The organism is Streptomyces coelicoflavus (genome assembly GCF_003112555.1).
Lineage (GTDB): Bacteria > Actinomycetota > Actinomycetes > Streptomycetales > Streptomycetaceae > Streptomyces > Streptomyces coelicoflavus.
The window spans coordinates 114806-171947 of the sequence record NZ_BEWB01000008.1 but is presented as its reverse complement, the minus strand read 5'-3'; the positions used below and the strand labels follow the sequence as shown (position 1 = coordinate 171947).

The window sequence follows — 57142 nt, the reverse complement described above, 5'->3', positions numbered from 1 at the left end:
ACCCGGCCAGGGTGTCACTGCCCTCACCTCCCAGGTCGTCGGCGGACACCGGTGCCAGGATGCCGGTCGACCAGGCGAGGATCTCCTCCGTGCTGCGGTAGTTGATGCGCAGCCGGTGGGTGCGCCCCGCCACGGAGATGCCGAGTGAACCGAGTGAGACCCGGGAGTCGTAGATGCGCTGGTGCGGATCGCCGGTGAGGAACAGGTCGTCGCTGCCCGGCGCCACCGCGCCGCGCAGCACCCGCCACTGGGCCGGGTGCAGGTCCTGCGCCTCGTCGACCACGACGTGATCGTGCGTGGGAGCGGAACCGGCCAAGAGTTCCGCTGCACTGGCGCACCCATGCAGCCCCTTGTCCTGCTGCAGCTCCGGCACGGTCAGCCGTTGGAACATCTGCATCGCCTTGCGCACGCCGTTCCCGACCGGTTTCTCGAGAGCGTCGTAGCTCTCCCAGAAACTGTTGGCGAACGCAAGCTGTGGCACGGTGCTCGCTCCCCAGCCCGGACTGACCCTGAGCAGTCGATCACACGGGTGGCCGGCCGCCGTTCCGCGAGGGTGCGGCAGTGTCAGGTGCCGTACATCCGCCGTGCCACCCGGCCGATGTCGGCCAAGAGACCGGCGGGGTCCTGGTCCAGGTCGAGAGCGTGCTGGTGGATCAGGATGCCGGCGTGCCGCACTTGATGGGACACGTGCGGGGCGTTGCCCTTCGCGTAGACCAGGTGCCCTTCACGCAGGCCCAGAGCGGTGCAGTAGGCGAGCATCTGATACAGGTCGGCGTCCGGATAGCCGCCCCGTCTCTCGGCCTTGTACTTGGCGTCCACGACCGCGCACGGGACGCCGTCGGCGCCGTACAGCACGAAGTCCGGCCGCATGCGGATCGCCGATGCCTCGTCCAGATGATGCGAGTCCTGCAGCCGGGACGTGCGGCCCCCTCCACGTACCGCCTCACGCAGCGCGACGGTCACGAAGTCCTCGAATAGCTGGTTCATGTCGAACAGGAACCCGTCGACCCGCAGACCGCCGGGCGAGTGCTCGGCCGATGCTCCCCGCAGACAGACCTCGGCGAGGCGCAGTGCATGGTGGTAGCGGGAGTTGAGACGGGTCGGCCGCCATCCTGGCAGCTCCTGCCCCCGAACGACCGGCGTCACATCGGCGAGCCGCGCCCGCTGATGCAGCAGCCTGCGCCGCACGTCACGCGGAACACCGGGCAGGTGCAGCAGCCGCTCGACGGCCGTGCGGAGCACGCGGTTCTCCGCGATGTCGGTGGTGAACTCGTCGTAGGCCACCTCCACCGGCAGCGTCGCCCCGAACCGCCGCCGGATCTGCTCGGCTTCCCTGATCCTTCCACGGACGACCAGGGAACTCTCCTCCGCGGACCGGTACCCCTGCAGCAGTCCCTGACGCAGCGCGCGGTCGATCTGCCGCTCGAGGGCATGGGCGAGGGCGGGCATCAGTCCGTCGTACTCACTCACACCCACCTCCCCGTCGCGCCAGCCGCCAGTGGGGTCGAGGCTGTACCCAAGGAGGAAGAAGAACCGGGCGATGGGCACTTTGGGAGCCACCCGCACAGTGAACGGCTCCCGTGCACCCGGCACTGAGAGAGCAACCGCCCCGACCTTGGAGCCGGCCCGCAGCGACCAGCGACCGGACGTGTACGGGTCGGGCGCCGATTCGACGACGTCTCCTGCCGCCAGCGCACGCCCCACCCCGTCCGGCAGCGCCAGTCCGGTTACGGCCGAGTACTCGGTGAGGTCGATACCGGACAGGACGCCTGTCGTTGTTGTCCCCTCCGCCATTTCGTTTCCGGCGGACGTGAGCGTCATCCCAGCGTCTCTCGCAGTGCGGCCACACCGTACCGGGCCTCGACGTCCACGCCCTCCCCGTAATGGTGTTCCTCCAGCAGCGGCAGGATCTTCGTCCGCCAGGTCCGCTCGAGTCCGCCCTCCCGGAAGACGCCCTTCTTCATCAGGTAGGAGGGCCCGACACGGAAGTCGGCATCGTCGATACGGGAGTTGAGCGCGTCGAGCAGATCTGCCGATTCCCGATCTCGGCCCTCCCGTTCCAGCCAGCGCCGCAGCAGCCCACTCGTCGGCTCGGTGCGCGGCGACAACTCCACGAACGCGAATCGCCGCCGCATGGCAGCGTCGACGAGCGCGATCGACCGGTCCGCGGTGTTCATGGTGCCGATGACGAACAGGTTGGGCGGCAGCGCGAAGTCGTCACCGGAGTAGGTGAGACGCACTGACTTGTTCCGGTACTCCAGGAGGAAGTACAGCTCACCGAAGACCTTCGCGAGGTTGGCGCGGTTGATCTCGTCGATGACCAGGAAGTGCGGGATGTGTCGGTTGCCCTCCCGGGCGGCGAGGTCGGCGAGCTCACGCAGCGGGCCCGCGGTGAGCCGGAAGTCGACCTTCCGTGTCTCTACGTCCTCCTGGGGCCGGAACCCCTCGAAGAAGTCCTCGTAGGCGTACGAGGGATGGAACTGCACCAGCTTGACCTGCTCGGGCCCGCCGCCCAGAAACTCGGCGATCTTCAGGGCCAGATAGGTCTTGCCGGTGCCGGGAGGGCCGTAGAACACCAGTTGGCGCTCGTCGGCGAGCAGGTCGCGCACCTCGCGCAGCCATGCCGTGTCGTGCACGAGCAGCTCGGCAGCCAGATCGTCCGTGGGCTCGGGCAACTCCGGGTCGCGGCGGGCGACGATGGCCGGCATCTCCGTGGTCGGGTCGCGATCCGCTGCCTCCGCCTCCTCGGCCAGCTCCGCGTCGCTCCGCCCCAGCCCGTCGAGGAGGGGAAGCACGGCGGTGAGGTCGACGACGTCGTGCTGCACGGACAGCTTCTGCTGCAAGGCCTCCGGCAACTGTTCGTACGGCACGCCGTCGTGCCGCCACGTGGCCCTGCGGCGCAGGCTGGTGAGCCCGCCCTCGGAGTCGACCCGCTCCGCGCCGCCGTCGACGAGACCGACGTGGAGCAGTCCCCCCGAGATGGTGCAGACGGTGTCGCCGGGGCGCATCTGCGTGAGGAAGTAATGCAGCTCGTCGACCATCGCCTGCTTCTGGCTGTAGGAGGTCGTGGCGTCGTACCCCTCCTGGACGTATCGGCGCAGTGCGCTCTTGGTGGGATCGCCCTCGTCGATCAGCGGCAGATGCGTCGCCGGGAGCGTCACCAGCCCGTCGGACAGCCACAGCCGCTTGACCAGGTCCCGTCCCGCCACGTTGGACCCACGCACCAGCCAGGCCTTGCGGGGCGGGCGCCAGGAGTGCCCGAGGTAGTCGACGAGCGGGAAGTCCTCCTCCGTGCGCCACTCGGTCAGGGCGTCCGAACCGCGCCCGGCCACGATTGAGGCCGCAGCTGAGGGAGAGTTGCACTCGATGTCCCGTGAGGTCTCCAGGTAACCAGGCCAGCGCTCCGACTCCCGGATGGCCCCCTCCTCGATCAGCGCCTCCCGCTGCGCCGTCGCATAGGGGCCGGCGCCCGGCAACGTCTCCCGCCGTACCGGCGAACCGGCCAGGACCAGGAACTGCGCGCTGCCGTTCAGTCCCTTCGCCGACAGCACGCGCCCGCGCGCGTAGGGTCCACCGTTCGGCAGCCGCAGTCGGAACTGCGGGTACCGAGCCTGGTTTTCGCTTGTCGTCATCGTCCCCCCAACAAAGAATCCGGGTGAAACAGTATGCGAGGCCTGTATCTCCCTGCCTGATCGGAGACCGGACGCGCAGTACCGGCATCACTTCGCTTGTGCGGGAGCGGCCTCAGGTGTCTTGGGGGCCAGGGCCACGAGGAGACCGCTGACCTCGAGCAGCCGGGCGTGCATTTCCGCCGGGGCGGGTGGCAGTTCGTAGCTGCCGTAGTGGCAGGCCGCGCTCAGCGACGTCCAGGTGGTCCGGCACCGGCGGGCGGTGTCCCGGCCCGCGTACCACTCGAGGCAGAGCATGCGGTGCTTGCCGACGCGCGTCATCGACGGGGTGACCCGCAGCCAGTAGGCGTCCAGGGCCAGGTCGAGTGCCATCCGGAGCAGCACCGCCGCGGCACGGGCACGAACGCCCGGAGCCAGCGCGTGTACGGTCCCGGGTTCGGGGAGCAGCAGACGACGGGCAGCGGTCAGCAAAACCTCGGGAGACACACTCATCGGGCGCCTCCGGCCTGCCGGTTGCCGGCACCACGCAGGATCGCCGTCGCCAGCGCCTTGGTGCGCCGCACGAGGTCCTTGCGCTCGTCGACGCTCGGCAGTGGGGCGTGCGAGCCGGCGTTGAAAGCCTCGACCAGCGCCCAGCCACCCCGGCAGATCCTTTCGACCGCCTCACGGGCGTGCTGCCGCTCGTCTCCGAGCAGGGCCAGGGACACGTACGACTTCGTACGGTCCAGAGAGGCGACACGTTGCTCGATCTTCCCCAGGCCCAGACCCTGCTCCCGGAGCGTGTGCCGTACGGCCTCCAGACAGGCGGCCTCTACGGCCACTCGGCACATGGCGGGCAGGACATGCTCTGCCACGTCCCGAGGGAGACCCGGGTCGAGGGAGACGGCGCGCGCTTCCGCCAGTGCCTGGTCGACCGGATCGGTGAGGGGCTCCACACCCACCACGGAGTCGGTCTGCCGGGTCACGCGAAGCACGGTCGCCTTGATGCCCAGGTGAACGATGGCCTGCTGGAGCCGTGTGTCGTGGGTGAACACGACGACCTGGCGACTGCGTGCGCACGAGTCCAGCACTCGGGCCAGCCCTTCGACCTTCTCGGGGTCCATCGACTGGACCGGGTCGTCGATGACGAGGAAACCGAACGGACTCGCTTCGTGCGTTGCGCGGGGCAGGAACAGCGAGAGCGCGAGGGAGTGCAGCTCACCCTGGCTCATCACGCTGTAGGCGGGAGCGTCCATGTCGTCCACAGAAACGCCGAGTTCGACCTTGCCACGTCCCGGTGTACCCGCGAGGGTGACGGACCCGAGCACGACACTGCTGTGCTCGCACAGCTTCTGCCACACCCCCTGAGACCGCTGTGCGAAGGGGCGCAGCCGCTCGTCGCGCAGCTCGTCGATGATCGGGCGCAACCAGGTCCGCGCCTTGCGTGCGTGCTTGCGACGGTCACGCGCGGCCTCGGCAGCCTCCGCAGCACCGAGCCACTCGGAGAGCCGCACCGCCACCGGCCGCCAGGCTCCGTCGTGCTCCGAGAGCCGCAGTGCAGCGTCTTCCCGCACCTGTCGGCAGGCATCGTCCAGTACGGCAGCCGCACGCTCGACGCGGTTCGCGAGCTCCATCGGATGCGTGACGTCGCGGCACTGCGCCCACTCCTGCCAGACCGACGCGAGGGGCGATGCCTCACCGCGCAGCCACACCGGGACCGGTTGCACGAGGTCGTGTGCCGCCCGTACCGCGACGGTGGCCTCCTTGCGGGCGGCTTCGGCCACCACGGCTTCCGTACGCAGTCGTTCCACCTCCGCCCGTGCCTGCTGCGCCCAGGCACGGTCGAGCTGGCCCTGCGTGCCGCAGACCGGACAGTCGCTGCTCCCGGAGCGGCGCTGGTGCTCCAATGCCGACTCCAGCAGGCCGGCCAGGCGACGGGCCTCCTCGGCGCTGCCGTACCGGGCCTCCTCGGCGGCGGCCGCCGCGCCCCGAAGCCGAGCCACCGTACCGTCGACCTCCCGCGGGTCCGGCCCGGCCAGACTCGCGTACTGGCGCAGCCTGGCCAACTCGGCCTCGGCGGCCGGAACACGGCTGTCCAGCAGCGCCCGGACCCTGCCGACGTCGGGCTTGGGACCCGACAGGGCCTGCGCCGCTTCGCGTGCCCTCAGGTCGCTGAGCGAGTTCAGCTCCTCAAGGAGCTGACCGGTGAGCGAGTCCGCTCGCTTGATCAGCTTCTCGCACTCGCTCGCGGCGACCTTGACCCGGTCGTCGAACTCGGCAAGCAGCTCGAGGCCGAGAAGTTTGAAGAACGCGTCGTGGAGGTTGCCGAGCGTGCCGTTGATCATGGATCCGAGCTCGCTGTACGGCAGGAAGGGCCGGGCGAGGTCCAGCGCCTCGGCGTCGAGGACCTCCTCCAGCTTGCGCTCGGAGCCGTCCACCGCCCTGACCTCGGTGCGCGCGTCGTCGACTTTCGCACCGTGCCAGCTTCGTCGCACGGTGACGAGCTCGCCGCGCTTGCCGACGGCCAACTCGACGCCGACTTCGGGGGTCACGTCGGGGCTGTGGAGGTTGCGCCAGCCCTTCTGCCAGTCGCCGGCCCGCCGTCCTTCCCATCGGGAGTTGTGGCCCGTGATCGCTGTCTCGGCGGCTTCGGCGAAGCTCGACTTCCCGGAACCGTTGGGACCGGCGACGACGACCAGTCCGGGCCCCGGGGGGAGTTCGAGGGTCGTCCGCGGTCCGATGCCACGCCAGCCCGCAGCGGTGATGGACCGCAGCTCCACGGGCCCGACGGTCCCGCCGACGTCCTTGGACCGGTCCTCGGGAAGCAACTCGCTGAGCAGTGCCCGGACCTCCGGAGCGAGCCCGGAGTGGCCCAGACGGTCAATGAGGAGGGCCCGCAGCGAGGCGGGGGGCTGGTCGGTCTGGTCGGGCATGGGCGTCTTTCCCTCGTACGGTGCCAGGGAGGCGGATGGCACTGATGCGCCTCGTTCGCACACCAAGCATGGCGTGGGTCTGTTAGCGACGTCAACGCGTTTCGATTCTTTCGCAAATAGATAGTGTGTACGTTGGTGGGATCAGTGTTCCCGGAGCTGCACCAACGCCTTCTCCGACGCCTCCCCGGGCACCGTTACGATTCCTTCGGGCCCTGGCCGCGGTGTGTACGAAACGCCGGGCGGAGCGGCAGCGGCCCTCGTGCGGGCCGTGGAGCCGCACGTCAATCCGCACCGCAACGAATGGTCGTTCCGGACCGTCACTGCCGCGGGAAACCCGTTGCAGAGGAAGAGGTGACGGCAGAACCTGCCGAGTGGTCCGGTAGCTCAGCGACAGCTTGGACGACCGGCCCCGGATGTTGATGCCGAGACTGCCGAGGGTCACCTGATTCTTGTAGATGCGCTGGTGGGTGTCACCGACGAGGAAAAGGTCGTTGCGGTCCGGTGCGGTCATCGCACGGAGCATCTTCCAGTGCGCGGGCCGCAGATCCTGCGCCTCGTCGACCACGATGTGCCGGTATCGGTAGCGCAACCAGCCCCCGGAACCGTCGGCCACGTGGACGTTGTCGAGGCCGCCCGCCTCGTCCCGCTGCTGGTCGATGGCCTGAATACGCCGGGCTCGCGCCACCTCCAACTGCGCCGCACGCTCCGCGATCTGGTCCCATGTCTGTACTCCCAGCCGGTCCAGCCGCTGGGTGAACCGTTCGGCGAGCTGCCAGATCTCGGCGCGCTCGGCCCGGCTGACCGTGCGTCCGCGACCGGCGCGCCGGGCACGGAAGTACTCCGTGCGGGAGGTGACCGCCTGGCCGAGGATCACCTGTGTCCACTCGTCGTGCAGGAACTCCGGGTCCCAACCGTCCTCGCCGAGTTCGTCGAGGAGCGAACGCCATTCGCGGACCGCTTGCGCCTCGTCGACGATCCGCTTCCGGTTGCCCGGCTCGGCCTCCCGCACGGTGCGCAGCGCGAGCTGGTCGACGTGACTGATCTCGACACGGGACAGCAGCGTCTCGCCGCCCAGGGCAAGCAGCCGCGAACGCAGGTCGGCTGCGAGGTTCTTGTTGTACGTGGTCAGCAGAACCGGCTTGTTCCGTCCGGCCGGGAGCCTTCCGACCAGGTGCTTGACACGGTGCAGCGCGACGATCGTCTTGCCGGTGCCGGGACCACCGCCGACGCGCGCCGGCCCGCTGTAGTCCCGCCCCACCAGCTTGGCCTGGGTCGGGTGCAGAAACACCTTCCAACGGCCGAAGTCCTCGCCCTCCAGTGCCTCCCGCAGTGCGTCGTCGGTCGTGGTGACGATGGTGGCGGGGCGCTCGACGGCGGCCTGGAAGTCCTCGGTGTCCACCCCTCCCCGTCCTCGGCGACGGGCATGCGGTAGGTGCCCTGCCCCCGTCCAGCACGAACACGGACTGCGGGTCCACGCCCCCGCCGCCTTCGGCGCGCTGCCGGTGAGGGCCGCCAGCGCATCCCGCGCCTCGGCCGGCGTCGCCGAGATGAAGTACCGCAACCGCCGCTTGTCGCGTCCCACCGCGGCCTGCCAGATCTTCAGCGGCCCGGTCTCCAGCTTCTGCGGATCGGCCTCCGGGGGCAGCGCCGCCCAGCCCGAACGACCGCACACACGGCAGTAGACCGCGGGCAGGTGAGCCTGGGTCGGCCGCTGCACGGTGTCCGAACCGGGCAGCGCCTCGGGCCGCCGCGAGTCCGCCGTCGGCCACTCGTCGCCCTCGGACGACTCCTCGGACACGGCCGCCGTGGTGAGCGCGGAGCGCCGGGCGACGGTCCGCTCGTCCTCCTACCAGCGGAACTCCGGCCGGGCACCCACGCCGCTCAACACCCGCCCCACCGGCCGGACCCACAGATGCGCCTCGATGTGCAGCAGCGGACGAGGCCGGCGCTTGTCGGACTCCGGGTCCCGCGCGGACGACAGCAGCGCCACGAACCGCGACAGCGCCTCCAGTGCGAGCCGCGGGTTTCCCGTGCGGTGCGCGCCCACGCGTACCCGAAACGGGCCATGCGGTCCCGCAGCCCCCACTCGTCGAGCGGATCGCCGTTCAACAGCGCGAGCACACCGTGGGTGAAGTCGTGCTTCCTCAGCAGCCGCCCGATCTGGAAGGCGTCCATGCCGCGCCGGCCCAACAGCCGCCAGGCGAGCCCGTCCAGGTCGAGCCGGTCGGGGTCGGACTCGACACCCGGCCCGCCCGAGACGTCGATGACCTCCTTCGGGTCGGGAGGCTCCGGCAGTTCGTAGTCGATGTCCCCGACGAAGTCGTCGGCGCTCAGCCGCTCCTCACCGATCACGGAGTCCGGACCGAACGGCACGCCGAACACCTGCTCGGCGACGGCGAGGATGCCACTGCCGTCGCCGCCCCCCTCACCGAGGGTCGCCGAGGTCGCCACCGGACAGATGGCCCCGAGCGGCCGCTCCGGCTTCGAGGCACCCACTTCCGACGCCAGCCGCCGCAGCAGCATGGCCACGTCGGTGCCCTGTGCCCCGTCGTAGGTGTGGAACTCGTCCAGCACCACGTATGCCGGGTCCGCGCCCTCCCACAGCGGCCGGTCCTCGGCCCGCTGCAGCAGCAGGTCCAGCATCTTGTAGTTCGTGATCAGCACGTCCGGTGGCGCCTGGCGCATCTCCTCGCGCCGCGTCATCACCCGCCGGAAGTCCGTGTCCGGTTTATCGCCGATGTAGAGCCCCGCCGTCACCTGCGCCGACTCCGGCTGCGCCAGGTACTCGCCGATGCGACCGGCCTGGTCGGTGGCGAGCGCGTTCATGGGATACAGCAGTACGGCCTTCACGCCGCGTCGTCCCAGCGCCTTCTGCCGCCGGCAGTGGTCGAGTGCGGGGATCAGGAACGACTCGGTCTTGCCCGACCCGGTGCCGGTCGTTACGAGCGTGGGCTCGGCCGCCCCCCTTGTACGTGCTCAGTCGCTCCCACGCCTTCGCCTGATGCCGCCACGGCGTGAACGACGGCTGCCACTCCAGCGCCGCCCGCCACCCGCCGTCGGCGGGATGGAACGGCGTCCTGATCCGCAGATACGGCCCGCGGAAGATCCCCGTCTCCGGATCACCGAGGAACCGCTTCAGCGCGAGCCGCGTGTCCTCGTTGGCGAGGGCTTACGTCGTCGTCAGGTACTGCGTGAGACTGCCGCGGAGCTGCGCGGCGGCCAGGGTGGGCTTCACGAGGACCTTGCGGGCGAGTCGGGAATCTGGACCGTTCGGTACGTGCGATGGGGGCGGCCCGGCGCCGGTACCGTGACGATCAGCCTCAAAAATACCGCCCACCTCGGACATCGGTGTCCACCTGGCCAAAACCGGCGCCCTCCACTCGACGTCGGCCTCGGGGCGGATGGTTAGGATCACTCCGTACACGCGGCTTGACATGCCGAGTTCACGGGGCGGAGGTACGAAGCATGGGCGCGCACGGAGCAGGAGCCGGGCAAGAGGGCGGCGTCGATCTGGCGGTGTCGAGCGAGGACCTCACCAAGCTGGCCGACGACCTGGACGACATGCAGGTGTACCTGGACAAACAGGTCAGGAGAATGGACGCGATCGTCGACGGCATCGAAGCGGGTTGGCAAGGGCCGGCGGCGAAGGCGTATCGAGGGTTCCACCGGGCGGCGGCCGAGGACGCCGTGCGCATCCGTGAGGTGATCCAGCATCTCGAGCAGGCCGTGCGCCTGAGCAGGGACGGTTTCACCGAGCGGGAGCTGGAGGTGGTGGCCCAACTGCGGCGCATCTCGGTGGACGTCGGCAGCGAGGTGGACAAGTTGTCGACGCCCAACTCGGAAGTGCCCGCGCCTGCCCAGCCCCGCAGCACCCTCGACTCCTTCTGACGGCCCAGCCAGGGCTCCTGGCCGCAACGCCACCGCGACGACATGCACGAAACGGGGAACCATGCCGACCGGAAGCGTGGATGACGACCGCATCACCGTCTCCTTCGCCACTCTGCACGAACTCGCCGCCGACCTGGAGGACATCCTCAAAAAGCTCAACGGCAGACTGGACGAGCTCCACGACCGTGTCGTGCCGGTCGTGCTGTCCTGGAAGGGGGAGGCCCGCGAAGTCTTCGTCGACAAACTCGACGAGTGGGACCGCTCGGCCGAGGACCTCCAGGCGGCCCAGAAATGGCTGCACGAGTGCGCGACCACGAGCCATGTCAACTACGCGGCGGCGCACCAGGCGGTGCTGCGCGGCTGGGGAGCCGGCTGATGGGGACGCCACCGCTGGGCCAGAACGGCACTATCGACGTCAAGCCGACCGACCTCCATCGCGTATCCGGCGGTGTGGCGAGTCACCAGACGATGATGGACAGGGGCGCGAAGAGCCTGCTCGAAGACCTTCGCACGTACCCGGACGCCGGAGGGTACGGCACCTCGCCCCAGGCGTTCGCGACTTCGTACGTCAAGGTGGGCAACCGCTTCCTCGAGGTGTGGGCCAAGAGCGTCGTCAGCATCGGTGGTGCGGCAGTCGGCTTCACCTCCACGGCCAATGCCTACGCGAAGGCAGAAGCGGCCAACGACCCCACGGGAAAGGCCAAGCCGGTCGTCCAACCGCTGCCGAAGGTCATCGACAAGCCGCCGGCCTACGGCTCCGTGCCCAATCTGAAGTGGGGCGACGACGACGGAGGCGACGACTTCATCCGCCGGCTCCTGGAATGGGTGCCCGGGCCGGTCAGGGACGTACTGAGGCCGGTGGTGGAGCACGCCTTCCGGATGGGCAAGGTCGCCGAGGTCTATCCGTTTCCGCAGCAGCACTACCTGAACTCCCTGTCGCAGGCGTGGGGAACGAACGCGACCGGCACCCTCTCCACAGTGGAGAGCGGGCTGTCAGGGAACGTCAGCAGCATCACTCAGCAGACCAACAGCGAGTGGCACGATGCGATGCGACAGTTCTGCAGCTCGCTGTGGGGCACGACGGCCTGGGGCAGGAACCACGCGAACTACGAGTGGAAGCACGACAGCTCCTCCTCACAGACGGCCACCCACCCCGTGATGACCGTGCTGTTCGACACGGCTCGGAAGGTCAGTGGCCTCCTCGGCGAGTTCGCGGAGGCGGCTGTCTACGTCAATGGGGAGGTGTGGGACGTCTACATCGAGGCGGTACGCGACGCGATACCCAAGGTCGAGGTCAACCTCAAGGACGGCGTCGGCGTGGACGACGTCAAGGGCTTGGTCAAAGGTCTTGTCAAGGGTGTCGCCAAGGGCGCGAGCCAGTTGGGCCAGGGCATCGTCCTGAATATGGACACCGCCAAGCTGAACTCGATCGTCAGCGAGTACAACCGACGCGTCGACGCGCTCGTTCCGAAGCTTGATGCGCTCATACCGCCGTTGGACGAGGCGTACCTGAGTGCCCCGAAGTTCGAGGCCCAAGAGGCCCGCGCGGAAGGTTTCGGCATGCGGGCCTTGGAGGACTTCAAGGATTCCCGAGTCTGGCTGAAGGTCGACTCCGCAGGCAATTACGACCTCAACCTTGCTGCCAACGAGTACATGGACAAGGGCCACACACTGGACAAGCACGTCGGTAAAACGGACGAGCAGCTCGCACAGCGCCTGCGTGACCAGCACAAGGTATGGCCCCCGAAGATCACCCAGGACTGGCCGCACGGCAAGCCTTTCCCCAAGGCCGCCTCGGCCTTCCCGGACTTCCAGCGGGCCGAGGAGCTTACCGAGCACAACCTCAACCGGAACAAGGCTGCCATCGAGGCATGGATCAAGGGCCCACCGCCGCCGGCCCAGGGCGAAGTCCGAGCCTTTCATGGAACTGCGCCGAACGGCGAGGTCAGCGGCCGCAGTGTGTTCAGGCAGCCGTTGGATCCGAACGACCCGCTCTCGGGCTACAAGCAGGGCGGCGCGAATGCCAGGGCTTACGATGTGACGGGCATCGATACACGGATTCGGTACGACAGCAGCCGGACACCTCCATTCACCGTCATGACGTCGATGCCTTCCAAGGCCTAGCGTCCCCGAGAAGGGCCATTACCCACATGTTCGTAGACCAGGCCTCCTGGGAAGGCGCTGTACGTCACTTGTTCGAGGACGCGTACCCCTTCGACGCCACGGGTCCTCGACGCTATGCGGACTGGATACTTGATGTCATCGCGCTGATGAATCGGGCCGTTCCGGATCCTCGGGGCTGGGCCGGCCTCGACGATGCGGCGCACCATCCGGAGCGCGAGGAATTCCCTATGCACCCCTTTGCCGACCACCCCCCGGAATATATCAAGGAGCGTATTCACCAGATCGATCGGGTCAGTGCAGAGAATCTACTGCTTGCTCTGACGGACGACTGCTGCACCCTGTCCAACCTGCAGCGTTTCGAGGAGACCGAGGAGGAATTGCGGGTGATGGCGAGGGCGATCCTCGAGCGGTACGGGGATGAAGCCACCTACCACACCAATGTCAGCCGACCCGGTGCGGTACCTGAAACACTCGATTTCACGACGACGCACTGGGGGTACAACCCGCTGAGCGACGTCTACTCGGAGGACTGTGGTCTGATCGTTGTCTCCGGCACCGAGGTGGGCTTGTTCTGGAATTTCTCCGACTACTGATCGGTCGGTAGGCAACTGGCTGTTGAGAGGATATTTCCATGCTGACCCGCACCGCCTCCTATCCCGACAGGGAGACTGCCCAGTGGGCCACCCAGCAGGCGGTGACCGCCAACGAGCAGGTGATCCACCGCTGGCTTGCGCAGGGCACCCGAGCCCGCCTCGCCATCGAGGCCGCTTGGCCTTCCCGTGAGGATCCCGTCGGCCGGGTCCAACTGGAAGGCGACCTGTTGGTGGGGAGAGGGCCCGTCGAAGTCCGCGCGGCACGCGTGGTGCTGCGGCGCGAGCCGTCCAGTCCACATGGCTTCGTCGTCCATACGACTGTCCCGTTCTATCTGTAGAGGGTTGCTCGCACATGTCCATGACGCCCCTCGAACATGACCGCCGGTACGGCGAACTCGACCAGGTGATGCGTGCCTACCTGGGCCAGCCGGCCGATGACACCCCGGCGCAGCGCAGCCGCGCGCTGGACGCGTACCTCCGCCACACCTGGCACACTCGTCCGTGGGCCGTCGCGGAGGCGGAACGCCAGCTGCGCGAGTACAGCCGCAACCCTCCGGGACGCATCCGGCATCAGCTGGGCGAGTTCTACGCGATTCCGGACACAGGGTTGTCCCAGCGGGAGATCGGCGACTGGCTGAGCGTGCTGGCCGACCACCTGAAGAAGAGCGTGGCGGAAGGTGATGTCCCGAAGCCGTCGCCGCCGCAGACGCACTGGGAGTGGCACGCGCGTTTCCCAGAGACCGCGCAGCTGCTCGGTGGCTGGTTCTCCCAGGACATCGTCGACGAGTTCCCTGACCACGACGCCGCTGTCGCCGACTACGTCGCCACCACCGACCCCCACCTGGTCGCACGTGTCGTAGGGGAGTTGAACGAGCTGCTGGCCCTCCCCCTGGACGAAGGCGACTACGCCCTGGCAGCCGCAGAACTCGGCATGGAGGTCGGCCCGCCCGAGCCGTTCTCCTATGGAGCCTGGTTTCAGTTGGCGGTGACGATGCTGTCCGGCGTCTGATTCGACTCCCGGCTCGCGTTAGCCGCCCCCCCAGTTTCGGTCGCCGCGCCGAGGCCGGTGCGGCTTCGGCAACCCCCATGAGCAGACACCAGGAGCAGCCATCAGTTCCGACTGGTACCCGTCATCGAAGACGTGGCCGGATGTTGATCCGGCCATGCATCCGTTCGACTCCGACCGCGCGCTCGACGTCGTGCGCAATATCGTGTTCTCTCCGGACCCGGAGACAGGTCGATCGCAAGGTCTGTCAGACCACGTGGTGGCCCGCAGGCTTGCCGAGCACTACGGCTCCTGGGCCTACGGCTGGTACAACTCCGTGGACGAGATGCCGTATTCCGGAATGATCATCAGAGAGCTGCCGCGCGGGGGAGATCTGGAGCAGCAGGCCCTGCGCTACACCAGTGCCCTGATCCAGTGGCGGGCCTGGCTGGAAGCACTTGCCGCCCTCTTCGCGCAGTTCGCTCCTGGGCCGGATGCGGACGGCGAGCAGATCCGACGGCTGCGTGAACGAGCCGTCGCGCCGATCGTGACACTCGTCGTTGAGCGCACCGGCGCCGGCGAGCTGTGGCGTGCCGCTTGCTGGGAGGCACTCGAGTGGTACCTGCAGTCCACGGGCTTGCCCGCTCTGGAGGCCGAGGAACTGGCCCATGACACCGTGGACGCCGTGTTCGCCAGCTGGACCGCGCCCGACGCCGAGGAGGTCCGCCGCGTCGGGCGGGCCATCGGAGGGTACGGTGCGTGACGACCTCCGGAGTTGGCTCCTGGTGCGCTCGCAGATCGCGTGGCAGGAGGCATCGGGTGAACTGGTCGGCCCGGTCAGGGGCACGCGCGACGGTATCGACGCGGTCGCGGTCGCGCGGGACAGGCGCGGGAGCACGACGCCCGGGGGCGGGATGCGAGCGGCTTGGCGGTCGGCCCGGAGGGATGCCGAGGTCGACCGGCCGCTCGGTTTCGGCCTCCTCGCAGGATGGCAGAAACAGGTGCTCGGTCGCCCGGACGTGGCATTCCGTTCCCTTCCTGCCTTCGCCAAGGGAGGAAGGGAACGGTACGGCATTCACGAAGAGACGCAGGCGCGGTTCGACGAGTGTCTGTCCCAGGCCACCGAGACGGCCACGGACGTCCCGCTTCCCGCCCGGGCCGCACGTGCCTATCTGGACGTCTGCTTCTTCCACCCCTTCGACGACGGCAACGCGCGTTCAGCCCTTCTCACACTGGGGTTCGTCCTGGCCCGGGAGCAGGTGTTCCTGGAAGAGGTCGGCCCCGTACGGGTGCCCAGGTACGCCGATGATCCGGTCGGTGCGCCGGCGCTGGCTCGTCTGATCCACATCCTCGCCGGTGCGGCAGCACGGCGAGGTGAGGTGCTCGCGCAGCCTTCAGCTCGTCGACACTGAAGGCGGGGATGATCGACGCGCCGTCCTCGGCGCGGTCGCAGACGACGAGTTCCTGTCATCCGACCAAGGGCCGTCCTGCTCTCAGGGATGCCCACACCGTCTTACCGGGACCGCCGCGACGGTCGGTGACGCCCCAGTTGTCGGCAAGGGCACTGACGAGGCGCAGACCGCGGCCGGACTCGGTGTCCGTCTTCGCCGGGGAGACGAGGACAGGCCGGCGCTCCGCGTGGGCGTCGGAGACCTCCAGGCGCAGCCGATCACCCTCCCTCTCGGCTGCCAGCCGGACGTGGAAGTCACGGCCGGGGACGCGCCCGTGTGTGACGGCGTTGGCGCACAGCTCGGCGGTGATGAGGGCCAGCGTCTCGTTGACGTGACCGTCGTAGGGGTGGCCCCAGGTGTTCAGGCAGTGCGAGACGAACAACCGGGCCAGGCGCGCCCCTCGAGGGGTCGAGGTGAAGGCCATGGCGAACTCGGCGGGGACCGCGGGAGAGGGAACGGGGGCGAGCGGCCGGTGTCGCTGCGGGGAAGGACTGTGCATGCCGCCAGCGTGGTGGCCGCGACGGGCGTGTCACCAGCAGCGACGCCTGTACGGGAGTGCGCTGTACGTGGGGCGGGGGCGCCGGCGTTGCCCGCACACTCAGCTGCTGCCGAAGCCCCCTGCGGCCCGGCCGACATTCAGGATGCGTCCGTGTAGGCGAGATGCGTGCCGCAGACGGTGCAGCGGAAGAGCATGGCGGTTGCGTCTTCGCCTATCCTGGTCAGGAAGCGCTCAAGCCGGCTTTCGTCGTGCCAGCCGTCGAGGCGCATGTCGGTCCGCAGTTGGTCGAGTGCGTCGGGATGCGCCGCCAGCCCGGCGTATCCGACTCCGCCCACGAAGGCGGCCGCGTCCCGGCAGTGGACAAGCCAGCGCGGATCCTGCCAGGCATGGAATCCAGGGGTCCGGCGCGTGACCTCGTGCAGGACGTCGGGATCTCTTTGCGAGGTGGGCCAGGAGGTGTTCCGCCGCGATGGAGGCAGTGTTTAGCGGCGCGCCGACTGCGGTCAGAGCGGCGATCAGCCGTGCTGATGCTGTTTCCGGCACGTCCTGGTCGGTGAGGAGGGGCAGCAGTAGCAGAAGGCGGGTGGCCGTGTCCTGGACGCCTTCGGCCGCAAGCGACGGATTGCCGGCGATCCGGATCAGTTCGGGCCAAGTCAGTCCGGTGCCGGAGAAGTCTCCGTCCCAGCTGGCGATCTGCTCGGCGTAGCTTCTGCCTGGATGGGTGAGGAGGTAGTCGGTGCCGTAGTCGCCATCCAGATTGCGGTAGATCACCACGGCTCCAGGGCCGTCTTCTGCCGGCACCCTGAACACCGGCCAGAGCTCAGGATCGAAGAGGACCTCGGACAGGGCATCGACGTCGGCTCCGTCCTCGCCGAACCACCCTGGAGCCGGTCGCTCGGCGCACCCCCGTCGCTGCACATCGTCAGGAGGTAGTTCGACCAGAAGCCTGGGTGGACCAGCAGTGACTCGCCCGGAACCAACGGGCCGAGGTCGTATCCCTTGAGCAGCACCCCTCGATCCTGTCACCAGCCACTGACACGCTCCGATCTGGGATCGGCAACGGGGTGCCGTCCAGTTACGGGACAGCCCTTAGGTGCCACGCACACTGGGAACAGGTGGGTCTTCACTTCCCGGATCTGTGTGGCACCGCGTGGGAGGAATTGAGAACTGCGACTGTGGGCGACCGGTTCATTTCGGGATGTGGCGGCCGGACGCCCACGGCAGAGCAAAAGGCAGGGTCCGTCGGTGAGTGGAGGCGGTGCAGCAATGCGGGACGCCGGGCAGACGCCTGGGTGGTGCGCGTAGCGACGTACCCCCGCTCAGCCCACGTCCGAAAGGCGATACCGGACAGGCCGGTCCTCCACTTTCTCCAGTAGTCCCTCGGTCACGAGAGTCCGGAGGATGGCACAGGTGTGCTTGTCTTGCGGGGGCGTGACCGGCGTCGCGTAGTGCGCGCAGACCTCGTTTGGTGTCCCAGTAACCGCCCAGCGCGCGTACTGCCTTCTCAAGATCGGCACGCCGAATTGAGGTCGGTTCGGTCATCGTGGAGCCCTGCAGGCCTGGTCGGCGGCCGCTGTGTGGATCTTCTTGCTGTGATCGGTGATGCTCGCGGGCGCGCCGACGTAGTCGCAAGCCGGGCACTTTGCCCAAACACCCTCGGACACGGCACGCGCGCTCACCGAGTGTCCCGGTCCGTATCCGTGCCCATGCAGCAACTGAGCCACGGAAGAACCGTATTCGACCGCGAGCAGGGCTGCTTCAGCGACCTTGTCGTGCCCGGGAGCGAAGAAGGACCCGGCTCCGACCTTCTTGGCGCAGCCGCACCAGCAGGTCCCGGTCGGAGTGAGGTGAGCAAGAGGCTTCGTCATGTCGTCACCGTGGGCTGATCTGTGGAGCCTGCCAGGCCTTTTGTCATTTCTCCTCCGACTCCGAGGTGCCATTCCTATCTCTCGGCGGAGCTCGGTGAGCGTTCGGTGGATGAGAGTCGTCGGTGCCCTGGGTGACCAGTAGAGACGGCTTAATGCGTACGATGTGCAAGTGCGCACCACCGACTACACCATCAGGACCGCCACCCCCGCCGACGTGGCCTCCGCCCGCGCCGTCATGCTCGACACCGTCTACCGCGACTTCGGCACCGGGTACGTTCCGCGCTGGCACGCCGATGTGATCGATCCGGCCGGGGCATACCTGACCCCCGCCCGGCACACCCTCCTCGTCGCCGTGGACGCCGACGGCGAGGTCGTCGCCACCGGTGCTCTCGACTCCCGCGGTCCCGCGCATCCCCCGAACCCCGCGCACGTCGCCGAGCGGTACCCCTCCGGCGTGACCGCGCAGCTGCGGCGGGTGTACGTGCGGCCCGAGCACCGGCGGCGTGGGCTCGCGCGTCGACTTGTCGACGAGTTGCTGGCGTTCGCCGTTGCCGACGGGGGATACCGGGCCGTCTATCTGCACACCGACCCCGCCGTCACCGGGGCCGAGCCGTTCTGGCGGTCGTTGGCCAAGGTGGTGCACGACGAGCGGGAGGACGCCGGGGGTGGGCAGGGGATCGTGCACTTCGATGTTCCCCTGGGGTGAGGTAGGCATGGAAATCGTTTTCATGTAACCTTCCGTCCGCTCCCGTCCGCACTCCCGCCCCGCACCTGATCGATCCGAGGACCATGCGCTCCCACCGCCGCTCCCGGCTGCTCGCTCCCTTTCTGCTCGTCCCGCTGACGGCGGGGTGTTTCTCCTCCGGAGGCGGCGACGACTCCGCGTCCGGTGACGGGAAGGACGGCGACGGCGCCCGTCTCCGCGTCGCCCTCGCCTTCCCGCCCGCCGAGAACCTCTCCCCGTACGGCGCCGACGCCACCCTGCTCAGCCGGCTCGGGGTCACCGAGGGGCTCACCGCCCTCGACGCCAACGGGTCCGCGGCGCCCGCGCTCGCCGAGTCCTGGCGCCGGGACGGCGACAAGACCTGGGAGTTCACCCTCCGCGACGCCACCTTCCAGGACGGCGGCGACGTGACCCCCGCCGCGGTCGCCGCATCCCTCACCCGCGCCACCGAGGCCAAGCCCGCGCCCGCCGCACTCGCCGGTGTCACCCTCGGCGTCAAGGCGGGCGGCGACCGGGTCGTACGCGTCACCACCGCCGAGCCCGACCCCGTGCTGCCGCTGCGGCTCTCCAGCCCGAGCCTCGCCATCCTCTCCGCGAAGGCCTATGAGAAGGGGAACGGCCGTGTCGACCCCGTCGGCCACGCCACCGGCCCCTTCGAGCTGACCGAGGTCAACGGCGCCACCTCCGCCTCCCTCGAGCGGTTCGACGACTACTGGGGCGGCCGCGCCCAGGCCTCCGGCATCGACGCCCGCTTCATCGCCGACGGCACCGCCCGAGCCAACGCCCTGCGGACCGGTGAACTCGACATCGCCGAGGCCGTTCCCGTCGCCCAGGCGGCCTCGCTCGACGAGAAGACCCGGCGCGACACCGCCACCACCCGGACCACGAGCCTGCTCCTCAACGCCTCGTCGGGAACCTTCAAGGACGCCGGGCTGCGGGCCGCGGCCCGCGCCGCCCTCGACACCTCCGTGTTCGCCAAGGACGTGTACGAGGGGTACGGCGATCCCGGTGCCGGCGTCTACGGGCCCGCCGTCACCTGGGCGGAGGGCAAGCGGACCGCGCCCGTCGGACGGGCGGCGGCCAAGAAGCCGGGGGACGGGGGCACCATCACCCTCGCCACCTACGACAACCGGCCCGAGCTGCCCGAGGTCGCCCAGGTCGTCAAACAGCAGCTGGAGAAGGCGGGTTTCACCGTCAAGCTCACCGTACGGGAGTACTCGCGGCTCGAAGGGGACGCCCTCGACGGGAAGTTCGACGCCTTCGTGCTCGCCCGGAACACGCTCCTCGACACCGGTGACCCCGTCGCCGTCCTCGCCAGCGACTACACCTGCGACGGCGGGTTCAACATCGCCCAGCTCTGCGACGAGGGCGTCGACCGTGCCGTCGCCGACGCCGAGAAGATCGCCGACACCGCGAAGCGCCAGGACGCCGCCATGGCCGCCGAGGCGCGCATCCTCGGCAGCGACGCCGTCGTCCCGCTCGTGCACCAGCGGATCATCACCGGCGTAGCCGACTCCGTACAGGGCGTCGTCCTCGACCCGTACGAGCGCACCCTCGTCGGCACCGGCACCCGGCGCTGAACCGTGTGGCAGCGGGTGGCAGCCGCGGGGTGGCGGACCCTCCTCGCCGTCGGGCTGGTGTGCGGGATCGGGCTGTTGCCCTGGCTCACGCACACCGACCCCGCCCACACCGTCCTCAAGGCACGGTCCGCCGAACGAGAGCCCACGCCCGAGGTGCTCGCCGACATCCGGCAGCAGCTCGGGATCGACGGCGGGCCCCTGCACGTACTCACCGGCTGGCTGGGCGGGCTCGTGCGCGGGGACGCCGGGCAGTCGTGGATCTCCGGCGCGGACGTCCTGCCCGACGTGACGCGGGCGCTCGGTGCCTCGCTGCTGCTCATGGGTGTCGCGCTGCTCGTCGCCGTCCTCACCGCCGGGCTGATCTGCGCGCGCACCCTGCGGCTCGGGGCCCGGCGCCGGCTCGGTGGGCGGCGCGCGGGCGGGAGCCTGTCCGCCGTGCTCGCCTCGCTGCCCGAGTTCCTCGTCGCCTCCGTGCTCGCCACCGTCGTCGGGGTGCAGCTGGGGTGGCTGCCCGCGCTGGGGTGGTACGGGCCCCAGTGGACCGTGCTGCCCGCACTCGCCCTCGGGCTGCCCGCGGGCGCCGTACTGGGGCGGCTGCTCGACGATCTGCTGCCCGGCGCCTTCGGCGAGCCGTGGGCCCTGGCCGCCGCGGCGCGCGGGCTGACCGGGAGGTCCGTCGCCCGTCAGGCCGTACGGCGTTGCGTGCCCGCGCTGTTGCCCAACCTCGGGCTGTTCGTCGTCGGGCTGACCGGCGGGGCCGTCGCCGTCGAGCAGGTCTTCGACATCCCGGGCCTCGGGCGCACCACCCTCCAGGCCGCCCTCGCCCAGGACCTTCCCGTGCTCCAGGCCGGCACCCTCGCCCTCGTCCTCCTCGCCGCGCTCGCGACCGGCGCCACCCGCGTCGCCGCCCGGCTGCTCACCGGGCCCGCGCTGCGCGACGGCGCCCTGTCCTCGCTGCACCGGCCCGCGCCGCCCGCCGGGGGAGTGCTGCCGCTCCTCTACGGTGCCGTCCTGCTCGCCGTCGTCGGGGCGGGGCTGGCCCGTGATCCGCTCGCCCTCGACACGGGGCAGCGGCTGCGGGCGCCCTCCCCCGACCACCCCTTCGGCACCGACGCCCTCGGGCGCGACCTGCTCGCCCGCGTCGGCCACGGGGCGCTGGACACGCTGCTCCTCGCCGCCGCCATCAGCGCCGCCGCCCTGCTCGTGGGCGTGCTGCTGGGCCTCCTGCCCCGGGTCTCCGCGCCCCTCGTCGACACCGTCAACGCCCTGCCGCCCGTGCTCGTCGCCCTGCTCGTCACCGCAGTCGCGGGCAGCGGTGCGGCCACCCCGGCGCTCGCCGTGGGCGCCGTCGCCTGGGCGCCGCTCGCCGCCCACACCTCCTCGCTGCTGCGGCAGGAGCGCGCCACGCTGCACATCACCGCCAGCAAGGGGCTGGGCGCGGGGCGGGTCCATCTGCTGCGGCACGAGTTGCTGCCCGCGGTGGTGCCGCCGGTTCTGCGGCACGCCCTGCTGCGGCTGCCCGGCGTCGCCCTCGCGCTCGCCTCCCTCGGGTTCCTCGGGCTCGGCGCCCAGCCGCCGTCCCCCGAGTGGGGGCTGCTCCTCGCCGAGAACCAGCCCTACGCCGAGCGTGCGCCGTGGGCCGTCCTCGCTCCCGCCGCCGTACTCGCGCTGCTCGGCGCGCTGGCCGTCAGCGCGGCGGGCGGGCTGCGCCAGCCGGTCCTGCGACGCCGTTCACGGGCCGTCACCGAGGGGGTCGACGGGGCCGAGCGGCGGTCCGCCGCGGCGACGGAGAAGGAACCGGCCGGAGCACGATGACATGACCTCCGCACCCACCGGGCGGCCGCCCCGACGGCCCGTGCCGGCGTCCGGCCGTCGCACCGCACGGCTCACCGCGTTCACCACGCTCTCCCCGCTGCTTCGCCTGCTCATCCTCACCCAACTCGCCTTCAACATCGGCTTCTTCGCCGTCCTGCCCTTTCTGTCCGAGCACCTGGGTCAGTCCGTCGGCATGGCGGGGTGGCTGGTCGGCTTCGTGCTCGGGCTGCGGACCTTCAGCCAGCAGGGGCTCTTCGTGGTCGGCGGGGCGCTCGCCGACCGGTACGGCATCCGGCCCGTCGTGCTCGCCGGGTGCGTGCTGCGGATCGCCGGGTTCGCGTGGCTCGGGTTCGCCGAACGGACCTGGGCCGTCGTCGGTGCCGTCCTGCTGATCGGGTTCGCCGCCGCGCTCTTCTCGCCGGCCGTCGAGTCGGAGGTGGCCCGGCAGGCGGTGGTGTGGGAGGAGACGGCGGGTGGCGACCGGACGCGGGTGCTCGCGTTGTTCACCGTCGCCGGGCAGGCCGGTGCCTTCGTCGGGCCGTTGCTGGGTGCGCTGCTGCTCGCCGTCGACTTCCGTACGGTCTGCCTCGCCGGGGCCGGGGTCTTCGTGCTGGTCCTCGCCGGGCACGCGTGGCTGCTGCCGCAGCGCATCCCCGGGCGGGTCCAGGTCCGGGTCAAGGGCGGAGCCCGGCTCGTGCTGCGCAACCGGCGCTTCCTCGCGCTGTGCTGCGCCTACGGTGCCTACCTGCTCGCCTACAACCAGCTCTACCTGGCCCTGCCCGCCGAGGTGGAGCGGGCCGCCGGTTCGCAGGCGCCGCTGGCCTGGCTGTTCGCCCTGTCGTCGCTCCTGGTGGTGACCGCGCAGTTGCCGGTGACCCGGTGGGCGGGGGAGCGGCTGGCGCCGCGCCGGTCGATGGTGGCGGGGCTGGTGCTGATCGCCGCCGGGTTCGCCGTCGTCGGGCTGGCGCTGCCCGCGGGGTGGACGGGGAGGGGTGGGCTGCTGCCCGCCGCCGGGTTCGTCGTCCTGCTCACCCTCGGGCTGATGCTCGTCGCGCCCGTCGCCCGAGCCTGGGTGCCGGACCTCGCCGAGGAGGGGCGCCTCGGGCTGTACACGGGGGCGCTGTCCTCGGTCTCCGGGCTCATCGTGCTGGCCGGCAGCTCCGCGACCGGGCTGCTGCTGGACACCGGGCTTCCGGGCGTCGTGCCGTGGCTGGTGCTGGCCGCCGTGCCGCTCGCCGCGGTAGCCCTGCTGCCCGGGCGGGCTTGAGCCGTTGCGGGTGCCCGAGCAGCCGAAGCCGGACACTGCGCTGGGCGCCGACCAGGCACGGCGTGGAGCTGCGGCCGCATCGTCGAGGGCGACCTCGTGTACGCCGGCGCGTTCGCGGCCGACCGGGACCCGGAGGTCTTCGTAGAGCCGCTGCGCATCGACGTGGATCGGCGGGGCAAGCGTCATCCGCAGTTCGGGTACGGGATGCACCACTGCATGGGAGCGGCCCTGCGCGCATGCAGGTCAACGCCGGCCTGACGCGATTGGTGCGGAATTCCCCACGCTCGATTGGTGCGTTCCCCACGCTCGAGCTCGACGCCGATCCGGCGTCGCTGCCCTGGGACCACGGCACATTGCTGCGGCGGCCGACGTCACTTCCCGTGCGCTGGTAGGTCCGGGTTCCTGCGCAGCAGGTCCAAGAGGCCCGGGAAGCGGGCCTCCAGGTCCTCATGGCGCAGGTGCGCCTTGCGGCTGTTGCCGCGGTCGACCTGCCGGATGAGGCCGGCTTCACGCATGATTTTGAAGTGGTGGCTGAGGGTCGACTTGGCGACGTCGAAGTCGAAGGACGAGCAGTTGCGCTCCGTCCCCTCCGGTTCCCACAGGAACGCCGTAATGACCTGGTATCTCAGCGGATCCGAGAGGGCGTTCAGGATCGAACGCAGGTTCATTTCCTCGCGGTCGGGGTGGCCATCCGTATCGGGCATCGCCGTCTCCGGTCTGTCGCTCGCCCGGGTCGTCCGTACACCTGGGCGGAAGGTTCTACTTGCATCGTACCTGTCACGGTGTCACCCTAAGGTTCGAAAAAATCCGAACCTCGGGTCGGGGTGCCGGCCCTTCTTGGAGTTCACTCGATGTCATCCCTCACCGACGCAACTTCGGATTCCCCCACCGGGAGCACCGGGGTAGTCACCGACGTGCCCCAGACAAAAGGCCCGCGGCAGACACTCACCCTCGTAGCCGTCCTGCTCGCCGTGTTCGTCGTCCCCACCTCGATCTCCGGCACCGGGGTCGCGCTCCCCTCCATCGCCACCGACCTGCACGCCGGCCCCGGGCCCGTTCAGTGGGTCGCGAACGCCTTCAACGTCGCCTTCGCCTGCTTCACGCTCGTCTGGGGCTCGGTCGCCGACATCATCGGCCGGGTCAAGGCGTTCGCCCTGGGTGCCGCCGTCTACACCGTCGCCTCGATCGGCAGTGTCTTCGCGGCGAACATCCATCTCCTCGACGTCGCCCGCGCCTTCGCCGGACTCGGCGGAGCGGCCATCTTCGCCTGCGGCAGCGCGATCCTGTCGACCGTCTTCAGCGGACCCGCCCGCGCCAAGGCCTTCGCCCTCTTCGGCACTGTCGCAGGCATCGGCATCTCGGCCGGTCCCTCCATCGCCGGCGCGCTCGTGCAGAGCGTGGGCTGGCGCTGGGTGTTCGTGCTCCACGCCGTCGCCCTCGCGGTGGTCCTGGCCCTCGTGCCCGTCATCTCCCGCAACGTTCAGGAGGAGCGCCGCGAGGGCGCCCGCATCGACGTCCCGGGAAGCGTCGTCTTCGTCGTTGCCATGTTCCTGCTGACCTGCGGCATCGTGCAGGGCTCCCAGTGGGGCTGGGGCAGTGCGGGCGTCCTCGGCCTGTTCGCCGGTTCGATCGTCTCCCTGCTGGTCTTCACCGCTGTCGAGAAGCGCCGCGAGCAGCCCATGCTCGACCTGGCCCTGCTCGCCAACCGCCGATTCCTGGCCCTGTGCCTGGTGCCGATCGCCGGCTCCTTCGGCTTCGTCACCATGCTCACCTACCTGCCCAGCTACCTCACCGCGGCGGGCGGCCACGGGACCGGCACGGCCGGCCTGATCATGATCCTGCTCACCGCGCCGATGCTCATCTGCCCGCTGCTCGCCGCGAAGCTCGTCTCCCGCGGCATTCCGGCCATGCGCATCATCTACGTCAGCATCGTCTGCCTGGTCGTCGGTGACCTGGGCCTGCTGCTGTTCACCCCGGACGTTTCCGTCCTGGTCGTTGCCCTGCCCATGCTCGTCACCGGCGCCGGCATGGCCCTGGCGGCCGGTCTCGTCGACGGCGAGGCCCTGGAGATGGTGGCGCCGGAACAGGCCGGCATGGCCGCCGGCTTCCTCAACACCCTGCGCCTGGGCAGCGAAGCCATCGCGGTGGCCGTCTACGCCTCCCTTCTGGCCACCACCGTCTCCTCCAAGATCGACGAGGGGATCCAGGCCTACCCCTACGACGGCAGCACCGCGAGGCTCGCCGGTGACGTCTCCGTCGGCGACATCAGCGGTCAGACCGCCCAGGTGCCCGCAGACCGGCAGTCCGGCTTCACCGACTTCCTCGTCGACACCTACGACAGTGCCTTCCACCAGGTCCTGTGGATCCTCGCCGCCGTCTGCCTCGTCCTCCTGGTCGTCATCGCCGCCATGCTGCGCCGGCCGCACGCCCGTCAGGCCTGACACCCGCGGCAGAACGACAGAACGCATCGGCCTCCTGCCCGCGAGGAGGCCGATGCGTCTTCGGCGCGCCGGTGATGTTCCACCCGCTGGCGATGTTCCACCCGCCGGCGGCGCGAGGTCACTGCGCGACGAGTTCCCGCATCGCCGCGGCCGGCGTCGCGGGCATGCGCGACCGCCGCCACAGCCACCGCACGTCCCGCCCGAACGACCACACCAGCAGCCCCAGCGCCACCGCCACCACCCCGGCGTTGGCCGCGCGCGGCAGCAGGTCCGCGCCCGCGAGGAGGAGCAGCACGCCCTGAAGCGCGGCCACCGTCTTGCGGGCCGTGCTCGGGGGCAGCGGGGCGGTCAGCCACGGCAGGACCCGGGCCGCGGCCACGAACACGTACCGCATGCCGCCGATCAGCAGCACCCACGGGCCCAGGTCCGCCGCGACGTACACGCTGAGCACCAGGATGAGGAACGCGTCGACCTCCATGTCGAAGCGCGCGCCCAGGGGGGTGGACGTGCCCGTGCGGCGGGCGACCTTGCCGTCCACACAGTCCAGGACGAGGGCCACGGCCGTCAGGCCGACGAGGAGGGGGACGGGTGGGGCGTCGCGGAAGGAGTCCGCGACCAGGGTGGTGACGCCGCCCACCAGGGTGGCCCGCCCGAGGGTGACCCGGTTGGCCGGACCGAACGACGGCGGCCGGGAGCGGTGCAGCGCGAGGGAGAGCACCGCCCAGCTGGCGAACGCGAAGGCGAGGCCGGTCAGCCAGCCCGCCGTGCCGATGCCGATCGCGGTGCCGAGCAGCGCCAGCAGCACGAGCTGCGCGCCCGCTCCCACCGCCGTCTCCTGCTGAACGGACCTCGCGGCACAGACGTCGTACGCGTCGTCCGTGTGGTTCAGGTTGATCAGGGCCACCGAACATCCTCCGGCCGTGTGACAGAGTCGATCAACGCCGCTACCTTGTGCGCGGCTTGTGCATCCCTCGGTACGTGGGTGGCTTCCCGATCGTTCAGGAGGAGTTCCGATGACACGCAGGGCACGTGCGTTCTGGCTCGAGGAGCCGGGCGCGGGCGCGATCCGTGAGGTGGAGCTGCCGGCGCCGGGCCCGGACGACGTGCTCGTGCGGACGCTCTTCAGCGGCGTGAGCCGGGGCACCGAGACCCTCGTCTTCGGCGGCCGGGTGCCCGAGAACCAGTACGCCGTCATGCGCGCGCCCTTCCAGGACGGTGATTTCCCCGGGCCGGTGAAGTACGGGTACCTCAACGTCGGTGTGGTGGAGGAGGGGCCGGAGCGGTTCGTCGGGCGCACCGTGTTCTGTCTCTATCCGCACCAGACGCGCTACGTCGTTCCCGCCGCCGCCGTGACGCCGGTGCCGCCCTCCGTCCCCGCCGGGCGGGCCGTGCTCGCCGGCACCGTCGAGACCGCCGTCAACGCGCTGTGGGACGCGGCGCCGCTGATCGGCGACCGGGTCACCGTGGTCGGCGGCGGCATGGTCGGCTGCTCGGTGGCCGCCCTGCTGGCCCGATACCCGGGCGTACGCGTGGAACTGGTCGACGCCGATCCCGGCCGGGCGAAGGTCGCCGGTGCGCTCGGCGTGGCTTTCGCCGTCCCGGCCGACGCCGCAGGCGACCGCGACCTCGTCGTGCACGCCAGCGCGACGGAGGCGGGGCTCGCGCGGTCGCTGGAGCTGCTGCGGCCCGAGGGCACCGTCGTCGAGCTGAGCTGGTACGGCGACCGGCGCGTCGCCCTGCCGCTCGGGGAGGCCTTCCACTCCCGGCGCCTGACCCTGCGGGGCAGCCAGGTCGGCACCGTCTCCCCGGCCCGCGCCGCCACCCGCGGGTACGCCGACCGGCTCGCCCTCGCCCTCGAACTGCTCGCCGACCCGGCCCTGGACGCGCTCGTCACCGGCGAGTCCGCGTTCACCGAACTGCCCGAGCTGATGCCCCGGTTGGCCGCCGGCCGGATCCCCGCACTGTGCCACCGGATCCGCTACGACCGGGAGGAGACCGGCGCGGACGCCCGCAGCGGCGCCTGACCTTGAGGAAAGACGTACGGCCCAATGAACGGGGGCAGGTCTCCAGCCGTAATAGACGGCACCCCGTGCAGCGATCGGCGGGGCACCAGACGTGCCACACCTGGAGGGTCGTCCGTTGTTCAGCATCACCGTCCGCGACTACATCATGGTCGCCCACAGCTTCCGCGGCGACGTCTTCGGGCCCGCGCAGCGCCTGCACGGAGCGACGTTCCTGGTGGACGCCACCTTCCGGCGCGAGCAGCTGGACGAGGACAACATCGTCGTCGACATCGGCCTCGCCACCCGGGAACTGGGCGCCGTCGTCGCCGAACTGAACTACCGCAACCTCGACAACGAGCCCGACTTCGCCGGCGTCAACACCTCCACCGAGTTCCTCGCCAAGGTCGTCGCCGACCGGCTCGCCGAGCGCGTGCACAAGGGGGCGCTCGGGGAGGGGGCGAGGGGTCTGGCCGGGCTCACCGTCACGCTGCACGAGTCGCACGTCGCCTGGGCGAGTTACGAGCGTGCGCTGTGACCGGCACATCCGTGGAGCCGACGGCCGGCACATCCGTGGAGCCGACGGCCGGCAGGCACGTGGGGTCGACGGCCGGCACGCACGCGGGGTCGACGCTCGGCACATCCGTGGAATCGGCGATCGGCCCGGGCGCCGGGCGGACCCGGCTCGCCTACGTCCCCTCTCAGACGTCCGCGACACCGCAGTCGGGGCCGGCCCCGGTCCCCGGCCCGAGGAACGGCGGGATCGTCCCCATGTCCCTGCGCTCCGTGCACTTCGTCATGCCGGGCGGCGTCGACGACCCCGCCGCCCCCAGCGGCGGCAACGCCTACGACCGGCGGGTCCGGCTCGACCTGCCCGGCTTCGGCTGGCGGGTACGGGGGCTGCCCGTGCCCGGCGACTGGCCCCGGCCGGACGACACCGCCCGCACGGAGCTCGCCCGCGTACTGCGGCGGTTGCCGGACGGTGCGGTCGTCCTCCTCGACGGCCTCGTCGCCTGCGGGGTGCCGGAGATCGTCGTACCGGAGGCCGAGCGGCTGCGCATGGCCGTGCTCGTGCACCTCCCGCTCGGCGACGAGACCGGTCTCGCCCCCGCCGTGGCCGCCGAACTGGACGCCCGCGAACGCACGGTACTGCGCGCCGTTCCGGCCGTCGTCGCCACCAGCGACTGGGCGGTGCGCCGTCTCGTCTCCCACCACGGCCTCGACCCCGCCCGCGTCCACGTCGCCGCCCCCGGCGCCGACATCGCGCCGCTCGCACCCGGCACCGACGGCGTCTCACGTCTGGTGTGCGTCGCCGCGGTCACGCCCCGCAAGGGGCAGCACCGGCTGGTGGAGGCGCTGGCGGCCGTGGCCGACCTGCCCTGGAGCTGCGTGTGCGTCGGCGGGCTCGGACAGGACCCGGGGTACGTCGAGCGGTTGCGGGCGCTGATCGCGCGGCACGGTCTCGAGGAGCGGCTGGTACTCGCCGGGCCGCGGGCCGGCGCCGAACTGGACGCCACCTACGCCACCGCCGACCTGATGGTCCTCACCTCCTACGCCGAGACGTACGGCATGGCGGTCACCGAGGCCCTCGCCCGCGGTATCCCCGTGCTGGCCACGGACGTCGGCGGCCTCCCGGAGGCGGTCGGGCGCGCACCCGACGGAGGGGTGCCCGGCATCCTCGTCCCGCCGGAGGACCCCGTCGCGCTCGCCGCCGAGCTGCGCGGATGGTTCGGCGAGGCGGACGTACGACGCCGGCTGAAGTCCGCCGCCCGCGGTCGCCGCGCCGCCCTGAACGGCTGGGCGAGCACGGCCCAGAGCCTGGCCGGCGTACTGCACCGGCTGCCGGGCGAACCGAGGAGGGCGGCATGAACCCGAGGAAGCCTCCCGCACCGGCCGCCGGCGTCGTCCCGGCCCGGCCGGGCCCCCAGGACGCGCCCGACGCCGTCAACGCCACCGATATCACCGACATCACCGGTGTCACCGACATCACCGGTGTCACCGTCGTCGCCGATGGCACTGTCGTCACCGATGACACGGATGCCGCGAGTGCCGTCGTCCCCGGAGCCGGCCCGACCGGGCGCTCCCGCGGCGAGCGGACCACCGTCCGCCTCGGCGGCGTGACGGCGCGGGGGGACGCCGCCGACGAACCGCCGCGCTACGCCCCCGAGTGGCTGCGCCTCCGGGAGCCCGCCGACGCCGCCGCGCGGGCGCACGACCTGCTCGACCCGTTGCGGATCAGGCTCGCCAACCTGCCCCGGCGGGCGGACGGGCTCGTGGTGCACGACGTGGGCTGCGGCACCGGGTCGATGGGTCGCTGGCTCGCCCCGCGCCTCGACGGTGCGCAGCACTGGGTGCTGCACGACCGCGACCCCTACCTCCTGCACTTCGCCGCCGTCGCCGCCCCGCGCACCGCCGCCGACGGCAGCCGGGTCACCGTCGAGACCCGGCGCGGGGACCTCGCCCGCCTCACCCCGGACGCGCTGGCCGGCGCCGCGCTGGTGACCGCGTCCGCGCTGCTCGACGTCCTCACCGCCGAGGAGGTCGGCAACCTCGCCGCCGCCTGTGCCGGGGCCGGCTGTCCGGCGCTGCTGACCCTCTCCGTCGCCGGGCGCGTCGAACTCACCCCCGCGCATCCCCTGGACGCCGAGATCACCGAGGCGTTCAACGACCACCAGCGGGGTACCGGCATGCTCGGACCGGACGCGGTCACCGCGGCCGCCGAGGCCTTCGCCGGACACGGCGCCACCGTACGCACGCTCCCCAGCCCCTGGCGGCTGGGCCTCGACGAGGCCGGACTCACCGCCTCGTGGCTGCGGGGCTGGGTCGGAGCGGCCGTGGAACAGCGCCCGGAGCTTCGTGAGCGGGCCGCCCGGTACCTGGACGAGCGTCTCGCGGTCTGCGCGGCCGGGGAGTTGCGCGTGGTCGTCCACCACACCGACCTGCTGGCGCTGTGCCGGCCGACGGGCGGGGTGTCGTGAGCGCCCTGCGCACCCACCTGGGCACCCTCGCCGGCACCGCCGTCCTCGCCGTGCTCGTGTGGCGTCTCGGCACCGGCGCCTTCCTGGACGGGCTGCGCCGGATCGACGCGCCCACGGTGCTGGCGGCGCTCGGGATCGGGCTGGTCACCACCGTGTTCAGCGCCTGGCGCTGGGCCCTGGTGGCCCGGGGGTTGCGCATCCGGCTGCCGCTCGGAGGGGCCGTCGCCGACTACTACCGCGCCCTCTTCCTCAACGCCGCCCTCCCCGGCGGCGTCCTCGGCGACGTGCACCGCGCGGTGCGGCACGGGCAGAGCGCCGGCGACCTGGGGCGGGGCGTGCGGGCCGTCGTCCTCGAACGGGCCGCCGGACAGGTCGCGTTGATGGGAGTCGGGGTCGCGGTACTGCTCACGATGCCGTCCCCGGTGCTGGCCGGGGCCCGGCGCCTCGCGCCCCTCGTCGCCCTGGCCCTGCTCTGCGCGCTCGCCGTCGTCCTCGCCCTGCGCATGAATCGGACGCCGGAAGAACCGACCCTCCCACGCCAGGCTCTCCCACGCCGGGCCTTCCCACGCCGGACTCTCGCACGCCGGGCCCTCCCGCGCCGTACCCCCGCACGCCGTACCCCCGCACGCCGGGCGCCGGCCCTGCGGGCGGTGCTCGGCGAGGCGCGGGAGGGGCTGCTGTCCCGGCGCAACCTGCCGGGCGTCGCGGGCTCCTCCGTCGTCGTACTCGCCGGGCACCTCGCGATGTTCGTGCTCGCCGCCCGGGTGGCCGGCAGCGGGGCCTCCGTCGCCGTGCTCACGCCGCTGGCCGTGCTGGCGCTGCTCGCCATGGGGCTGCCGCTGAACGTCGGCGGCTGGGGCCCGCGGGAGGGTGTCACCGTCTGGGCGTTCGGCGCGGCGGGACTCGGTGCGGGTACCGGCCTCGGAGTGGCGGTGGTGTACGGCGTGCTCAGCCTCGCGGCGAGCCTGCCCGGCGCCGTCGTCCTCGTCGCCCGCCGGCGCGCCGTGCGCTATGCGCGCTTGTCCTCGGACCCGGTGACCGTCACCGCCGTCAGCAGCGCGAAACATTCCGCGAAGGAATCCGCGAGGCCCGCCAGCAGTTCCTTCCCCTTTTCCGCCGATCCCAGTGAAGGACGCCCGATGACACCGGAAGCGGTATAGGCGGACATACCGAGGGAGAGCAGATGACGCCGGTCGTCCGCGACGAAATCGGCGGCCTCGTAACCGGGCCGGACCAATTCGGGGTGCGCGTGCAGAAGAATGGAGGTCTCGATTTCCCCCGCGTGCATGTCGGTGAGCAGCGAGGTGACCACCCCCGCCCGCTGCCGCGCCGTCTCCCAGTCCTCCGCGGCCGGGAACAGCGCCATCCGCTCACCGCGGGCGGAGGACTCCTGGACGACGTTGCCCAGTACGTAGTTCCCGCCGTGTCCGTTGACCACGACCAGGGCCTCGACACCCGAGCGGCGCAGGGAGTCCGCTATGTCCCGCACCACCGCGTGCAGGGTCACGGAGGAGACGCTGACGGTCCCGGGCCAGTCCGCGTGCTCGTGCGAGCAGCCGATCGTCACCGGCGGCAGCAGCCGCACCGGATACGCGTCGGCCAGTTCGCGGGCGACGGCGCACGCGACGAGGGTGTCGGTCGCCAGCGGCAGGTACGGGCCGTGCTGCTCGTGACTCCCCACCGGCAGCACCGCGACCTTGGCGCCGCGCTCGCGCACGTCTTCGCTCGTGTCCGCCGGCACCAGTGAAACATCCATTTCCGCACGGCCTTTCAACTCGGTTGAGCAATCTGTTGAGGAACGCGAAAATCATGACAGAAAAAATCGGTGTACTCGGCAAGAAGGCATCCAAGCGCACGGACGCGGAGCGGGTCGTGGTGACACCGCTGCCCACCGTCTACGGGCAATTCCGGGCGTACGGCTATGTCGACCACGAACGCGGCGACGAGCAAGTGGCCCTCGTCCACGGTGACCTGGGCGCCGAAGGTGTGCTGACCCGGCTGCACTCCGAGTGCCTGACCGGCGACGCGTTCGGCTCCCAGCACTGCGAGTGCGGTGCCCAACTCGCCACCGCGCTGCGGCAGGTGGCCGACGCGGGCAGCGGGGTCGTGGTCTACCTGCGCGGCCACGAAGGGCGTGGCATCGGGCTGCTCGCCAAGCTGCGCGCGATGGCGTTGCAGGCGGAGGGGCTGGACACGGTGGAGGCGAACCTCGCCCTCGGCCTGCCCGTCGACGCCCGGGACTACGGCGTAGCGGCGCGGATCCTGGACGACCTCGGGGTGCGGTCTGTGCGCCTGATGTCCAACAACCCGCGCAAGCGGGAGGCGTTGGTGCGGCACGGCATCCGGGTCGCCGAGCAGGTGCCGCTGCTGATACCGCCGTGCGAGTCCAACATCACGTACCTGCGCACCAAGCGGGAACGCCTCGACCACCACCTGCCCCACCTGGACGCGATGGCGCACGTGCCGTCCTGACCGCCGAGGGCGGCGGGGTCAGTCGGTGACGGCCTCGTGCACGAGCCTCTTCAGGTCCGGGTAGACCGCGTGCGAGGACCTGGGCCGCACCTGGGTCATGAACTGCACCGTCAGATCACGGCCCGGGTCGACCCAGAAAGTGGTCGTCGCCACTCCGCTCCAGCCGTACGTCCCGAGCCCGGAGGGCGACCGGGTGGGGCTCGGGTCGGTCACCACGGAGACGCCGAGGCCGAAGCCGACGCCGTCGTTGCCGGGTTCGTCGTGCGCCGGGCGGCTGCCGAAGGAGCGCAGGTCGGCGTCGCCGGGGAGGTGGTTGCGGGTCATGAGGTCCACCGTCGCCGGGGCGAGCAGCCGGACGCCGTCGAGTGCGCCGCGGCGCCGCAGCAGCTCCGCGAAACGGTGCACGTCGTGGGCGGTCGAGACCAGGCCGCCGCTGCCGGACAGGAACCGCGGCCGGCCGCCCCGCAGCGGCAGCCCGGGGACCGGGGTGATGCCGCCGTCCTCCGTCTCGCCGTACAGCTCGGCCAGCCGGTCCGCCTGCGCGTCGGTGACGTGGAACCCGGTGTCCGTCATGCCGAGCGGTGCGAAGATCCGCTCGGCGCAGAACACGTCGAGCGGCTGTCCCGACACCACCTCCACCAGCCGTCCGAGCACATTGCTGGCGACCGAGTAGTTCCACTCGGTGCCCGGCTCGAACTGAAGGGGCAGGCGCGCGTACAGGTCGACGGTCTCGGCCAGGCCGGCCCCCGGCCGCACCGACGACTCCACACCGGCCGCCCGGTACAGCGCGTCGACGGGGTGGGAGTGGTAGAAGCCGAACGTCAGCCCCGCCGTGTGGGTCATCAGGTGCCGGACGCGCACCGGACCGGCGGCCGGCCGGGTGACGACGTCCGCCCCGCTCCCCTCGACGTACACGCGCGGCTCGGCGAAGGCCGGCAGATACCGGTCCACGGGGTCGTCCAGCGACAGCCGGCCCTCCTCCACCAGGGTCAGGACGGCCACCGCGGTGACCGGCTTGGTCATGGAGTAGATCCGCCACAGCGTGTCGGCCGTGACCGGGAGTCCGGCCGCGACGTCCCGCAGGCCGTGCACGGTCAGATGGGCGACGCGGCCGCCGCGCGCGACGGCGACCAGGAACCCCGGCAGCTGGCCCTCGTCGACCTGCCGGGCGAAGTGCAGGTCGAGCCGGTCCAGCGCCTCGGGGTCCAGCCCGGCCGCACCCGCGTCGACCTCCTGCCGCAGGGGTGGCATCGCCATCGTTCTCCTTGATCGTTCTCGGCGTGGGTCTGGCATACCCCGAACGCGCGCACCCGGAACGCACGCACCCCCGGAACCCGGGACGCGTCGGCTCGCGGCCGGTGCCCGGATGCCCCGTGCCCGGATGCCCCGGTGCCCGGGTTCACTGGCGGCTGACGGTGCGGGTCACTCCGGCGACGACGGTGGTGGCCAGGATCCAGCCCATGAGGATCAGGACGTACGACAGGGCCTGGTACCCGCCCTCGGGTGCGAAAGCGCTCTCCTGGCCGAAGGAGATCACCGGCAGCAGCAGGTCCAGCGTGTAGAACACCGGGTTGAAGTCCGGGGCCTCGGCCGGTTTGAGCGGCGGTGGATGGTGCAGGCCGTACGCGACCGAGCCGACCGCGAGCAGCGACAGCAGCCAGCCGCCCGCGCGCAGCGGACGGAAGCCGTAGCCGACGGCGACGTCCTGCAGATGCCCCCACAGGCGGCCGTACCAGGGCAGGGTGCGCCGCTGCCGGCGCTGCTTGGCCAGTTGCACCAGCCGGGCCGCGTCGTCGTCGCCGATCCGGCGGTAGGCGGCGGTCAACTGCTCATAGGTGAAGGGGAGGTAGCTGTCGCCCTTCTCCAGCATCGGCAGCCGCCGCCCGGCGGGCTCGTGCGGGATCAGCGACGTGTAGGTGAGGTCGTTGAGCTGCACCCAGGCCGGCACCATCTCCGGCTGGAGGAACAGCACGTCCACCTGGGTGCGGCGCAGGTTGAGCGTGCCCCGCACCGGCGGGCCCTCCCGCAGCCACAGTTCGCCGATCACACAGCTGCTGGCGCGCAGCGCGGTGCCCCCGGGGTTGGCCAGCCGCGCGTGCGACAGGTCCAGCCGGCCGGGTATGCGGGCGCCGCGCAGTTCGAGACGGCCCCGGACGTCCGCGCGCCGCATCAGCACGTCGGCCTCGGCCGCGAGGGTCTCGCCCTGGAGCGCCGTGCCGCCCGGCCGGTCGAGCACCGTGTCGTTGAGATTGACCGTGCCCGCCACCCGGGCGCCGGTGAGCCTGACCTCGCCGACCGTGTGCACCCCCGGTGCCCACAGGTCGGCGCCCAGCACGGCCTGGTTGAGCTGGAGCACCGGGCCCTCGGTGTCCGGCGCCTCGATGCGGGCGCCCTCCAGGTACAGGCTGCCCGTGATCTCCGCCCCCGCGAGCCGCACCATGCCGTCGAACCGGGCCCGGGTCAGGCGCAGCACGCCCTCCACCCGCACGGCGTGCGAGATCAGCCCGGGCAGCATGGACTCGCTCAGGTTCAGCTCGCGCAGCCGGGCCCCGTAGAACCTCGGTGCCTCGTCGAAGTGGCAGTGACGCAGCCGCACCGGGTGGTCGACCGTCGCGTACTGGAGGTCCAGCTGCCCGGTGACGCGCGCCCCGGCGAGACTGAGTGCGGCGACCCGGCCCTCCTCCCGCGGGCCGTCCAGGAGCAGGGAGCGCAGCACGCTCGCGCGCACGGTCCGTTCGGGGCCCCAGGTGCTGCCGTCGGCGGGGTCGTCGGAGTCCGCCGCGGTGGAGCCGGCGGGAGCACGGAAGTCCACGTCGGCGCCCGAGGCGAACGCCCGCCAAAGACGCGACTCGGCCGGTGTCAGGTCGTTGATCTCCATCAGGGAGGGACTCTGACCCGAACCGGCCGATCACGTCAACGCACGCTCGGCTCCGTTTACTTCTTGGCCGACTCCACGGCGTGGCCGCCGAACTGGTTGCGCAGCGCTGCGATCATCTTCATCTGCGGCGAGTCGTCCTGGCGGGACGCGAACCGCGCGAAGAGGGAGGCCGTGATCGCGGGCAGCGGCACGGCGTTGTCGATCGCGGCCTCCACCGTCCAGCGGCCCTCGCCGGAGTCCTCCGCGTACCCGCGCAGCTTCTCCAGGTGGTGGTCCTCGTCCAGGGCGTTGACCGCGAGGTCGAGGAGCCAGGACCGGATGACCGTGCCCTCCTGCCAGGAGCGGAAGACCTCGCGGACGTTGTCCACGGAGTCGACCTTCTCCAGCAGCTCCCAGCCCTCGGCGTAGGCCTGCATCATGGCGTACTCGATGCCGTTGTGGACCATCTTGGAGAAGTGCCCGGCACCGACCTTGCCCGCGTGGACGTAGCCGTAGGGGCCGTCGGGCTTGAGGGCGTCGAAGATCGGCTTGAGGTCGTCGACGGTCTCCTTCTCACCGCCGACCATCAGTGCGTAGCCGTTCTTCAGCCCCCACACGCCGCCCGAGACGCCCGCGTCGACGAAGTTGATGCCGCGCTTGCCCAGCTCCTCGGCGTGCTTCTCGTCGTCCGTCCAGCGGGAGTTGCCGCCGTCGATGACGGTGTCGCCGGGCTTGAGCAGCGTCGCCAGCTGGTCGATGACGTGCTGGGTGGCGCCGCCGGCCGGGACCATCACCCAGACCGCGCGCGGCCGTTCCAACTGGTCGACCAGCTCGACCAGGCTGTCGACGTCGGCCCGCTCGGGGTTGGTGTCGTATCCGACGACGGTGTGGCCGGCGTTGCGCAGGCGCTCGCGCATGTTGCCGCCCATCTTGCCGAGACCAACGAGACCGATCTGCATGTCAGTGCACTTCCTTCAGTTCACGGTAGGCGGCCACCAGGGCGGCCGTGGACGGATCGAGGCCGGGCACCTCAGCGCCCTCGGTCAGGGCCGGCTCGACGCGCTTGGCGAGCACCTTGCCGAGCTCGACGCCCCACTGGTCGAAGGAGTCGATGTTCCAGATCGCGCCCTGCACGAACACCTTGTGCTCGTAGAGGGCGATCAGCTGGCCGAGGACGGACGGCGTCAGCTCGGCGGCCAGGACGGTCGTGGTGGGGTGGTTGCCGCGGAAGGTCTTGTGCGGGACCAGTTCCTCGGGCACGCCCTCGGCCCGTACCTCGTCGGGGGTCTTGCCGAAGGCGAGGGCCTGCGTCTGGGCGAAGAAGTTGGCCATCAGCAGGTCGTGCTGGGCCTTGAGCTCGTCGCTCAGCTCGCCCACGGGCCGGGCGAAGCCGATGAAGTCGGCGGGGATCAGCTTGGTGCCCTGGTGGATCAGCTGGTAGTACGCGTGCTGCCCGTTGGTGCCCGGCGTGCCCCACACCACCGGCCCGGTCTGCCACTCCACGGGGTTGCCGTCGCGGTCGACGGACTTGCCGTTGGACTCCATGTCCAGCTGCTGGAGGTACGCCGTGAACTTCGACAGGTAGTGCGAGTACGGCAGCACCGCGTGCGACTGCGCGCCCAGGAAGTCGCCGTACCAGACGCCCAGCAGACCGAGGAGCAGCGGCGCGTTGGCCGGGGCCTCGGCGTTGCGGAAGTGCTCGTCGACGATGCGGAAGCCGTCCAGCATCTCCCGGAACCGGTCCGGGCCGATGGCGATCATGAGGGACAGCCCGATGGCCGAGTCGAAGGAGTACCGGCCGCCGACCCAGTCCCAGAACTCGAACATGTTGGCGGTGTCGATGCCGAAGCCGGAGACCTTCTCGGCGTTCGTCGACAGGGCCACGAAGTGCTTGGCCACCGCCTTCTCGTCGCCCCCCAGCCCGTCCAGCAGCCACGAGCGCGCCGAGGTGGCGTTGGTGATCGTCTCGATCGTGGTGAACGTCTTGGAGGCGATGATGAACAGGGTCTCGGCCGGGTCCAGGTCGCGGACCGCCTCGTGCAGGTCGGCGCCGTCCACGTTGGAGACGAAGCGGACCGTGAGCGAGCGGTCGGTGAAGGCGCGCAGCGCCTCGTAGGCCATCGCGGGGCCCAGGTCGGAGCCGCCGATGCCGATGTTGACGACGTTCCTGATGCGCCGGCCGGTGTGGCCGGTCCACTCGCCGGAGCGGACCCGGTCGGCGAAGCCGGCCATCTTGTCGAGCACGGCGTGCACCTTGGGGACGACGTTCTCGCCGTCGACCTCGATCACCGCGTCGCGCGGGGCACGCAGCGCCGTGTGCAGGACGGCCCGGTCCTCGGTGATGTTGATGCGCTCACCGCGGAACATCGCGTCGCGCAGCCCGAACACGTCGGTCGCGGCGGCCAGTTCCTGGAGCAGGGCCAGCGTCTCGTCGGTGACGAGGTGCTTCGAGTAGTCGATGCGGAGGTCGCCGACGCGCACGACGTACCGCTCCGCCCGCCCGGGGTCCCGGTCGAACAGCTCACGCAGGTCCGGATGGGGCAGCGCGCCCTTGGCGTGGTCCGCGAGCGCGGTCCACTGGGGCCGCTGGTCGAGCTTGGGGGTGTCAGACATGAACGGGAGTCTCCTTGCCGGCCTCGCCGCGCAGGGCGACGGCGTACATCTCGTCGGCGTCGAGGCGCCTGAGCTCCTCGGCGATGAGTTCGGAGGTGGGGCGCACCTTCAGGGCGACGGAGCGCGGGGGCTGACCGGGGAGGGTCATCGTGGCGAGCGGGCCCTCCGGACGGTCGACGACGATCTCACCGTTCGCCGTGCCCAGGCGGACGGCCGTGACGACCGGTCCGTCGGTGATCACGCGGTCCACGCGGACGCCGAGGCGCGCCTCCAGCCAGCGGGCCAGCAGCTCGGCGGCCGGGTTGTCCGCCTCGGCCTCCACGACCGCGGAGGTCACCGGCACCCGGGCCTGGTCCAGGGCCGCCGCCAGCATCGAGCGCCACAGCGTCAGCCGGGTCCAGGCGAGGTCGGTGTCGCCGGGGGCGTAGGCGCGGACCCGGCGCTCCAGGACCTCCATCGGCCGCTCGACCGTGTAGAGGTCGGTGATCCGGCGCTGGGCCAGCGCGCCCAGCGGGTCCTTCGCCGGGTTGTCCGGCGCCTCCACCGGCCACCACACGACCACCGGCGCGTCCGGCAGCAGCAGCGGCAGCACCACCGAGTCGGCGTGCTCGGACACCTCGCCGTACATGCGCAGGACGACGGTCTCGCCGGTGCCGGCCTCGGAGCCGACCCGGACCTCGGCGTCGAGGTGCGAGCGGGTGCGGTCGCGCAGGTTGCGGGGGTGGCGCTTGATGACGACCAGGGTGCGCGAGGGGTGCTCGTGCGAGGCCTCCTCGGCGGCCTTGATCGCGTCGTAGGCGTTCTCCTCGTCCGTCACGATGACCAGCGTGAGCACCATGCCCACGGCCGGGGTGCCGATGGCCCGGCGGCCCTGCACCAACGCCTTGTTGATCTTGCTTGCCGTGGTGTCGGTCAGGTCGATCCTCATGGCCTGCGCCAGCTCCGTCCGTCTCGTGCGAGCATCTCGTCCGCTTCCCGGGGTCCCCAGCCGCCCGACGCGTACTGCGCGGGCTTGTCGTGCGAGGCCCAGTACTCCTCGATCGGGTCGAGGATCCGCCAGGACTCTTCCACCTCCTGGTGGCGCGGGAACAGGTTGGCGTCCCCCAGGAGGACGTCCAGGATCAGCCGTTCGTACGCCTCCGGGCTGGACTCGGTGAAGGACTCGCCGTAGGCGAAGTCCATCGACACGTCCCTGATCTCCATCGACGTGCCCGGCACCTTGGAACCGAAGCGCACCGTCATGCCCTCGTCGGGCTGGACGCGGATGACGATGGCGTTCTCGCCCAGCTCCTCCGTGGCGGTGGAGTCGAAGGGGGAGTGCGGGGCGCGCTGGAAGACGACCGCGATCTCGGTGACGCGGCGGCCCAGGCGCTTGCCGGTGCGCAGGTAGAAGGGGACGCCCGCCCAGCGGCGGTTGTCGACGCCCAGCTTGATCGCCGCGTAGGTGTCAGTGGTGGAGGCCGGGTCGATGCCCTCCTCCTCCAGATAGCCGGGCACCTGCGCGCCGCCCTGCCAGCCGCCCGCGTACTGCCCGCGCACCGTGTGCTCGCCCAGGTCGTCGGGCAGCCGCACGGCCCGCAGCACCTTCAGCTTCTCGGTGAGCAGCGACCGCGCGTCGAAGGCGGCCGGCTCCTCCATGGCGGTCAGGGCCATGAGCTGGAGCAGGTGGTTCTGGATGACGTCACGCGCGGCGCCGATGCCGTCGTAGTAGCCGGCCCGGCCGCCGATGCCGATGTCCTCGGCCATGGTGATCTGCACGTGGTCCACGTAGGACCGGTTCCAGATCGGCTCGTACATCTGGTTGGCGAAGCGCAGCGCCAGGATGTTCTGGACGGTCTCCTTGCCCAGGTAGTGGTCGATGCGGAAGACCTGCTCCGGGTCGAACACCTCGTGGACCAGCGCGTTCAGGTCGCGGGCGCTGCCCAGGTCGTGGCCGAACGGCTTCTCGATCACCGCGCGGCGCCAGGAACCGTCCGGGGCGTCGGTCAGCCCGTGCTTCTTGAGCTGCTGGACGACCTTCGGGAAGAACTTCGGCGGCACGGAGAGGTAGAAGGCGTAGTTGCCGCTGGTGCCGCGGGAGGCGTCCAGCTCCTCGACCGCCTTGCGCAGCTGTTCGAACGCGTTGTCGTCGTCGAAGTCGCCGGGGATGAACCGCATGCCCTCGGAGAGCTGCTGCCAGACCTCCTCGCGGAACGGCGTGCGCGCGTGCTCCTTGACCGCGTCGTGCACCACCTGGGCGAAGTCCTGGTCCTCCCAGTCCCGGCGGGCGAAGCCGACGAGCGAGAAGCCCGGCGGCAGCAGGCCGCGGTTGGCCAGGTCGTACACGGCCGGCATCAGCTTGCGGCGGGACAGGTCACCGGTGACGCCGAAGATGACCAGTCCGGAGGGTCCCGCGATACGGGGCAGACGGCGGTCCTGGGGATCGCGCAGCGGGTTGCTCCAGTCGAGCGGTGCCATCGGCTCGACGCCCGCTCCGGCCGCGCCCTTGCCCTTCGCCCCCTTGGCGGCGCGGTCCGTCGCGGACTTCTTCGCGCCCCGGGGAGCCTTCGCCCGGCCGGGCGCCTTCGCCGCCTCGGCGGCGCGGGCCTCCTCGGCCTCCTCCGCGTGCAGCGGTCCCGCCGCCTCCTGGGCCGTCCGGGTCTCCTTGGCTTCCTTCGTCGCCTTGGTCTCCTGGGGCGCCCCAGCGGGAAGCTCCTCGCTCATTCCCCGTCAACTCCCTTGCTGTCGAGGGACTTCGTCACGGCGGCGAGCAGGTCGTCCCAGGCCGCCTCGAACTTCGCCACGCCCTCTCGCTCCAACTGCTCCACCACCTCGTCGTACGACACGCCGAGCCGCTCCACCGCCGCGAGGTCGGCCCGGGCCTGGGCGTACCCGCCGGTGACCGTGTCGCCCCGGACCTCGCCGTGATCGGCGGCGGCGTCCAGGGTGGCCTCCGGCATCGTGTTCACGGTGCCGGGAGCGACCAGCTCCTCCACGTACAGGGTGTCCCGGAATGCCGGGTCCTTCACCCCGGTCGACGCCCACAGGGGACGCTGGGGGTTGGCGCGGGCCCCCGCGAGGGCGGTGAAACGGTCGCCCGCGAAGACGTTCTCGTACGCCTCGTAGGCCAGTCGCGCGTTCGCCAGCGCGGCCTTTCCGCGCAGGCCGAGCGCCTCGTCGGTGCCCAGCAGCGACAGCCGCTTGTCGATCTCGCTGTCGACGCGGGAGACGAAGAAGGACGCGACCGAGTGGATGCCGGCCAGGTCGATCCCGGCCGCCTGCGCCATCTCCAGACCGGAGAGGTAGGCGTCCATGACCTCGCGGTAGCGCTCCAGGGAGAAGATCAGGGTGACGTTGACGCTGATACCGGCGCCTATGACCTCGGTGATCGCCGGGAGGCCGGCCTTCGTCGCCGGGATCTTGATCATCACGTTGGGGCGGTCGACCAGCCAGGCCAGCTGCCGGGCCTCGGCGACCGTGGCCCGGGTGTCGTGGGCGAGACGCGGGTCGACCTCGATCGAGACCCGGCCGTCCCGGCCGCCGGTCGCGTCGTACACCTCGCGCAGCACGTCGGCGGCGGCGCGGACGTCGGCGGTGGTCATCATCCGGACCGCCTCGTCCACGGTGACGCCGCGGGTGGCGAGGTCGGCGAGCTGCTCCTCGTAGCCCTCGCCGGAGCCGATGGCGGCCTGGAAGATCGACGGGTTGGTGGTGACGCCGACGACGTTCTTCGTCCGGATCAGCTCGGCGAGGTTGCCGGACTCGATCCGCCGCCGCGACAGGTCGTCCAGCCAGACGGACACGCCCTGGTCGGCCAGGCGCCGCAGTGCTCCCGCGGTCGCGGTTGCTTCGGTCACAGTGATCATCTTCTCTTTCTGCTTCGCAGGGTTCGCAGGGGGCTCAGCCGCGGGCGGCGGCCAGGGATTCCCTGGCGGCGGCGGCCACGTGCTCGGCGGTGAAGCCGAACTCGGTGAACAGGGTCTTCGCGTCGGCGGAGGCGCCGAAGTGCTCCAGGGAGACGATGCGGCCCGCGTCCCCGACGAACCGGTGCCAGGTCAGGCCGATCCCGGCCTCCACGGCCACCCGGGCCCGCACCGACGGCGGCAGCACGCTCTCGCGGTACGCACGGGGCTGCTCCTCGAACCACTCCACGGAGGGCATCGACACCACGCGCGTGGCCGTGCCCTCGGCCTCCAGAGCCTCCCGCGCGGCCATCGCGAGCTGCACCTCGGAGCCGGTGGCGATCAGGACGACGTCCGGGGCGCCGGTGGAGGCGTCGGCGAGGACGTACCCGCCGCGCGCCGCGTCCGGGTCCGGCGCGTACGTCGGTACGCCCTGGCGGGTGAGGGCGAGACCGTGCGGCGCCGGGTGGGTGGAGTGGCGCCTCAGGATCTCGGCCCACACGGTCACCGTCTCGTTGGCGTCGGCCGGGCGGACCACGTTGAGACCGGGGACGGCGCGCAGGGAGGCCAGGTGCTCGACCGGCTGGTGGGTCGGTCCGTCCTCGCCCAGGCCGACGGAGTCGTGCGTCCACACGTACGTCACGGGCAGCTGCATCAGCGCGGACATGCGGACCGCGTTGCGCATGTAGTCGGAGAAGACCAGGAAGGTGCCGCCGTAGACCCGCGTGTTGCCGTGCAGGGCGATGCCGTTCATCTCCGCGGCCATGGAGAACTCGCGGATGCCGAAGTGGACCGTGCGGCCGTACGGGTCGGCCTCGGGAAGCGGGTTGCCCGCCGGGAGGAAGGACGACGTCTTGTCGATGGTCGTGTTGTTCGAGCCGGCCAGGTCGGCGGAGCCGCCCCACAGTTCGGGCAGCACCGGGCCGAGCGCCTGGAGGACCTTGCCGGAGGCGGCGCGGGTGGCGACCGCCTTGCCGGTCTCGAACACCGGCAGGGTGTCCTCCCAGCCCTCGGGCAGCCGGCCGGCGACCACGCGGTCGAAGAGCGCCGCGTGCTCGGGGGCGGCGTCGCGCCAGGCGGCGATCCGCTTGTCCCAGGCGGCGTGCGCCTCCGCGCCCCGGTCCAGGGCCCGCCGGGTGTGGGCGAGGACCTCCTCGGCGACCTCGAAGGACCGCTCCGGGTCGAAACCGAGGACGCGCTTGGTGGCGGCGACCTCGTCCGCGCCGAGGGCGGAGCCGTGGGAGGCCTCGGTGTTCCGGGCGTTCGGGGCGGGCCAGGCGATGATCGTGCGCATGGCGATGATGGAGGGGCGTCCGGTCTCGGCCTTCGCCGCCGTCAGCGCCGCGTGCAGCGCGTGCACGTCCACGTCGCCGCTCTCGGCGGGCTCGATGCGCTGCGTGTGCCAGCCGTAGGCCTCGTACCGCTTCAGCACGTCCTCGGAGAACGCGGTCGCCGTGTCGCCCTCGATGGAGATGTGGTTGTCGTCGTAGAGGAGGACGAGGTTGCCGAGCCGCTGGTGGCCGGCCATCGACGACGCCTCGGCGGAGACGCCCTCCTGGAGGTCGCCGTCGCTGACGATCGCCCAGACCGTGTGGTCGAAGGGGGACTCGCCCTCGGGCGCCCGCGGGTCGAACAGGCCGCGCTCGTAGCGGGCGGCCATCGCCATGCCCACCGCGTTGGCCACGCCCTGGCCCAGCGGTCCCGTGGTGGTCTCCACGCCCGCCGTGTGCCCGTACTCCGGGTGGCCCGGCGTCTTCGAGCCGTGCGCGCGGAAGGCCTTGAGGTCGTCCAGCTCCACCTCGTAGCCGGCCAGGAAGAGCTGGGTGTAGAGGGTCAGCGAGGTGTGGCCGGGGGAGAGGACGAAGCGGTCACGGCCGGTCCACTCGGGATCGGCGGGGTCGTGACGCATCACCTTCTGAAAGATCGTGTATGCGGCCGGGGCGAGGGCCATCGCCGTGCCGGGGTGGCCGTTCCCCACCTTCTGTACGGCATCGGCCGCGAGGACACGGGCGGTGTCGACGGCACGCCGGTCGAGTTCGGTCCATTCGAAGCGGTCCGCGCTGTCCACTGTCTGCTTGCTCGACTGCGTGCTCATCTTCAAGAAATCCTCGATCGGAGCGGAGTAGCTGGTCTGACGTGTTCAAACTTAAAAGTCTGACTTTTGGGAGTGAAGGTCGAGGTGTGCCAGCCTGTGGTGAAACTGGGACACGCCCCGGCCGCGGGGCGTACGGGCGGGACGGCGCGAGAAGGACATGGCGGACGAAAGCATCCACAACGGCGGCGGCCGGAGTGCCGACGGCAAGGGCGGTGACGGCAAGGGCGGCGACGGGATCAGAACGTTCCCCTTCCCGGTCGATCTCAGCCTCCTCGGAGTCGGCATGCAGGTCGGGCCCATGGGCGCCGGCCGCACCTGGCACGCGCACGCCCCGCTGCACCGCGTGCACCGCATCGACTTCCACATCGTCATGCTCTTCACCGGCGGCCCGGTCCGTCACATGATCGACTTCGCCGAGTACGAGGCGTCGGCCGGCGATCTGCTGTGGATCCGTCCCGGACAGGTCCACCGCTTCGCGCCCGGGAGCGAGTACCGCGGAACGGTGCTCACCATGCAGCCCGGCTTCCTGCCCCGCGCCACCGTCGAGGCCACCGGCCTCTACCGCTACGACCTGCCGCCGCTGCTCCACCCCGACGAGGCACGCCTCGCCGGACTGACGGCGGCGCTCGACCAGTTGCGGCGCGAGTACGAGGACGCGGCCACCCTGCCGCTGAGCCTGCACACCGCCGTACTGCGCCACACGCTGTCCGCGTTCCTGCTGCGCCTGGCCCATCTCGCGGCCGGCTCCGCGCGGGAAGGGAGGGCGGACGCGCCGGGGGACACCACCTTCACCCTCTTCCGGAACGCCGTCGAGCGGGGCTTCGCCACCAACCACAGCGTCAGCGCCTACGCCGACGCGCTCGGTTACTCCCGCCGCACCCTGGTCCGCGCGGTGCGCGCCGCCACCGGCGAGACGCCCAAGGGGTTCATCGACAAGCGCGTCGTCCTGGAGGCCAAGCGGCTCCTCGCCCACACCGAGATGCCGATCGGCCGGGTCGGCGCGGCCGTCGGCTTCCCGGACGCGGCCAACTTCTCCAAGTTCTTCCAGCAGCACACGGACCAGACGCCGGCGGCCTTCCGGGCGGAGCTGCGCTGAGCGGACCGGTCCCGGACGCGACGGAGGGCCCCACGTCGCGTGGGGCCCTCGCGCCCTCCTGCGGGGGCCGGATGCCGCTCAGTGACCGAAGCCGAACCAGTTCACGTTCACGAAGTCGGCGGGCTGGCCGCTGGTGAAGGTCAGGTAGACGTCGTGGGTGCCGGTCACCGGGGTGATGTTCGCGGGGATCGTGCGCCACGACTGCCAGCCGCCCGTGTTGCCCACGGCGAAGCTGCCGACCGGCGTGCTGGAGCGGCTGTCCAGGCGCACCTCGACCAGTCCGCTGACCCCGGCGGCCGCACCGCTCGCCACCCGGGCCTTGAACTGGGTCGCCGCGCTCGAACCGAACTCCACGCCCTTGTACTGCACCCAGTCGCCGTTCGCGAGGGCGCCGAGGTTGCTCCCGCCGCCCGAGTCCGAGCTGCCCTCGGTCATCGTGCCGGACTGGGCGTCGTACGACTCGGCCTCGATGGCGCTGTACGCGTCGCGGTCACCGCCGGTCGGCGGTGGCGTGGTACCGCTCCCACCGGCCGACAGCACCTGGACGTAGTCCACGAGCATGGAGTGGCCGGGCTGGGTGCCGCCGTCCGGGCCGCCGCCGAAGGCGTCCGGGAAGCCGCCGCCCATCGCCACGTTGAGGATGATGAAGTAGCCGTGGTTCGTGGCGTTCGCCCAGGTCGTCGCGTCGACCTGGTTGGCGCGGACGGTGTGGAAGTTGTTGCCGTCGACGTAGAAGCGGATCTCCTCGACGCTCGTCGAACGGTCCCACTCCACCCGGTAGGTGTGGAAGCCCGCCTGGCAGGTGGCGCCGGGACACGGGGTGTTGCCGCCGATGCCGCTGGTCTCGTTGCAGGGGCCGCCGGGCGAGGTGCCGCAGTGCAGCGTGGCCCACACCGTGTTGAGACCCTGCGTGTTCTCCATGATGTCGATCTCGCCGACACCGGGCCAGTTCCAGTAGTTGCCCCGGTAGGGCGAGCCGAGCATCCAGAACGCCGGCCAGTAGCCCTTGGCCGCCGCCCCGGTGACGTTCGGGACCTGGATGCGGGCCTCCACGCGCAGCTTGCCGCCGGCCGGGGGCTCGAAGTCCGCGCGCTTCGTCTCGATGCGGCCCGAGGTCCAGTTGCCGGCGCCGTCGCGCCGCGGGGTGATGCGCAGGTTGCCGCTGCCGTCGAGGGAGACGTTGTCCGGGGACGACGTCATCGTCTCGATCTCGCCGGTGCCCCAGTTGGCGGGGCCGCCGGGGTACGAGGTGCCGGTGTCGTACTGCCAGTTCGCGGTGTTCACGCCGGAGCCGGCCGCGCCGTCGAAGTCGTCGGCGAAGACCTGCGTCCAGCCGGACGGGGGCGGGGGCACGGCCGCGCCCGCGGACGGACCGGTCACGGCCGTCGCCGCCGCGGCGAGACCGAGCGTGCCGACGACGGCCACCAGCGCCCGGCGCAGCGGCCGGCGTCTGGGCGGGTTGCCGGATGTCTGACTCATGTGGGGGTCGCCTCTCGATGCGGGAGTGGGAAGCGGTACGCCCGAGCGCGCTCCGGGGGCTCTGGGGACTCCGGGGAGGAGGTCTTGCCTTTGAGAGCGCTCTCAGAGTGCGGCCAATCTGCTCCCGGCCGCCTCCGCCGTCAAGAGGTGAAGCCGAGAAAGTCGTTGCGGGGCCGGGGAGTTCAGCCCGTGAACGTCGTGAACGTCACGAAAGTGCCGGGCCGGGCCGTGCACCGGGGTGGCCACCGACAGCGCGCCTCGTGGTGACCTGGCGGCCGCTCACCGTGACGCCGGTGCGCCGTACTCGGGCCAGGGCGGGTGCACGCGGGCCGGCGCTCCGCCGTGCCATGATCGGCGCCGGACGGGAGTGCGGCCGGCGACGGAAGGGTGCGGACGTGAGGCTGACGATGCTGGGCGGCGGCGGATTCCGCGTGCCGCTCGTGTACGGGGCGCTGCTCGGGGACCGCGCCGAGGGGCGCGTGACCGACGTCGTCCTGTACGACACGGACGCGTCCCGGCTGACGGCGATGACCCGGGTACTGGCCGAGCAGGCGGCCCCGGTGCCCGACGCGCCGGCGGTGACCGCGACGACCGACCTGGACGAGGCGCTGCGCGGCGCCGACTTCGTGTTCTCCGCGATCCGCGTCGGCGGCCTCCAGGGGCGGGCCGACGACGAACGGGTGGCGCTCGCCGAGGGAGTCCTCGGACAGGAGACGGTCGGCGCGGGCGGCATCGCCTACGGGCTGCGGACCGTGCCGGTCGCCGTCGACATCGCCCGCCGGGTGGCGCGGCTGGCGCCGGACGCCTGGGTCATCAACTTCACCAACCCGGCGGGACTGGTCACCGAGGCCATGTCCCGGCACCTCGGCGACCGCGTCGTCGGCATCTGCGACTCGCCGGTCGGACTCGGCCGCCGCGTCGCCCGGGTGCTGGGCGCCGACCCGGACCGCGCCTTCGTCGACTACGTCGGCCTCAACCACCTGGGCTGGCTGCGCGGCCTGCGCGTCGACGGACGCGACGAACTCCCGCGGCTGCTCGCCGACCCGGGGCTGCTCGGCTCCTTCGAGGAGGGCCGGCTCTTCGGCCCCGAGTGGCTGCGCTCCCTCGGCGCCGTCCCCAACGAGTACCTGCACTACTACTACTTCAACCGGGAGACCGTCCGCGCCTACCAGGAGGCCGACCGCACCCGCGGCGCGTTCCTGCGCGACCAGCAGGCCCGCTTCTACGACGAGATGCGCCGCCCCGACGCCCCGGCCCTGGCCACCTGGGACCGCACCCGAGCCGAACGCGAGGCCACCTACATGGCCGAGAACCGCGAGACGGCGAACGCCGGCGAACGCGAGGCCGAGGACCTGTCCGGGGGCTACGAGAAGGTGGCGCTGGCGCTGATGCGCGCCGTCGCCCGCGACGAACGGGCCACCCTGATCCTCAATGTCCGCAACCGCGGCACGCTCTCCGTCCTCGACCGCGACGCGGTGATCGAGGTCCCCTGCCTGGTCGACGCGAACGGCGCCCACCCGATGGCCGTCGACCCGCTGCCGGACCACGCCACCGGCCTGGTCTGCGCGGTCAAGGCCGTCGAGCGCGACGTCCTGACCGCGGCCGGGACCGGCTCCCGCGCGGCGGCGGTGCGGGCCTTCGCCCTGCACCCCCTCGTCGACTCGGTGGACGTCGCCCGCCGCCTCGTCGACGGCTACCGGGCGGTGCACCCGGGGCTGGCCTACCTCAGGTGAGCCCCACCGGCGCGGACGTCGCCGCCGCCTGCGCTGCCGAAGCCGACCGTGCCGGTTCCGGTACGGGCGTCGGGGCCGGGACGGCCGAGAGGTCCGGGCGCTGGCCGGGCACCGACACCGGGCGCAGGGGACGCGGCCCGGACACCACCGCGTAGTCCTGCCCCAGGAACGGCGGCTCCAGCCGGCCCGGGTCGTCCCCGAGCGCCAGCCGGACCGCCGCCCACGGCACGTTGACGCCGCACAGCGCCAGCTGGTGCAGCCCCCCGGCCGGGCGGGTGTTGACGTCCATCAGGACCGGCCGGTCGCCGTACATCCGGAACTGCACGTTGGACAGGTGGTGCAGCCCGAACGTCTCGGCGATCCGCCGTGCCGGTGCCAGCCACTGCTCGTGCAGGGTGAACCCGCGGCGGCGGCCGTTCTTGGTGCGGCCCACGGCGAGACGGACCCGGTTGTCGGACCCGGTGAGGCAGTCCACCGAGACCTCCGGCTGCTCCAGGCGCGGCATCACCAGCCAGTCCACGGGCTCCTCGGCCGTCCGCAGCGCCTCGACGACCAGGGGCAGCGGCACGGTCGGGCTCGGGAAGCCGTTCAGCTGCGCGAGGGAGAAGGGATCCCGGGTGACCATCCGGAAGCCCACCCCGCCCGCGCCGGACGCCGGCTTGAAGCACGCCCGGTCGCCGCCCGCCTCCAGCTCCTCCACCGCGTGGACCAGCTCCTCGGCCGTGCGGACCCGCCACCACGGCGGCACCGGCACGCCGATGGCCCGGACCGCCTCGTAGGCGATCACCTTGTCACCGAACAGGGCCACCGCCTCCGGCGACGGCGCGAGCAGTGCCGTACCCGCCGCCTCGAACTCCGCGCGGTGCGCCACGACCGCCGACTGGTGCAGCCGGGGCACGAACACGTCGATGCCGCGCCGCGCGCACTGGTCCAGCGCGTACTCGACGTACCCGGCGGGGGACAGGCCCTCCGGCTCCAGGTCGGCGGTGTCCGCGGCGGCCAGCACGGGGGAGTCCGGATCGCCGTGCGTGGCATGGATCTCGACGGCCCGGTCGGCGGGATTTCTCCGCAGCTGATCCATGAAGAAGACGTTCTCCGCGTACGTGCGGTTGAGCCAGACGCGTACGGGAGAAGCCATGCAAGCCGCCTTCCAGGGTTCGCGGGCAGGGCGAAGCGGGCCGTGCCCGGCCAGGGGTTTGGAGGGTCACCGAGCCGCTCTGCGCGAGGAATGGGGCGTGGCGGTGGTGTTGGGGCGATCATAGGGGTACGCGCGGCCCCGAGTGCAACGCGCGTCACACGGATGCCTCGGCCCGGCCGTGCGGCGGCCTCCGCGGCCGCCGCGGCGGGCGGCGCCGGGTCGCCTTGTGACCGGGGCGGCGAATGTGGTCTCGTGGCGTCGAACGCGTGTCGGGGAAGGGGTGGGGGATGACATCGAGGGCCGGAGCTCCGGGGACGCTGTGGGCCATCAGTGACCTGCACATCGGTTACGAGGAGAACCGGGCCCTGGTGGAGCGGATGCACCCCGCGTCCGGTGACGACTGGCTCCTGGTGGCCGGTGACGTGGCGGAGACCGTCGCCGACGTCCGCTGGGCGCTCGGGACCCTCGCGGACCGCTTCCGCCGGGTCGTCTGGGTGCCGGGCAACCACGAACTGTGGACGCACCCCAAGGACCCGGTCGCCCTGCGCGGCGTCGCCCGCTACGAACACCTCGTCGAGATGTGCCGCGAGCTGGGCGTGACCACCCCCGAGGACCCCTACCCCGTCTGGGAGGGCGCGGGCGGCCCGGCGGTCGTCGCGCCGCTCTTCCTCCTGTACGACTACTCGTTCCTGCCCCCGGGATGCGCGACCAAGGCCGAGGGCCTGGAGTACGCCCACGGCACCGGCATCGTGTGCACCGACGAGTACCTGCTGCATCCCGACCCGTATCCCAGCCGCGAGGCCTGGTGCCGGGCACGGGTCGCCGAGACCGGGCGCAGGCTCGCGGAGATCCCCGCGGACCTGCCGGTGATCCCGGTCAACCACTATCCGCTGCACCGGCACCCCACCGACGTCCTGTGGTACCCCGAGTTCGCTATGTGGTGCGGCACCTCGCTGACCGCGGACTGGCACCGCAGGTTCCGGGTCGACACCATGGTCTACGGGCATCTGCACATCCCGCGTACCACCTGGCACGAGGGGGTCCGCTTCGAGGAGGTGTCGGTGGGCTACCCGCGCGAGTGGCGCAAGCGGTCCGGGCCGCCCGGACGGCTGCGCCCCATCCTGCCGACGACGACGGCGGCGGCGACGACGGCGACGGCGGCGAAGTCGGCTTCGGCGCCCGTGGCACCGTCGGGTCCGGAGGTGACGAGGTGATCGAGGAACTGCTGCCCGACACCGTCGTCGCGGTCGAGGCGTGCGGCCACGACGACGCCGGACACCTGCCCCTCTACCCGGAGGAGGAGGCGATCGTCGCCCGGGCGGTCGCCAAGCGGCGCCGGGAGTTCACCGTCGTGCGGTCCTGCGCCCGCCGGGCCATGGAGAAACTCGGCGTGCCCCCGCAGCCGGTGCCCACCGGTGAGCGCGGCGCCCCGCGCTGGCCGGCCGGCCTCGCCGGCAGCATGACCCACTGCGACGGCTACTGCGCCGCCGCCCTTGTCCGCCTGACCGACCTGGCCTCGCTCGGCATCGACGCCGAACCCGACGGGCCGCTCCCGGACGGTGTCCTGGAGTCCGTCGCCCTGCCCGCCGAGGCGGCCCGTCTGCGGCGACTCGACGAGGCGCGGCCCGGCATCCACTGGGAGCGGCTGCTGTTCAGCGCCAAGGAGTCGGTCTACAAGGCGTGGTACCCCCTCACCGGGCGGTGGCTGGACTTCACGGAGGCGGACATCGAGATCGCCGTCGACCCGGCCGACCCGCGCCGCGGCACCCTGCATGCCGTACTGCTGGTGCCGGGACCGACCGTCGGCGGCAGGCGTCTGAGCCACTTCGACGGCCGCTGGACCGCACGCGACGGCCTGCTCGCCACGGCGATCACGGTCCCGCACACCTGAACGGCGGCCAGGAAGCCCCCGGCGCGGTCAGGCGGGGGGCGGGCACCAGTCCCGCAGCAGCCGGAAGAACGCCTCCTCGTTCCCGGTCAGTCCCGCCGCCTCGAGAGCCTGCTCGGCCTCCGCCAGCACGGAGGGCGGGACGACGGGCGGCCGGGCAGCGACGCCGGGCGCCGCCCCGGAGTCGAGACCGGCCCGCACGGTGTGCAGGAGCCGCAGGTAGGCCTGAACGGCGGTGCGTTCGTGGTCGGTCAGTACGGCGGTGGTCATCGGTCGGCTCTCCCCACAACGACGTCAGCGGTCACGCGCCCCCACACGGCGGCACCCTCCCAGCTTGCCGCCCACCACTGACAATCCCCTCCAGCCGCGCCTGGATCCCGGCGCCGCCCGCACCGATCGGGCCATCGGCCCGGCCGTGCGACAGACCTACGACTCGGGTCGCTTCACGCTCTCCAGGAGCATGTCCAGCCACTCGGCGACCTTGTCGCGGTGCTGGTCGGTGGGCAGTTGCGCGGCCCGCCAGGCGATGCCGCGCACGGCGTGGTCCTGAAGCAGCCGCTCGAGCGGGTCGTCGTCGGCGGCGGCCTCCCTTTCCCGGTCGGCGAGTTGCTGGAGCAGCTCCTGCTCGGTGCGCTGGAGGGCACCCGAAAGCGCCTCGGGGTCCTCGGCGGTGAGGAACCCGGCGTGCACCCGGAAGAAGCGCTGAATGGCGTCGCAGTGCTCCATCGTGGGGCGCCGGTCGCCGTTGATGAGCGCGCCGGCCTGCTGCCGCGACATCCCCGCGCCGTCGGCTATCTCCTGCTGGGTGTACTTGCGGCCGTTCGGTTTCAGCCGGGTGTGGCGCAGCAGGTCAAGGCGCTGCACGAACCTGGTCTGGACGTCGGGCTCGCCCGCCGGCCGGCCGCCGAGCAGGGCGCCGACGACCGGCTCGGGAACGCCGCAGGCGGCGGAGAGCCGGCCGACGTCGAACACCTCGGTGTGCGGCACGCCGAGCCGGTCCGCGAGTGCGCCGACCCGGGCGACGACGGCGGTCAGCGTGGTGATCGGCATGGTGCCCGGACCTTCGAAGCCACCCGTCACCGACAGCTCTCCTACGTCTCTCACAGGCCTCACAGGCTTCTCACAAGCAGTTGCCGTGAACTTCCCGGAGAGTAGCCTGCCGCTCGAACTCACATCCAGGTATCGCCACAACTGTGGCCTATTTCAGCCGTCAACAGGCACGAAATGCCACGATAGTTGACACGCCCGGCGTCGGGGCGCCAGGATGCGGACGCCGCGAGAAGGCCGCATAGGCAAGAGGGGTGACCTCCCGATGGCATTTCAGGCAGGAGGGCAGCGGTCGGCGCCGCGGCCCGCCCCCGCGACCCCCGAGGCCCAGGCGTATCTCCAGGACTACGCCGTGCTCCTGGACGCCGTCCCCTTCCCCTCTCTCGTCGTCGACCACCGCTGGGACGTGGTGCTCGCCAACGGCGCCTTCCGGACACTCTTCCAGGGTGCGGGACCGCATCCGACGGCCATGCCGGACGACAACTTCCTGCGGTTCGTCCTCTTCCACCCGGACGCCTCCACGGTCCTCGGCGAGCACGAGTCGAGCTGGTGCCTGCCCATGCTGGCCCACTTCGCCGCCACCCTGGAGCGGTACGGCCACGACCCGGGCCTACAGGCCGTGCGCCGGGACATCGCCCAGGACCCGATCATGGAGGCCGCCTACCGCCAGGGCCTGCCGCACTGGATCCGCGCCGTCGGCGCCCGTGCCGTGGAACACGACGGTGCCGTACGGCCGTTGCACCACCCCGACCCGCGCCGGGGCACCACCGAGTGCCGGGTCGTGGTCGAAACCCCCAGGGCGCTCGAGGAGTCGGGTTACACCCGGCTGACACTGGTCCTGCGGGAGCCGCGCCGCACCGCCCACCGGCCGCCGCGTGCCCGCCGCGCCTCCTCCCACCTGAGGGTCGTCCCCGCCGGCGAGTGACCGGGGGTCACAGGCACCGCCCGCGCGGATCCGCGCGCCCACCGCTGCCCCCGGAGCCCGGCGCATCGACGGCCGGGCCGGAACGGGCCGGAGTACGACCGCTGCCGGGCCCGGCCGAGAGGCGCCGCCGCCCCATCCGGCGCGAAAGGCACCGCGCCGGTCGGCACCCGGCACTGTCGGTGGCTGCCCCTAGTCTTTGGCCAACGCACAGCAGAGCGTGTCGATTCAGGGCCGTTCCGCATGCTGTGCCGTGGTTCCTAGTGGTGGGGAGAGGCGAAGAGCTGATGGGTTGGCTGGCAGCGGGCGACACGTACGAAGTCGCTCTGGTGGAGGGCCGGGTGGTGGCGCGGTCCACATCGGCGAAGTCCCGGACCAAGTCCCCGGCGAAGCCCTCGGGGAAGGTGGAGCGGACCCTGCCCGCGGAGATACGGGACCGCCCCGAGGTGCTCGAACTCCAGCGCTTCGCCGAGTGGCTGGACCGGCACGCCGTCGAGTGCGCCGCCCAGGTCGACCACTGGATGGTGTCGTCGCTGCCGGTGCCGACCGGGCTGCTCGCCCGGGTCTGGCCCGACGAGGCGTGGCAGGCGGCGCTGCGCGACATCGTCGTGGTCGGAGCGGGCCCCGACGAGGTCGGCTTCCTGCGCGACGCCGACGAGACGGACGGACTGAAGGTGGTGAACCTGGACGGCGAGACCGTCCGCCTGGCCGCCCCCACGGTGACCATGCCCCACCCCGTGCTCCTCCCCGGCCTGGAGGAACTGCGCGCCCTCGCCGCCGAGTCGGGCGTGAAGCAGGGGGTCGAACAGATCCACCGCGCCACCTGGCTGAAGCCCGCCGGCGCCGACGGCCGCGCCCGGTCGGTCACCGAGTTCGCGGGGGCCGAGTACCGCTCGTGGTTCCACCTCTCCGCCCGGGCCACCTCCCTCGGCTACCGGATCTCCCGCAGCAGCGTCGTCGACGTCGTCCGGGACGCCGGACGCATCGTGACCGCCTCCGTCGGCATGAGCGACCCCTACACCGAGGAGAAGGCGTGGACCGGCAGCCTGACCTGGCACCACGAGGACGATCACCACAGCCTCCCGCTGAGCGAGGTCGGTCCCGTCGCCTGGTCCGAGGGCATGCGCATGGCCGCGGCCCTGCACGCCGGCCGCACCGTCCCCACGGACGACGCCCGGTGAACGCCCCGCCCGTACGCACACCCACGAAAGGCACGCGATCATGAGCGACGGCAGGTCCCGGGACGGGACGACGGCAGAGGTGGAGGAGCTGCTGCGGGCCGGTGCGGTACTGCCGCCGGGCACCACCGGGGGAGGCGACCGCGCCGTGCCCGTGTACACCCGGGCCTACCGGCACCCGGGCCTGGACGGCCGGATCGTCGTACGCCTGACGCCCGCGGACCCCTTCGCCGGGGGATCGGAGGCCGGGCAGCCCGCCGGGGACGACGACGGCGGCTTCCTCGGACTGCGGCCCGATGGTGAGCCGGCCGAGGTCGGTGTCGGTCAGCACCGGGCCATGGGCTTCCCCGAGTGGGTGCTGGTCCGCCACCCCTCCGACGGCCATCTCGCGATGTCCCTGGTCGAGGAGATGAACAAGGTCGCGCGGACGGTCCGCTCCCGGGCGAAGCGGGCCCGCGCCACCTACGAGTCGATCGGCGAGCGCCTCGCGGGCTCCGTGCCGCACTTCCTGCCCACCTTCTACGAGGAGGCCGGCCGGGTGTTCCTGGCCGCCGGCGAGAAGGCGTACGCCGCCCAGATGTTCGTCAACGCGCGCAAGGCCGAGACGGCCCACGCCCTGCCGTTCGACGAGGCCCGCATGGACGGCGTGTTCCTGGAGTTCGCCCTCGCCGACGCCATGCCGACCAAGGTGCTCTCCAGCTACGCCAAGGGCCTGTCGTCCCGGGTGCCGGCCGCCACCGCCTTCCGGCACCTGCGCGCGCTCTTCGTCCGGCTCGCCGCGCACGGTGTGGCCCCGTCGAGCCCCGGCGCGGGCGACCTGCGCAGGCTGGCGAAGGCCGTCGCGGGCAAGAACGCGCTCGCCGAGGAGATGGCCTATCTGCGCGAGGTGCTGCCGCTGCCCGGCACCCTCAAGGCACCGCCCGGCTGGTGGAAGGCGCACCGGACCGCCCTGCTGGCACTCACCCGGCGGGAACCCGCCGTCCGCGGCACCCTGCTGGGGCTGCTGCCCACCGAGTGGGAGCGGGACGAACTGGCCCAGTGGCTGGCCCTGCTGGAGGACTCCGGGGCCACCGCCGGGCTGTGCGACGACACGCTGCCCGCCGAGGTCCGTTCCCCCGACGGGACGGTCGGATGGGCGCGCAGGTTCTTCGAGCTGTGCGGGACCGACGGGCATCTCGCCGCCCCGCCGGAGCTGTACCCCCTCGTCGACCGGATGGCCGGCGTACTGCGCTCCGAACTCCTGGCCCGGCAGGACGCCTTGCGGCCCCCGGTCGGTGACGTGAACCTGCTCGACCAGCTGCTGGCCCTGGACATACCGGTGACCGACCCCGGCGACGGCGTGCGGCTGGCCCTGAACACCTGGGGGGCCTGCGCGTACCGGCGGGACCTCCTCGCACTGGCCAACGACGCCCGGTTCCACGCGGCGTTCCGGCACGGCTGCCCCGACAGCCGCTGGGGCAACAGCGAGGAGACCGTCGTCAACCTGGCCAGGTCCGCCGGCGGCCGGCTGATGCTCGCCCCCTGGGTGGTGGAGCACAGCCGGAAGTACCTCACCAGCGAACTGCCCGAGTTCACCACCTACTCCGGCGCCCTGCACACGCTGTCCTGGCTGCCGGGAGAGGCGCTGGCCGTCGCCGCCGACGAGGTGCGGCAGGCCCTGGCCACCGGCGTCGCCCCCGCGCTGGCCCGCACCCTGCGCACCGGCGTCCTCGACGAACTGGGCTGGCCCGCCTGGGACGAGGCCCTGCGGGCCGCCGCCTCGCGGGAGAAGAACCGGGGCATCAGGGTCATCGACGGCTGGCCGTACCTCATCGTCATGTCGGGCGAGGAGGTACGGGTGATCGGGGCGGAGGGCACGGTCCTCACCTGCGAGCCGCGACTGCCGGACGGCAGCACCCGGCTCTGGTCGTACACCTGCCAGTACGTCGACGGCGCGCTCTTCGTCTGGTGGTACTCGTACGCCGAGTCCACCGCCCAGGGGTACTGGCA

48 protein-coding genes and 3 pseudogenes (2 of these 51 cut by a window edge) are annotated in these 57142 nt (G+C 71.6%); 27 read left to right on the top strand and 24 right to left on the bottom strand.

Translation table 11 applies throughout. From position 1 onward, the window contains the following. From Sco07f_RS20570 to Sco07f_RS40640, 7 genes and pseudogenes are all read right to left on the bottom strand, one after another. Positions 1 to 481, bottom strand: a pseudogene (locus Sco07f_RS20570) (3'-5' exonuclease) (it extends 418 nt beyond the left edge of the window). Positions 482 to 564: 83 nt separating this feature from the next. Next, positions 565 to 1821, bottom strand: a complete 1257-nt coding sequence (locus Sco07f_RS20565; RefSeq protein ID WP_108988706.1) for an McrC family protein — start codon at positions 1819 to 1821, stop codon at positions 565 to 567. Beyond that, a complete protein-coding gene (locus Sco07f_RS20560) occupies positions 1818 to 3632 on the bottom strand; it encodes a DUF4357 domain-containing protein (protein WP_108988705.1) in 1815 nt (604 codons plus the stop codon). Before Sco07f_RS20560 ends, Sco07f_RS20565 begins: the two co-directional genes overlap by 4 nt. An 87-nt stretch (positions 3633 to 3719) precedes the next feature. After that, positions 3720 to 4121, bottom strand: a complete 402-nt coding sequence (locus tag Sco07f_RS20555) for a hypothetical protein (protein WP_159106963.1) — start codon at positions 4119 to 4121, stop codon at positions 3720 to 3722. Next, positions 4118 to 6541: an AAA family ATPase gene (locus Sco07f_RS20550; RefSeq protein ID WP_108988703.1), complete on the bottom strand. Its 2424-nt coding sequence runs from the start codon at positions 6539 to 6541 to the stop codon at positions 4118 to 4120. Before Sco07f_RS20550 ends, Sco07f_RS20555 begins: the two co-directional genes overlap by 4 nt. Before the next feature lie 346 nt (positions 6542 to 6887). Then, positions 6888 to 7940 (bottom strand): annotated as a pseudogene (locus Sco07f_RS20545) (UvrD-helicase domain-containing protein); the annotation flags it as partial. 482 nt (positions 7941 to 8422) lie between these two features. Beyond that, entirely contained in the window at positions 8423 to 9442 is a 1020-nt protein-coding gene (locus tag Sco07f_RS40640; RefSeq protein ID WP_244942095.1) for a DEAD/DEAH box helicase, read from the bottom strand. Positions 9443 to 10006: 564 nt separating this feature from the next. On the opposite strand from Sco07f_RS40640, the gene Sco07f_RS20535 reads away from it, so the two are divergent. From Sco07f_RS20535 to Sco07f_RS20500, 8 genes are all read left to right on the top strand, one after another. Next, positions 10007 to 10429 (top strand): WXG100 family type VII secretion target, encoded by a 423-nt coding sequence (locus Sco07f_RS20535; protein ID WP_108988702.1) that lies wholly within the window; start codon positions 10007 to 10009, stop codon positions 10427 to 10429. Positions 10430 to 10490: 61 nt separating this feature from the next. Then, positions 10491 to 10805, top strand: a complete 315-nt coding sequence (locus Sco07f_RS20530; RefSeq protein ID WP_108988701.1) for a WXG100 family type VII secretion target — start codon at positions 10491 to 10493, stop codon at positions 10803 to 10805. Beyond that, entirely contained in the window at positions 10805 to 12553 is a 1749-nt protein-coding gene (locus Sco07f_RS20525) for an RNase A-like domain-containing protein (RefSeq protein WP_159106962.1), read from the top strand. The genes Sco07f_RS20530 and Sco07f_RS20525 overlap by 1 nt, the downstream gene beginning before the upstream one ends. 26 nt (positions 12554 to 12579) lie before the next feature. Next, positions 12580 to 13146 (top strand): hypothetical protein, encoded by a 567-nt coding sequence (locus tag Sco07f_RS20520; RefSeq protein ID WP_108988700.1) that lies wholly within the window; start codon positions 12580 to 12582, stop codon positions 13144 to 13146. Between the two features lie 38 nt (positions 13147 to 13184). Further along, on the top strand, positions 13185 to 13484 hold the full coding sequence (locus tag Sco07f_RS20515) for an RNase A-like domain-containing protein (RefSeq protein WP_108988699.1): 300 nt from the start codon (positions 13185 to 13187) through the stop codon (positions 13482 to 13484). 14 nt (positions 13485 to 13498) lie between these two features. Then, a complete protein-coding gene (locus tag Sco07f_RS20510) occupies positions 13499 to 14155 on the top strand; it encodes a contact-dependent growth inhibition system immunity protein (protein ID WP_108988698.1) in 657 nt (218 codons plus the stop codon). A 154-nt stretch (positions 14156 to 14309) separates the two neighbouring features. Then, positions 14310 to 14894 carry a hypothetical protein gene (locus Sco07f_RS20505; RefSeq protein ID WP_108988697.1) on the top strand — a complete coding sequence of 195 codons (585 nt, stop codon included), beginning with the start codon at positions 14310 to 14312 and terminating at the stop codon, positions 14892 to 14894. Between the two features lie 22 nt (positions 14895 to 14916). Then, complete coding sequence (locus tag Sco07f_RS20500; RefSeq protein WP_244942084.1) at positions 14917 to 15543, top strand: Fic family protein; 627 nt, start codon at positions 14917 to 14919, stop codon at positions 15541 to 15543. 55 nt (positions 15544 to 15598) lie between these two features. Here Sco07f_RS20500 and Sco07f_RS20495 read toward each other — a convergent pair whose 3' ends face one another. Both Sco07f_RS20495 and Sco07f_RS20490 read right to left on the bottom strand, forming a co-directional pair. After that, positions 15599 to 16081, bottom strand: a complete 483-nt coding sequence (locus tag Sco07f_RS20495; RefSeq protein WP_244942083.1) for an ATP-binding protein — start codon at positions 16079 to 16081, stop codon at positions 15599 to 15601. Between the two features lie 137 nt (positions 16082 to 16218). After that, positions 16219 to 16503 (bottom strand): CbrC family protein, encoded by a 285-nt coding sequence (locus tag Sco07f_RS20490; protein ID WP_244942094.1) that lies wholly within the window; start codon positions 16501 to 16503, stop codon positions 16219 to 16221. Positions 16504 to 16798: 295 nt separating this feature from the next. Between Sco07f_RS20490 and Sco07f_RS40315 the strand changes: the two genes are divergently transcribed. From Sco07f_RS40315 to Sco07f_RS20455, 5 genes are all read left to right on the top strand, one after another. Beyond that, complete coding sequence (locus Sco07f_RS40315) at positions 16799 to 17014, top strand: hypothetical protein (protein ID WP_159106961.1); 216 nt, start codon at positions 16799 to 16801, stop codon at positions 17012 to 17014. A 1104-nt stretch (positions 17015 to 18118) separates the two neighbouring features. Next, entirely contained in the window at positions 18119 to 18655 is a 537-nt protein-coding gene (locus Sco07f_RS20470; protein ID WP_108988694.1) for a GNAT family N-acetyltransferase, read from the top strand. 83 nt (positions 18656 to 18738) lie between these two features. After that, a complete protein-coding gene (locus tag Sco07f_RS20465; protein WP_108988693.1) occupies positions 18739 to 20253 on the top strand; it encodes an ABC transporter substrate-binding protein in 1515 nt (504 codons plus the stop codon). Positions 20254 to 20268: 15 nt separating this feature from the next. Continuing rightward, positions 20269 to 22068, top strand: coding sequence for an ABC transporter permease subunit (locus Sco07f_RS20460; protein ID WP_244942082.1), 1800 nt, complete (start codon positions 20269 to 20271; stop codon positions 22066 to 22068). A 1-nt stretch (position 22069) separates the two neighbouring features. Continuing rightward, entirely contained in the window at positions 22070 to 23335 is a 1266-nt protein-coding gene (locus tag Sco07f_RS20455) for an MDR family MFS transporter (protein WP_108988691.1), read from the top strand. Between the two features lie 371 nt (positions 23336 to 23706). Here Sco07f_RS20455 and Sco07f_RS20450 read toward each other — a convergent pair whose 3' ends face one another. After that, a complete protein-coding gene (locus tag Sco07f_RS20450) occupies positions 23707 to 24039 on the bottom strand; it encodes an ArsR/SmtB family transcription factor (protein ID WP_007389017.1) in 333 nt (110 codons plus the stop codon). A gap of 147 nt (positions 24040 to 24186) precedes the next feature. On the opposite strand from Sco07f_RS20450, the gene Sco07f_RS20445 reads away from it, so the two are divergent. Continuing rightward, positions 24187 to 25776: an MFS transporter gene (locus Sco07f_RS20445; protein ID WP_108988690.1), complete on the top strand. Its 1590-nt coding sequence runs from the start codon at positions 24187 to 24189 to the stop codon at positions 25774 to 25776. A 118-nt stretch (positions 25777 to 25894) separates the two neighbouring features. On the opposite strand, the gene Sco07f_RS20440 is transcribed toward Sco07f_RS20445, so the two are convergent. Beyond that, positions 25895 to 26680, bottom strand: coding sequence for a CDP-alcohol phosphatidyltransferase family protein (locus tag Sco07f_RS20440; RefSeq protein WP_108988689.1), 786 nt, complete (start codon positions 26678 to 26680; stop codon positions 25895 to 25897). 109 nt (positions 26681 to 26789) lie between these two features. On the opposite strand from Sco07f_RS20440, the gene Sco07f_RS20435 reads away from it, so the two are divergent. The 5 genes from Sco07f_RS20435 (at position 26790) to Sco07f_RS40635 (ending at position 31914) form a co-directional block, all read left to right on the top strand. Then, positions 26790 to 27800, top strand: coding sequence for a zinc-dependent alcohol dehydrogenase (locus Sco07f_RS20435; RefSeq protein WP_108988688.1), 1011 nt, complete (start codon positions 26790 to 26792; stop codon positions 27798 to 27800). A gap of 115 nt (positions 27801 to 27915) precedes the next feature. Continuing rightward, the gene (locus Sco07f_RS20430) at positions 27916 to 28314 is read left to right on the top strand and encodes a 6-pyruvoyl trahydropterin synthase family protein (RefSeq protein ID WP_108988687.1); all 399 of its coding nucleotides are present in this window, start codon (positions 27916 to 27918) and stop codon (positions 28312 to 28314) included. A gap of 107 nt (positions 28315 to 28421) precedes the next feature. Beyond that, on the top strand, positions 28422 to 29645 hold the full coding sequence (locus Sco07f_RS20425; RefSeq protein WP_439959694.1) for a glycosyltransferase family 4 protein: 1224 nt from the start codon (positions 28422 to 28424) through the stop codon (positions 29643 to 29645). Further along, positions 29642 to 30754: a trans-aconitate methyltransferase gene (locus Sco07f_RS20420; protein ID WP_244942080.1), complete on the top strand. Its 1113-nt coding sequence runs from the start codon at positions 29642 to 29644 to the stop codon at positions 30752 to 30754. Before Sco07f_RS20425 ends, Sco07f_RS20420 begins: the two co-directional genes overlap by 4 nt. After that, a complete protein-coding gene (locus Sco07f_RS40635; RefSeq protein WP_108988686.1) occupies positions 30727 to 31914 on the top strand; it encodes a lysylphosphatidylglycerol synthase transmembrane domain-containing protein in 1188 nt (395 codons plus the stop codon). Before Sco07f_RS20420 ends, Sco07f_RS40635 begins: the two co-directional genes overlap by 28 nt. On the opposite strand, the pseudogene Sco07f_RS20410 reads toward Sco07f_RS40635, so the two are convergent. Beyond that, positions 31878 to 32510 (bottom strand): annotated as a pseudogene (locus tag Sco07f_RS20410) (creatininase family protein); the annotation flags it as partial. The gene Sco07f_RS40635 and the pseudogene Sco07f_RS20410 sit on opposite strands and share 37 nt — an antisense overlap. Before the next feature lie 53 nt (positions 32511 to 32563). Between Sco07f_RS20410 and ribA the strand changes: the two are divergent. After that, on the top strand, positions 32564 to 33226 hold the full coding sequence (gene ribA / locus Sco07f_RS20405) for a GTP cyclohydrolase II (protein ID WP_007387306.1): 663 nt from the start codon (positions 32564 to 32566) through the stop codon (positions 33224 to 33226). 18 nt (positions 33227 to 33244) lie between these two features. On the opposite strand, the gene Sco07f_RS20400 is transcribed toward ribA, so the two are convergent. The 8 genes from Sco07f_RS20400 to tkt form a co-directional block, all read right to left on the bottom strand. Then, positions 33245 to 34477 (bottom strand): serine hydrolase domain-containing protein, encoded by a 1233-nt coding sequence (locus tag Sco07f_RS20400; RefSeq protein ID WP_108988684.1) that lies wholly within the window; start codon positions 34475 to 34477, stop codon positions 33245 to 33247. Positions 34478 to 34625: 148 nt separating this feature from the next. Next, entirely contained in the window at positions 34626 to 36104 is a 1479-nt protein-coding gene (locus Sco07f_RS20395; protein ID WP_108988683.1) for a membrane-associated oxidoreductase, read from the bottom strand. A gap of 56 nt (positions 36105 to 36160) precedes the next feature. Further along, positions 36161 to 37042, bottom strand: coding sequence for a phosphogluconate dehydrogenase (NAD(+)-dependent, decarboxylating) (gene gnd, locus Sco07f_RS20390; RefSeq protein ID WP_007387297.1), 882 nt, complete (start codon positions 37040 to 37042; stop codon positions 36161 to 36163). Position 37043: 1 nt separating this feature from the next. Beyond that, entirely contained in the window at positions 37044 to 38696 is a 1653-nt protein-coding gene (pgi, locus tag Sco07f_RS20385; RefSeq protein ID WP_007387298.1) for a glucose-6-phosphate isomerase, read from the bottom strand. Beyond that, the gene (gene opcA / locus Sco07f_RS20380; protein ID WP_054101838.1) at positions 38689 to 39624 is read right to left on the bottom strand and encodes a glucose-6-phosphate dehydrogenase assembly protein OpcA; all 936 of its coding nucleotides are present in this window, start codon (positions 39622 to 39624) and stop codon (positions 38689 to 38691) included. Before opcA ends, pgi begins: the two co-directional genes overlap by 8 nt. Then, positions 39621 to 41399: a glucose-6-phosphate dehydrogenase gene (gene zwf / locus Sco07f_RS20375; protein WP_108988682.1), complete on the bottom strand. Its 1779-nt coding sequence runs from the start codon at positions 41397 to 41399 to the stop codon at positions 39621 to 39623. Before zwf ends, opcA begins: the two co-directional genes overlap by 4 nt. Continuing rightward, on the bottom strand, positions 41396 to 42541 hold the full coding sequence (gene tal, locus Sco07f_RS20370) for a transaldolase (RefSeq protein WP_087788746.1): 1146 nt from the start codon (positions 42539 to 42541) through the stop codon (positions 41396 to 41398). Before tal ends, zwf begins: the two co-directional genes overlap by 4 nt. A gap of 34 nt (positions 42542 to 42575) precedes the next feature. Continuing rightward, on the bottom strand, positions 42576 to 44672 hold the full coding sequence (gene tkt / locus Sco07f_RS20365; RefSeq protein WP_108988681.1) for a transketolase: 2097 nt from the start codon (positions 44670 to 44672) through the stop codon (positions 42576 to 42578). 157 nt (positions 44673 to 44829) lie between these two features. On the opposite strand from tkt, the gene Sco07f_RS20360 reads away from it, so the two are divergent. Further along, complete coding sequence (locus Sco07f_RS20360) at positions 44830 to 45768, top strand: helix-turn-helix transcriptional regulator (protein WP_007387300.1); 939 nt, start codon at positions 44830 to 44832, stop codon at positions 45766 to 45768. A gap of 78 nt (positions 45769 to 45846) precedes the next feature. On the opposite strand, the gene Sco07f_RS20355 is transcribed toward Sco07f_RS20360, so the two are convergent. Then, on the bottom strand, positions 45847 to 47247 hold the full coding sequence (locus tag Sco07f_RS20355) for a glycoside hydrolase family 16 protein (RefSeq protein ID WP_108988680.1): 1401 nt from the start codon (positions 47245 to 47247) through the stop codon (positions 45847 to 45849). A gap of 395 nt (positions 47248 to 47642) precedes the next feature. Between Sco07f_RS20355 and Sco07f_RS20350 the strand changes: the two genes are divergently transcribed. Next, entirely contained in the window at positions 47643 to 48980 is a 1338-nt protein-coding gene (locus tag Sco07f_RS20350) for a 6-phospho-beta-glucosidase (RefSeq protein WP_167468163.1), read from the top strand. Here the strand turns inward: Sco07f_RS20350 and Sco07f_RS20345 are convergent. Further along, positions 48973 to 50118, bottom strand: a complete 1146-nt coding sequence (locus Sco07f_RS20345) for an ATP-grasp domain-containing protein (protein WP_108988679.1) — start codon at positions 50116 to 50118, stop codon at positions 48973 to 48975. The genes Sco07f_RS20350 and Sco07f_RS20345 overlap by 8 nt on opposite strands. 287 nt (positions 50119 to 50405) lie before the next feature. Here Sco07f_RS20345 and Sco07f_RS20340 point away from each other — a divergent pair, with 287 nt between their 5' ends. Together Sco07f_RS20340 and Sco07f_RS20335 are read left to right on the top strand one after the other, a co-directional pair. Further along, positions 50406 to 51332 (top strand): metallophosphoesterase family protein, encoded by a 927-nt coding sequence (locus tag Sco07f_RS20340; RefSeq protein WP_108988678.1) that lies wholly within the window; start codon positions 50406 to 50408, stop codon positions 51330 to 51332. After that, positions 51329 to 52009, top strand: coding sequence for a 4'-phosphopantetheinyl transferase family protein (locus Sco07f_RS20335; protein ID WP_108988852.1), 681 nt, complete (start codon positions 51329 to 51331; stop codon positions 52007 to 52009). The genes Sco07f_RS20340 and Sco07f_RS20335 overlap by 4 nt, the downstream gene beginning before the upstream one ends. A 27-nt stretch (positions 52010 to 52036) precedes the next feature. On the opposite strand, the gene Sco07f_RS20330 is transcribed toward Sco07f_RS20335, so the two are convergent. Both Sco07f_RS20330 and Sco07f_RS20325 read right to left on the bottom strand, forming a co-directional pair. Then, complete coding sequence (locus Sco07f_RS20330; RefSeq protein ID WP_108988677.1) at positions 52037 to 52276, bottom strand: hypothetical protein; 240 nt, start codon at positions 52274 to 52276, stop codon at positions 52037 to 52039. A 156-nt stretch (positions 52277 to 52432) separates the two neighbouring features. After that, positions 52433 to 53086: a helix-turn-helix domain-containing protein gene (locus Sco07f_RS20325; RefSeq protein WP_007387293.1), complete on the bottom strand. Its 654-nt coding sequence runs from the start codon at positions 53084 to 53086 to the stop codon at positions 52433 to 52435. A gap of 232 nt (positions 53087 to 53318) precedes the next feature. On the opposite strand from Sco07f_RS20325, the gene Sco07f_RS20320 reads away from it, so the two are divergent. From Sco07f_RS20320 to Sco07f_RS20310, 3 genes are all read left to right on the top strand, one after another. After that, positions 53319 to 53978 carry an MmyB family transcriptional regulator gene (locus tag Sco07f_RS20320; protein ID WP_164139865.1) on the top strand — a complete coding sequence of 220 codons (660 nt, stop codon included), beginning with the start codon at positions 53319 to 53321 and terminating at the stop codon, positions 53976 to 53978. Positions 53979 to 54262: 284 nt separating this feature from the next. Then, the gene (locus Sco07f_RS20315) at positions 54263 to 55156 is read left to right on the top strand and encodes a DUF4132 domain-containing protein (protein WP_108988676.1); all 894 of its coding nucleotides are present in this window, start codon (positions 54263 to 54265) and stop codon (positions 55154 to 55156) included. Positions 55157 to 55196: 40 nt separating this feature from the next. Then, a protein-coding gene (locus tag Sco07f_RS20310) for a DNA-binding protein (RefSeq protein ID WP_108988675.1) crosses the window boundary here: on the top strand, positions 55197 to 57142 show its 5' end (the start). 3121 nt of this gene lie beyond the right edge of the window; the window shows 1946 of its 5067 coding nt (coding positions 1–1946); its start codon is at positions 55197 to 55199; the stop codon falls past the right edge of the window.

Excerpts from the sequence above, each read along its gene's own strand:
- Sco07f_RS20565 (WP_108988706.1), bottom strand. The coding sequence starts at position 1,821 with ATGACGCTCACGTCCGCCGGAAACGAAATGGCGGAGGGGACAACAACG.
- Sco07f_RS20560 (WP_108988705.1), bottom strand. The coding sequence starts at position 3,632 with ATGACGACAAGCGAAAACCAGGCTCGGTACCCGCAGTTCCGACTGCGG.
- Sco07f_RS20555 (WP_159106963.1), bottom strand. The coding sequence starts at position 4,121 with ATGAGTGTGTCTCCCGAGGTTTTGCTGACCGCTGCCCGTCGTCTGCTG.
- Sco07f_RS20550 (WP_108988703.1), bottom strand. The coding sequence starts at position 6,541 with ATGCCCGACCAGACCGACCAGCCCCCCGCCTCGCTGCGGGCCCTCCTC.
- Sco07f_RS20535 (WP_108988702.1), top strand. The coding sequence starts at position 10,007 with ATGGGCGCGCACGGAGCAGGAGCCGGGCAAGAGGGCGGCGTCGATCTG.
- Sco07f_RS20530 (WP_108988701.1), top strand. The coding sequence starts at position 10,491 with ATGCCGACCGGAAGCGTGGATGACGACCGCATCACCGTCTCCTTCGCC.
- Sco07f_RS20525 (WP_159106962.1), top strand. The coding sequence starts at position 10,805 with ATGGGGACGCCACCGCTGGGCCAGAACGGCACTATCGACGTCAAGCCG.
- Sco07f_RS20520 (WP_108988700.1), top strand. The coding sequence starts at position 12,580 with ATGTTCGTAGACCAGGCCTCCTGGGAAGGCGCTGTACGTCACTTGTTC.
- Sco07f_RS20515 (WP_108988699.1), top strand. The coding sequence starts at position 13,185 with ATGCTGACCCGCACCGCCTCCTATCCCGACAGGGAGACTGCCCAGTGG.
- Sco07f_RS20510 (WP_108988698.1), top strand. The coding sequence starts at position 13,499 with ATGTCCATGACGCCCCTCGAACATGACCGCCGGTACGGCGAACTCGAC.
- Sco07f_RS20505 (WP_108988697.1), top strand. The coding sequence starts at position 14,310 with ATGCATCCGTTCGACTCCGACCGCGCGCTCGACGTCGTGCGCAATATC.
- Sco07f_RS20495 (WP_244942083.1), bottom strand. The coding sequence starts at position 16,081 with ATGCACAGTCCTTCCCCGCAGCGACACCGGCCGCTCGCCCCCGTTCCC.
- Sco07f_RS40315 (WP_159106961.1), top strand. The coding sequence starts at position 16,799 with ATGGGTGAGGAGGTAGTCGGTGCCGTAGTCGCCATCCAGATTGCGGTA.
- Sco07f_RS20465 (WP_108988693.1), top strand. The coding sequence starts at position 18,739 with ATGCGCTCCCACCGCCGCTCCCGGCTGCTCGCTCCCTTTCTGCTCGTC.
- Sco07f_RS20455 (WP_108988691.1), top strand. The coding sequence starts at position 22,070 with ATGACCTCCGCACCCACCGGGCGGCCGCCCCGACGGCCCGTGCCGGCG.
- Sco07f_RS20450 (WP_007389017.1), bottom strand. The coding sequence starts at position 24,039 with ATGCCCGATACGGATGGCCACCCCGACCGCGAGGAAATGAACCTGCGT.
- Sco07f_RS20445 (WP_108988690.1), top strand. The coding sequence starts at position 24,187 with ATGTCATCCCTCACCGACGCAACTTCGGATTCCCCCACCGGGAGCACC.
- Sco07f_RS20435 (WP_108988688.1), top strand. The coding sequence starts at position 26,790 with ATGACACGCAGGGCACGTGCGTTCTGGCTCGAGGAGCCGGGCGCGGGC.
- Sco07f_RS20420 (WP_244942080.1), top strand. The coding sequence starts at position 29,642 with ATGAACCCGAGGAAGCCTCCCGCACCGGCCGCCGGCGTCGTCCCGGCC.
- ribA (WP_007387306.1), top strand. The coding sequence starts at position 32,564 with ATGACAGAAAAAATCGGTGTACTCGGCAAGAAGGCATCCAAGCGCACG.
- Sco07f_RS20400 (WP_108988684.1), bottom strand. The coding sequence starts at position 34,477 with ATGCCACCCCTGCGGCAGGAGGTCGACGCGGGTGCGGCCGGGCTGGAC.
- Sco07f_RS20395 (WP_108988683.1), bottom strand. The coding sequence starts at position 36,104 with ATGGAGATCAACGACCTGACACCGGCCGAGTCGCGTCTTTGGCGGGCG.
- gnd (WP_007387297.1), bottom strand. The coding sequence starts at position 37,042 with ATGCAGATCGGTCTCGTTGGTCTCGGCAAGATGGGCGGCAACATGCGC.
- pgi (WP_007387298.1), bottom strand. The coding sequence starts at position 38,696 with ATGTCTGACACCCCCAAGCTCGACCAGCGGCCCCAGTGGACCGCGCTC.
- opcA (WP_054101838.1), bottom strand. The coding sequence starts at position 39,624 with ATGAGGATCGACCTGACCGACACCACGGCAAGCAAGATCAACAAGGCG.
- zwf (WP_108988682.1), bottom strand. The coding sequence starts at position 41,399 with ATGAGCGAGGAGCTTCCCGCTGGGGCGCCCCAGGAGACCAAGGCGACG.
- tal (WP_087788746.1), bottom strand. The coding sequence starts at position 42,541 with ATGATCACTGTGACCGAAGCAACCGCGACCGCGGGAGCACTGCGGCGC.
- tkt (WP_108988681.1), bottom strand. The coding sequence starts at position 44,672 with ATGAGCACGCAGTCGAGCAAGCAGACAGTGGACAGCGCGGACCGCTTC.
- Sco07f_RS20360 (WP_007387300.1), top strand. The coding sequence starts at position 44,830 with ATGGCGGACGAAAGCATCCACAACGGCGGCGGCCGGAGTGCCGACGGC.
- Sco07f_RS20355 (WP_108988680.1), bottom strand. The coding sequence starts at position 47,247 with ATGAGTCAGACATCCGGCAACCCGCCCAGACGCCGGCCGCTGCGCCGG.
- Sco07f_RS20345 (WP_108988679.1), bottom strand. The coding sequence starts at position 50,118 with ATGGCTTCTCCCGTACGCGTCTGGCTCAACCGCACGTACGCGGAGAAC.
- Sco07f_RS20340 (WP_108988678.1), top strand. The coding sequence starts at position 50,406 with ATGACATCGAGGGCCGGAGCTCCGGGGACGCTGTGGGCCATCAGTGAC.
- Sco07f_RS20330 (WP_108988677.1), bottom strand. The coding sequence starts at position 52,276 with ATGACCACCGCCGTACTGACCGACCACGAACGCACCGCCGTTCAGGCC.
- Sco07f_RS20320 (WP_164139865.1), top strand. The coding sequence starts at position 53,319 with ATGGCATTTCAGGCAGGAGGGCAGCGGTCGGCGCCGCGGCCCGCCCCC.
- Sco07f_RS20315 (WP_108988676.1), top strand. The coding sequence starts at position 54,263 with ATGGGTTGGCTGGCAGCGGGCGACACGTACGAAGTCGCTCTGGTGGAG.